Source organism: Pseudomonas sp. LAP_36 (genome assembly GCF_019456785.1).
GTDB lineage: Bacteria > Pseudomonadota > Gammaproteobacteria > Pseudomonadales > Pseudomonadaceae > Aquipseudomonas > Aquipseudomonas tritici.
The window spans coordinates 57,672-113,126 of the sequence record NZ_JAHZMS010000007.1 but is presented as its reverse complement, the minus strand read 5'-3'; the positions used below and the strand labels follow the sequence as shown (position 1 = coordinate 113,126).

General features: G+C 60.1%; 55 protein-coding genes (2 of these 55 running past the window's edge). 20 read left to right on the top strand and 35 right to left on the bottom strand.

What is annotated here, in order from left to right; all coding sequences use genetic code 11:
• Together zapE and JBO08_RS21390 are read left to right on the top strand one after the other, a co-directional pair.
• A protein-coding gene (zapE, locus tag JBO08_RS21395) for a cell division protein ZapE (RefSeq protein WP_065876384.1) crosses the window boundary here: on the top strand, nt 1-1,002 show its 3' portion. 102 nt of this gene lie to the left of the window's left edge; the window shows 1,002 of its 1,104 coding nt (coding positions 103-1,104); the start codon falls outside the window, past its left edge; it ends in the stop codon at nt 1,000-1,002.
• Nucleotides 1,003-1,175: 173 nt separating this feature from the next.
• Entirely contained in the window at nt 1,176-1,667 is a 492-nt protein-coding gene (locus JBO08_RS21390) for a GNAT family N-acetyltransferase (protein WP_065876383.1), read from the top strand.
• A 97-nt stretch (nt 1,668-1,764) separates the two neighbouring features.
• Here JBO08_RS21390 and JBO08_RS21385 read toward each other — a convergent pair whose 3' ends face one another.
• The 4 genes from JBO08_RS21385 to JBO08_RS21370 all read right to left on the bottom strand — a co-directional run bounded on the left by JBO08_RS21385 (nt 1,765) and on the right by JBO08_RS21370 (nt 6,557).
• Nucleotides 1,765-1,968, bottom strand: coding sequence for a hypothetical protein (locus JBO08_RS21385; RefSeq protein WP_065876382.1), 204 nt, complete (start codon nt 1,966-1,968; stop codon nt 1,765-1,767).
• A gap of 151 nt (nt 1,969-2,119) precedes the next feature.
• Nucleotides 2,120-4,345 (bottom strand): TonB-dependent siderophore receptor, encoded by a 2,226-nt coding sequence (locus JBO08_RS21380; RefSeq protein WP_220074924.1) that lies wholly within the window; start codon nt 4,343-4,345, stop codon nt 2,120-2,122.
• A gap of 114 nt (nt 4,346-4,459) precedes the next feature.
• Entirely contained in the window at nt 4,460-6,217 is a 1,758-nt protein-coding gene (locus JBO08_RS21375) for a phosphoethanolamine transferase CptA (RefSeq protein WP_065876380.1), read from the bottom strand.
• A gap of 160 nt (nt 6,218-6,377) precedes the next feature.
• On the bottom strand, nt 6,378-6,557 hold the full coding sequence (locus tag JBO08_RS21370; RefSeq protein WP_139113268.1) for a DUF6026 family protein: 180 nt from the start codon (nt 6,555-6,557) through the stop codon (nt 6,378-6,380).
• Between the two features lie 270 nt (nt 6,558-6,827).
• Between JBO08_RS21370 and gnd the strand changes: the two genes are divergently transcribed.
• Genes gnd through JBO08_RS21355 form a run of 3 tightly spaced genes read left to right on the top strand, consistent with a single transcriptional unit; the run spans nt 6,828 to nt 10,152 of the window.
• Nucleotides 6,828-7,811, top strand: coding sequence for a phosphogluconate dehydrogenase (NAD(+)-dependent, decarboxylating) (gnd, locus tag JBO08_RS21365; RefSeq protein ID WP_065876379.1), 984 nt, complete (start codon nt 6,828-6,830; stop codon nt 7,809-7,811).
• A complete protein-coding gene (gene zwf, locus JBO08_RS21360) occupies nt 7,808-9,331 on the top strand; it encodes a glucose-6-phosphate dehydrogenase (RefSeq protein ID WP_065876378.1) in 1,524 nt (507 codons plus the stop codon). Before gnd ends, zwf begins: the two co-directional genes overlap by 4 nt.
• Nucleotides 9,328-10,152 (top strand): Cof-type HAD-IIB family hydrolase, encoded by an 825-nt coding sequence (locus JBO08_RS21355; RefSeq protein WP_065876377.1) that lies wholly within the window; start codon nt 9,328-9,330, stop codon nt 10,150-10,152. The genes zwf and JBO08_RS21355 overlap by 4 nt, the downstream gene beginning before the upstream one ends.
• A 66-nt stretch (nt 10,153-10,218) precedes the next feature.
• Here JBO08_RS21355 and JBO08_RS21350 read toward each other — a convergent pair whose 3' ends face one another.
• Nucleotides 10,219-10,479, bottom strand: coding sequence for a hypothetical protein (locus tag JBO08_RS21350; RefSeq protein ID WP_065881580.1), 261 nt, complete (start codon nt 10,477-10,479; stop codon nt 10,219-10,221).
• A 343-nt stretch (nt 10,480-10,822) separates the two neighbouring features.
• On the opposite strand from JBO08_RS21350, the gene JBO08_RS21345 reads away from it, so the two are divergent.
• Nucleotides 10,823-12,148 (top strand): sigma-54 dependent transcriptional regulator, encoded by a 1,326-nt coding sequence (locus JBO08_RS21345; protein WP_065876375.1) that lies wholly within the window; start codon nt 10,823-10,825, stop codon nt 12,146-12,148.
• 85 nt (nt 12,149-12,233) lie between these two features.
• On the opposite strand, the gene JBO08_RS21340 is transcribed toward JBO08_RS21345, so the two are convergent.
• The 7 genes from JBO08_RS21340 to JBO08_RS21310 all read right to left on the bottom strand — a co-directional run bounded on the left by JBO08_RS21340 (nt 12,234) and on the right by JBO08_RS21310 (nt 18,254).
• On the bottom strand, nt 12,234-13,538 hold the full coding sequence (locus tag JBO08_RS21340) for a hypothetical protein (protein ID WP_065876374.1): 1,305 nt from the start codon (nt 13,536-13,538) through the stop codon (nt 12,234-12,236).
• Nucleotides 13,539-13,587: 49 nt separating this feature from the next.
• Entirely contained in the window at nt 13,588-14,331 is a 744-nt protein-coding gene (locus JBO08_RS21335; protein ID WP_065889705.1) for a hypothetical protein, read from the bottom strand.
• Between the two features lie 38 nt (nt 14,332-14,369).
• The gene (locus tag JBO08_RS21330) at nt 14,370-15,050 is read right to left on the bottom strand and encodes a C39 family peptidase (RefSeq protein ID WP_065876372.1); all 681 of its coding nucleotides are present in this window, start codon (nt 15,048-15,050) and stop codon (nt 14,370-14,372) included.
• Between the two features lie 75 nt (nt 15,051-15,125).
• Nucleotides 15,126-15,863, bottom strand: coding sequence for a hypothetical protein (locus JBO08_RS21325; protein WP_065881575.1), 738 nt, complete (start codon nt 15,861-15,863; stop codon nt 15,126-15,128).
• A 67-nt stretch (nt 15,864-15,930) separates the two neighbouring features.
• Complete coding sequence (locus tag JBO08_RS21320; RefSeq protein WP_065876370.1) at nt 15,931-16,482, bottom strand: adhesin; 552 nt, start codon at nt 16,480-16,482, stop codon at nt 15,931-15,933.
• Complete coding sequence (locus JBO08_RS21315) at nt 16,482-16,931, bottom strand: hypothetical protein (protein ID WP_065876369.1); 450 nt, start codon at nt 16,929-16,931, stop codon at nt 16,482-16,484. The genes JBO08_RS21320 and JBO08_RS21315 overlap by 1 nt, the downstream gene beginning before the upstream one ends.
• 327 nt (nt 16,932-17,258) lie before the next feature.
• Nucleotides 17,259-18,254: a FecR family protein gene (locus JBO08_RS21310; protein ID WP_065876368.1), complete on the bottom strand. Its 996-nt coding sequence runs from the start codon at nt 18,252-18,254 to the stop codon at nt 17,259-17,261.
• Nucleotides 18,255-18,397: 143 nt separating this feature from the next.
• Between JBO08_RS21310 and JBO08_RS21305 the strand changes: the two genes are divergently transcribed.
• Together JBO08_RS21305 and JBO08_RS21300 are read left to right on the top strand one after the other, a co-directional pair.
• Nucleotides 18,398-18,667, top strand: coding sequence for a PepSY domain-containing protein (locus JBO08_RS21305; RefSeq protein WP_065876367.1), 270 nt, complete (start codon nt 18,398-18,400; stop codon nt 18,665-18,667).
• A gap of 462 nt (nt 18,668-19,129) precedes the next feature.
• Nucleotides 19,130-20,167: an Ldh family oxidoreductase gene (locus tag JBO08_RS21300; protein ID WP_065876366.1), complete on the top strand. Its 1,038-nt coding sequence runs from the start codon at nt 19,130-19,132 to the stop codon at nt 20,165-20,167.
• 34 nt (nt 20,168-20,201) lie between these two features.
• On the opposite strand, the gene JBO08_RS21295 is transcribed toward JBO08_RS21300, so the two are convergent.
• A complete protein-coding gene (locus JBO08_RS21295) occupies nt 20,202-20,522 on the bottom strand; it encodes a YqjD family protein (protein WP_010172915.1) in 321 nt (106 codons plus the stop codon).
• Nucleotides 20,523-20,685: 163 nt separating this feature from the next.
• Between JBO08_RS21295 and JBO08_RS21290 the strand changes: the two genes are divergently transcribed.
• The gene (locus JBO08_RS21290) at nt 20,686-20,940 is read left to right on the top strand and encodes a hypothetical protein (protein ID WP_049708634.1); all 255 of its coding nucleotides are present in this window, start codon (nt 20,686-20,688) and stop codon (nt 20,938-20,940) included.
• Here JBO08_RS21290 and JBO08_RS21285 read toward each other — a convergent pair.
• The gene (locus JBO08_RS21285) at nt 20,912-21,826 is read right to left on the bottom strand and encodes a LysR family transcriptional regulator (protein WP_065889707.1); all 915 of its coding nucleotides are present in this window, start codon (nt 21,824-21,826) and stop codon (nt 20,912-20,914) included. The genes JBO08_RS21290 and JBO08_RS21285 overlap by 29 nt on opposite strands.
• Nucleotides 21,827-21,907: 81 nt before the next feature.
• On the opposite strand from JBO08_RS21285, the gene JBO08_RS21280 reads away from it, so the two are divergent.
• Nucleotides 21,908-22,834 carry a carbon-nitrogen hydrolase family protein gene (locus tag JBO08_RS21280; RefSeq protein WP_065876364.1) on the top strand — a complete coding sequence of 309 codons (927 nt, stop codon included), beginning with the start codon at nt 21,908-21,910 and terminating at the stop codon, nt 22,832-22,834.
• Between the two features lie 22 nt (nt 22,835-22,856).
• Here JBO08_RS21280 and JBO08_RS21275 read toward each other — a convergent pair whose 3' ends face one another.
• Genes JBO08_RS21275 through JBO08_RS21265 form a run of 3 tightly spaced genes read right to left on the bottom strand, consistent with a single transcriptional unit; the run spans nt 22,857 to nt 25,315 of the window.
• On the bottom strand, nt 22,857-23,408 hold the full coding sequence (locus JBO08_RS21275; protein ID WP_065889709.1) for a GNAT family N-acetyltransferase: 552 nt from the start codon (nt 23,406-23,408) through the stop codon (nt 22,857-22,859).
• A 5-nt stretch (nt 23,409-23,413) separates the two neighbouring features.
• Nucleotides 23,414-23,875, bottom strand: coding sequence for an LEA type 2 family protein (locus JBO08_RS21270; protein WP_025857294.1), 462 nt, complete (start codon nt 23,873-23,875; stop codon nt 23,414-23,416).
• A gap of 12 nt (nt 23,876-23,887) precedes the next feature.
• A complete protein-coding gene (locus JBO08_RS21265; protein ID WP_065876362.1) occupies nt 23,888-25,315 on the bottom strand; it encodes a nucleobase:cation symporter-2 family protein in 1,428 nt (475 codons plus the stop codon).
• Nucleotides 25,316-25,549: 234 nt separating this feature from the next.
• Between JBO08_RS21265 and JBO08_RS21260 the strand changes: the two genes are divergently transcribed.
• Nucleotides 25,550-27,175, top strand: coding sequence for a methyl-accepting chemotaxis protein (locus JBO08_RS21260; protein ID WP_065881563.1), 1,626 nt, complete (start codon nt 25,550-25,552; stop codon nt 27,173-27,175).
• 131 nt (nt 27,176-27,306) lie between these two features.
• Here JBO08_RS21260 and JBO08_RS21255 read toward each other — a convergent pair whose 3' ends face one another.
• From JBO08_RS21255 to JBO08_RS21210, 10 genes are all read right to left on the bottom strand, one after another.
• The gene (locus JBO08_RS21255) at nt 27,307-28,284 is read right to left on the bottom strand and encodes a D-glycerate dehydrogenase (RefSeq protein ID WP_220074923.1); all 978 of its coding nucleotides are present in this window, start codon (nt 28,282-28,284) and stop codon (nt 27,307-27,309) included.
• Nucleotides 28,281-29,573, bottom strand: a complete 1,293-nt coding sequence (locus JBO08_RS21250; protein ID WP_065876359.1) for an MFS transporter — start codon at nt 29,571-29,573, stop codon at nt 28,281-28,283. The genes JBO08_RS21255 and JBO08_RS21250 overlap by 4 nt, the downstream gene beginning before the upstream one ends.
• Nucleotides 29,574-29,618: 45 nt before the next feature.
• Nucleotides 29,619-30,560: a sugar kinase gene (locus JBO08_RS21245; protein ID WP_065876358.1), complete on the bottom strand. Its 942-nt coding sequence runs from the start codon at nt 30,558-30,560 to the stop codon at nt 29,619-29,621.
• Entirely contained in the window at nt 30,553-31,335 is a 783-nt protein-coding gene (locus JBO08_RS21240; protein ID WP_065876357.1) for a sugar phosphate isomerase/epimerase, read from the bottom strand. Before JBO08_RS21240 ends, JBO08_RS21245 begins: the two co-directional genes overlap by 8 nt.
• Nucleotides 31,336-31,479: 144 nt before the next feature.
• Nucleotides 31,480-32,508 (bottom strand): LacI family DNA-binding transcriptional regulator, encoded by a 1,029-nt coding sequence (locus JBO08_RS21235; protein WP_139113269.1) that lies wholly within the window; start codon nt 32,506-32,508, stop codon nt 31,480-31,482.
• A gap of 108 nt (nt 32,509-32,616) precedes the next feature.
• On the bottom strand, nt 32,617-33,204 hold the full coding sequence (locus JBO08_RS21230; RefSeq protein WP_220074922.1) for a LysE family translocator: 588 nt from the start codon (nt 33,202-33,204) through the stop codon (nt 32,617-32,619).
• A gap of 54 nt (nt 33,205-33,258) precedes the next feature.
• Nucleotides 33,259-34,098 (bottom strand): AraC family transcriptional regulator, encoded by an 840-nt coding sequence (locus tag JBO08_RS21225; protein WP_065876354.1) that lies wholly within the window; start codon nt 34,096-34,098, stop codon nt 33,259-33,261.
• Between the two features lie 73 nt (nt 34,099-34,171).
• Nucleotides 34,172-34,813: a DUF1345 domain-containing protein gene (locus tag JBO08_RS21220; protein WP_065876353.1), complete on the bottom strand. Its 642-nt coding sequence runs from the start codon at nt 34,811-34,813 to the stop codon at nt 34,172-34,174.
• Between the two features lie 283 nt (nt 34,814-35,096).
• On the bottom strand, nt 35,097-38,189 hold the full coding sequence (locus JBO08_RS21215) for an efflux RND transporter permease subunit (RefSeq protein WP_220074921.1): 3,093 nt from the start codon (nt 38,187-38,189) through the stop codon (nt 35,097-35,099).
• 12 nt (nt 38,190-38,201) lie between these two features.
• A complete protein-coding gene (locus JBO08_RS21210) occupies nt 38,202-39,359 on the bottom strand; it encodes an efflux RND transporter periplasmic adaptor subunit (RefSeq protein WP_065881552.1) in 1,158 nt (385 codons plus the stop codon).
• Between the two features lie 316 nt (nt 39,360-39,675).
• Between JBO08_RS21210 and JBO08_RS21205 the strand changes: the two genes are divergently transcribed.
• Both JBO08_RS21205 and JBO08_RS21200 read left to right on the top strand, forming a co-directional pair.
• Complete coding sequence (locus tag JBO08_RS21205; RefSeq protein WP_065876350.1) at nt 39,676-40,377, top strand: response regulator transcription factor; 702 nt, start codon at nt 39,676-39,678, stop codon at nt 40,375-40,377.
• A gap of 3 nt (nt 40,378-40,380) precedes the next feature.
• Nucleotides 40,381-41,682, top strand: a complete 1,302-nt coding sequence (locus tag JBO08_RS21200; RefSeq protein ID WP_220074920.1) for an ATP-binding protein — start codon at nt 40,381-40,383, stop codon at nt 41,680-41,682.
• Here JBO08_RS21200 and JBO08_RS21195 read toward each other — a convergent pair whose 3' ends face one another.
• Genes JBO08_RS21195 through JBO08_RS21185 form a run of 3 tightly spaced genes read right to left on the bottom strand, consistent with a single transcriptional unit; the run spans nt 41,683 to nt 43,435 of the window.
• Complete coding sequence (locus tag JBO08_RS21195; protein WP_065881549.1) at nt 41,683-42,351, bottom strand: anti-sigma factor domain-containing protein; 669 nt, start codon at nt 42,349-42,351, stop codon at nt 41,683-41,685.
• Nucleotides 42,348-42,863 carry a sigma-70 family RNA polymerase sigma factor gene (locus JBO08_RS21190; RefSeq protein WP_220074919.1) on the bottom strand — a complete coding sequence of 172 codons (516 nt, stop codon included), beginning with the start codon at nt 42,861-42,863 and terminating at the stop codon, nt 42,348-42,350. Before JBO08_RS21190 ends, JBO08_RS21195 begins: the two co-directional genes overlap by 4 nt.
• Before the next feature lie 50 nt (nt 42,864-42,913).
• Nucleotides 42,914-43,435, bottom strand: coding sequence for a DUF3455 domain-containing protein (locus JBO08_RS21185; protein WP_220074918.1), 522 nt, complete (start codon nt 43,433-43,435; stop codon nt 42,914-42,916).
• Between the two features lie 140 nt (nt 43,436-43,575).
• Here JBO08_RS21185 and JBO08_RS21180 point away from each other — a divergent pair, with 140 nt between their 5' ends.
• Together JBO08_RS21180 and JBO08_RS21175 are read left to right on the top strand one after the other, a co-directional pair.
• Entirely contained in the window at nt 43,576-44,346 is a 771-nt protein-coding gene (locus JBO08_RS21180; RefSeq protein ID WP_220074917.1) for a class I SAM-dependent methyltransferase, read from the top strand.
• Between the two features lie 91 nt (nt 44,347-44,437).
• Nucleotides 44,438-45,223, top strand: coding sequence for a sulfite exporter TauE/SafE family protein (locus tag JBO08_RS21175; RefSeq protein WP_065876344.1), 786 nt, complete (start codon nt 44,438-44,440; stop codon nt 45,221-45,223).
• 793 nt (nt 45,224-46,016) lie between these two features.
• Here the strand turns inward: JBO08_RS21175 and JBO08_RS21170 are convergent.
• Complete coding sequence (locus JBO08_RS21170) at nt 46,017-47,255, bottom strand: acyl-CoA dehydrogenase family protein (protein WP_065889723.1); 1,239 nt, start codon at nt 47,253-47,255, stop codon at nt 46,017-46,019.
• 254 nt (nt 47,256-47,509) lie between these two features.
• Here JBO08_RS21170 and sfnG point away from each other — a divergent pair, with 254 nt between their 5' ends.
• Nucleotides 47,510-48,595, top strand: coding sequence for a dimethylsulfone monooxygenase SfnG (gene sfnG / locus JBO08_RS21165; protein ID WP_065889724.1), 1,086 nt, complete (start codon nt 47,510-47,512; stop codon nt 48,593-48,595).
• A gap of 119 nt (nt 48,596-48,714) precedes the next feature.
• Here sfnG and JBO08_RS21160 read toward each other — a convergent pair whose 3' ends face one another.
• Nucleotides 48,715-49,812 (bottom strand): GNAT family N-acetyltransferase/peptidase C39 family protein, encoded by a 1,098-nt coding sequence (locus JBO08_RS21160; RefSeq protein ID WP_220074916.1) that lies wholly within the window; start codon nt 49,810-49,812, stop codon nt 48,715-48,717.
• 94 nt (nt 49,813-49,906) lie between these two features.
• On the opposite strand from JBO08_RS21160, the gene JBO08_RS21155 reads away from it, so the two are divergent.
• Entirely contained in the window at nt 49,907-51,493 is a 1,587-nt protein-coding gene (locus JBO08_RS21155; protein WP_049708609.1) for a RimK family protein, read from the top strand.
• Between the two features lie 7 nt (nt 51,494-51,500).
• Nucleotides 51,501-52,439, top strand: a complete 939-nt coding sequence (locus JBO08_RS21150) for a magnesium transporter CorA family protein (RefSeq protein ID WP_049708608.1) — start codon at nt 51,501-51,503, stop codon at nt 52,437-52,439.
• Between the two features lie 237 nt (nt 52,440-52,676).
• Here the strand turns inward: JBO08_RS21150 and map are convergent, their stop codons facing one another.
• Nucleotides 52,677-53,432: a type I methionyl aminopeptidase gene (map, locus tag JBO08_RS21145; RefSeq protein WP_065876340.1), complete on the bottom strand. Its 756-nt coding sequence runs from the start codon at nt 53,430-53,432 to the stop codon at nt 52,677-52,679.
• Nucleotides 53,432-53,632, bottom strand: a complete 201-nt coding sequence (locus JBO08_RS21140) for a ParD-like family protein (RefSeq protein WP_049708606.1) — start codon at nt 53,630-53,632, stop codon at nt 53,432-53,434. Before JBO08_RS21140 ends, map begins: the two co-directional genes overlap by 1 nt.
• A gap of 276 nt (nt 53,633-53,908) precedes the next feature.
• On the opposite strand from JBO08_RS21140, the gene ilvA reads away from it, so the two are divergent.
• The gene (gene ilvA / locus JBO08_RS21135) at nt 53,909-54,949 is read left to right on the top strand and encodes a threonine ammonia-lyase, biosynthetic (protein WP_083228095.1); all 1,041 of its coding nucleotides are present in this window, start codon (nt 53,909-53,911) and stop codon (nt 54,947-54,949) included.
• 225 nt (nt 54,950-55,174) lie between these two features.
• Nucleotides 55,175-55,444: a DUF1652 domain-containing protein gene (locus tag JBO08_RS21130; protein ID WP_065881536.1), complete on the top strand. Its 270-nt coding sequence runs from the start codon at nt 55,175-55,177 to the stop codon at nt 55,442-55,444.
• Here JBO08_RS21130 and JBO08_RS21125 read toward each other — a convergent pair.
• Nucleotides 55,441-55,455, bottom strand: the 3' portion of a protein-coding gene (locus JBO08_RS21125) for a hypothetical protein (protein ID WP_065876337.1). Its footprint extends 384 nt past the window's final position; only the last 15 of its 399 coding nucleotides appear in the window; its start codon lies off the right edge, out of view; it ends in the stop codon at nt 55,441-55,443. The genes JBO08_RS21130 and JBO08_RS21125 overlap by 4 nt on opposite strands.

Here is a 55,455-nt window from a genome sequence, read left to right as displayed (position 1 = left end):
TGCCATGAAGCCCTGCATAAAGGCCGCACGCCGATCACCGGCGTATACCTATGGGGCCCGGTCGGCCGTGGCAAGACCTGGCTGATGGACCAGTTCTATCAAAGCCTGCGGGTGCCCGCGCGACGCCAGCATTTTCATCACTTCATGAAGTGGGTGCACCAGCGACTGTTCCAGCTGACCGGCACCCACGATCCGTTGCAGGCGCTGGCCCGGGAGCTGAGCGCGGAGGTGCGCGTGCTGTGCTTTGACGAGTTGTTTGTAAGTGATATCGGTGACGCAATCATTCTCGGGCGCTTGTTTCAAGTCATGTTCAAGGAAGGCGTGGTGATGGTGTGCACCTCTAACCAACCGCCTGACCAGTTGTATGCCGATGGCTTCAACCGCGATCGACTGTTACCGGGCATTGCGGCGATAGAGCAGCACATGCAGGTGGTCGCGGTCGATGGCGCTGAGGATCACCGTTTACACCCAGGCGTTGGCATTCAGCGCTATTGGGTGAATCAGCCCGACGCGCTGGCAGATGTGTTCAGACAGTTGGCCCCAGGGCAGGCGGTGCATAGCGGACCGGTCGTTGTCGGGCATCGTTCCATCGTCGCCGTGCAGTCTTGCGACACCGTGCTCTGGTGCCGCTACGCCGACCTGTGCGAGCAACCTCTGGCGGCGATGGACTTCATGTTGCTGTGCGATCGCTTCAAGGCGATCCTGCTGGGCGAGGTGCCTGACCTTAGCGCGCAACAACGCCCGGGCCGCATAGCCCGTGGCACCGAAGACGGGGCCCAGCGCATAGCGGCCGGGGATCGTGAATTGCCGCAGCTGTCGGTGCGTGATAACGGCGTACGTCGGTTCATTGCTTTGGTGGATGAGTGCTACGACCGCAGGGTGCCTTTGTATGTGGAGGCTCAAGTGCCGTTGGAGTGCCTCTACACCGAGGGTTACCTGGAATTTCCTTTCCGCCGCACCCTGAGCCGCTTACGAGAGATGCAGTTGCAGCGTTACGGCTGAAGCGTGTGCGAAAAGATCCGCAAATGAATGATTCGCGCTTTTTTACCGGCGCAACCTTCGCGTTTTCAAACGCATATTTGTAGTTAATCTCCTTCAGCAGGCGGTGCTTCCACGCTTACAATTGGGCCTCTCAAAGGGAACCGAATCCCTTGTTGCCGTTATCGAGGAAGGAAATGGACACCCCTGACATCCTGGTGCTGCAAGCCAGCTACACCAACGCCGTGCATGCCGAAGCCATCTCGCTGGTGCTCAACCATTACGCCGAAGATCCGATGGGGGGTGGGCACAGCCTGGACCCGGATTTGCTAGCGCAACTGCCGGCCGAATTAGCCAAGCGTGCGCACGCGTTCAGCGTGTTGGCGTTTGTGAATGGAGAGCCGGCGGGGTTGGTGAATTGTTTTGAAGGTTTCTCGACCTTCGCCTGTCGCCCATTGGTCAACGTCCATGACGTGGTGGTAATGGATCAGTTCCGTGGCTTGGGCTTGAGTCAGAAAATGCTGCAGAAGGTTGAGGAAATCGCCCGTCAACGCGGTTGCTGTAAGATTACCCTGGAAGTGCTTGAGGGCAATGAAGTAGCGAAGGCCGCGTACCGCAAGTTCGGATTTGATGGCGCTAAGTTTGATCCCGCGTATGGCGCCATGTTGTTTTGGAATAAGTCGCTGTAAAAAATAGGGGTGTGACGGGCAATAAAAAAGGCGCCATTACATGGCGCCAAGTTAATCTTTGTCAACGGAGCGGAATGACAAAGAGTATTACAGTACATCAACTTTTTGGTTGCTGTGCGTCATCGCTTTTCGAGTTTTTTACATCGCTGGAGGCCGTTTGCTCGGTTGTGCCGTGCGCCTTGTCCTGCATGAAATTAAAGTTAGCGTAAAACTCTTTGGAACGCTCTGAACCGCCTTCGGCAAAGGCGGCGGCGGAACTCAAGGTCATTAAGCCAGCAAGTATCAGCGTCGAGATTTTCATTGTCGGTATTCCCATAAAGTGTGATCGGTGTCTGTTCTCTTGGATCAGACTCGTGGGGCCGATTATGTGCAGGGTGGATTAAGCGAAGCTTAACGGGATAGCCGCCAACCTTAACGATTTTGTTAAGCTTGGCGGTCATATAAGCTGTATTTTAAAGCTTCCAATCCAGCGCAAGCGTGATAGCGCGCGGGTCGCCCCAATAAACGCCGTTATAGAAGCCGACGCGTTCGTAATATTTTTTATCAAATAGATTATTGATGTTGATCGACGCCGAAACGTGTTCGTCGAACTGGTAGCGGGACATCAGGTTGACCACTGCGTAGGCCTGCTGGGTGATCTTCGCCCGTTCGGTGACCAGCCGATTACCGACACGTTGCCCTGTAGGCCTGTCGCTGAACTCATAGATATCGCTCTGCCAGTTGACGGCCCCCCCCACCGTCAGGTTTCGCCACGTCCCCGGCAAACGGTAGGCGCTGGACACCTTCAGCAAATTCAATGGCTGCCCGGTGTTGTTGCGCTTGTCCGAGCCATTAACGGAGTGGGTGTAGGTGTAGCCCGCCGTCAGGTTCCAGTCCGGCATCACTTCGCCGGCAACCTCCAATTCGAAGCCGTTGACCTTGTTACCTTTGCCGCCGGACTTGTAGTACTCCTCACCCGTGGTCGGGTTAGGCAGGGCCGATTCATCCCGCTCAGCGACGTTGTCCTGTGTGCTCCAGAAGTACGCTGCCGCCACGTTCAAGCGTTCTTTCAGCAAACTTCCCTTGAGACCCACCTCATAGTTGCTGCCCACCACCGGTTCCAGGTACTTGCGGTTGACGTCCTTGAGGCTTTGCGGCTTGAATATGTCGGTGTAGCTGGCGTAGACGGTGTATTCCGGCGTGATGTCGTAGAGCAGGCCGGCGTAAGGCGTCCACAGGTCATTGTGGGTCTGGCGAGTCTTGTTGGCCGCGATCAACTGATCATCGTCACCGTATTCGGGCGTCGAGCTCTCCAACGCCCAACTGCCATAGCGGCTGCCCAGTACGGCGTGCAAGCGCTCGGTGAGACTCAAGCGCGTGGCCAAGTAGCCGGCTTTCTGTTGCTTGCTGCTGTGTTCACCCTTGAGGTCGGTAACGGTGTCGCCGAACTTGCCAATCCCGCCCATGTATTTCCAGTCGTCGATCGTGTAGTAGCCACCTGGGATGCTGCTGCGCATCACTGGGGACACGTCCCGCTGCGTGGCCTCGCCATAACCCATCATCAGTGCATGTTCGCGGCCCAGCAACGCGTAGCTGCCGGCAAGGTTGAGGTCGACAGCTTCCATTCTTGAGGTGCCACGCATGTGGCTGGCCCAGGCAGTCATGCCGCTGCGGTCGTCATTGGGGAAACCCGCGCCGCCGTAGTACACCTTGCCATCCGTGTCGCTCTGGCGATGGGTATAGGCTGCCTTTAAATGCCAATCACCGCCCAGCCGATGATCGAGGCTGGCGAAGGTTGTCTTGTCGGTCAGCGGCCAGGAACTCCAGTGCGCCGCCATATTGGTCGAGCGCGACAGCCCGGCCTTGCCACCCTGGCTATTCCAGTAAGGCACGGTGCCCCAGGACGTGCCTTGCACTTGCTTGTTCTGGTAATCAAAACCTACGGCCAGTACGGTTTCATCTGATAAATCTGCTTCAAGAATGCCGTAGCCAACCGCCCGTTGCAGCGCGTAGTTATCACGCAAGGATTGGCTGTCGCGGTAGGCCAGCACCGTGCGCCCGCGCAGCTTGCCGTCGAATGCCAGCGGACCGCCCACATCCATGTAGCTGTAGTAGTTGTCGTAGCTGCCGGCCTTTACCCCGGTTTGCGCCTGCCATTGAGCGGTAGGGCGCTTGCGCACCATATTGACCGTGGCGGAGGGGTCGCCGGCGCCGGTGGTCAAGCCGGTGGCACCACGAACCACCTCGATGTGGTCGTAGATGATGGTGTCGGCATCGGATTTCATGTAGCCAAAGGTGTTGAGCATCCCATCAATCTGGTAGTTGCTGATGCCATAACCACGCGAGGAGTAGGAGACGCGGTCGGAGTCGTTGTGCTGAACGTTGACCCCCGTGGTCTGGCGCAGCACCTCTGTCAACGTATTGAGATTGAAATCATCCATCTGTTGGCGAGTGATCACCGAGATCGACTGCGGGGTTTCCTTGACGGACAGGTTAAGGCGGGTGGCGGTACTCATCGAACCGGTCGTGTAGGCGCCCGTGTGTTCAGTGGTGGCGCCAAGGCTTTCGGCGGTGATGCTGGTGGCGCCCAGTTCGAACGTTTTCTGTTCGGGGTCGGTTTCAGCCAACAGATCCGGGCTCGCGACCACGCTGAAGAGGCCGAGGGTGAAGGTCATGGAGCGGGTAAGAGGCGCAAACATCGCAGAAGACTCCTTGTCGTCTTTTTGGCCTTTCCGGTCGGGAAAGGCCATGGTTCAAAGACGAAAGGAGTGGGCGAACTTTAGGCTTAAACGAGAATGATTGTTATCTTTCTGTTACGGCGCCGGCTGTTCCTGGAAGACTACGTCAGCCGGGCTTACCTTTTTCGGCTTGATCAGGCTGAAGTCAATCAGGGGTTTTTGTTGGCGCAGGTAGGGGTTGCCTATCATCTGCGGGCGTGCCGTGAAGCTGTCGCTCACCAGGCTTTTCGTACGGTCCAACTCGTTGAAACTCAGGCCGGCGAGGTCGGCCCACGTATGAATCAGCTGCGAGCTGCTGTAAGGCCGTTGCAAGTCGCCGGCAAAGCTCCAGTCGTGGTTTTCACGCCATTTTGGTGAGGCGTAGGCCATGAACGGAATGGTGTACATCGGCGCCGTCGGCTTGCTTTCGTTGCGTCCCAGCGTGCTGTGGCCCGCCGAGTCGAACACGTCTTCGCCGTGGTCCGACAAGTACAGCAGGAAACCGTTTGGATCGGTCTTGGCGTAGTCCTTGATCAGGCTCGACACCACAAAGTCGTTGTAGAGCACGGCATTGTCATAGCTGTTGTAGGTGGGCAGTTGATCGTCAGTCACCCCAGCCGGCACGCCCTGGCGGTCGGTGAATTTATCGAAGGTCTGCGGGTAGCGATACTGGTAGCTCATGTGGGTGCCCAACAGGTGCACCACGATGAACTTACGCTCGGCCGGGTCGGCCAGGGCCTTGGAAAACGGCGCCAGTACGTCGCCGTCGTATTGACGGGCGTTCTGGTTGCGGTTGTTGTTCAGGTACACCTGCTCGTCGGCCTGTTCGGAAAAGGTCGTGAGCATGGTGTTGCGCTTCGTCATGGTCTGTTGGTTGGTGATCCAGTAGGTCTTGTAGCCGGCCTGTTTCATCACGCTGACAATGGATGGCGTCTTGAGGTACAGGTCCGGGTTCTCTTCGTCAGCGAAGGTCAATACCTGTTGCAGCGCTTCGATGGTGTAGGGGCGCGGGGTGATGACGTTGTCGAACACCGCCAGTTGGTCGCGCAGTTTGTCCAGCTCCGGCGTGGTGTTACGCGGGTAGCCGTAGAGGCTCATGCGCTGACGGTTGGTGGACTCGCCGATCACTAGGACCAGGGTTGATGGCTGGCCGGCCATGCTGTCCTTTAGGTTTGTGAGGGGCGGGATCTGGCTGGCGCTGTCGAGCATGCCTTGCATGTTGTCCAACTGCTCGGTGTAGCGGCGGTAGGCGACGATCATCTGCCACGGCACCGCGGGTTCGATGCGCGATTCAAAGCGGTCGATGGCATCGTCCATTGTGTCGCTGCGGGCGATCTGCTTGACCAGCGGGTAACCAATGACGCCCACCAGGATCGCCGTGGCTGCGAGCAGCGCCTGGCCACGTGGCAGATACACCGGGCGTACGCGGGTCCATAGGAAAATGGCCACGGCGGTGTGGGCGATGAACGCAAGCACGATCCACCAAGCGAAATATTGGGTGGCGTATTCACCGGCTTCAGAGATGTTCGACTCGAACATGATGAAGATGACGCTTTGGGAAAATTCCTGCTGGTAGATGAAGAAATAGCCCAGGCTGGCCATGGAGCAGGCCCACAGGACTACACCGATCAAGGCGGCGAACAAGCGTGTACGGCGGGGGAATATCAGCAGTGGCGCCAGCCAGATCGCACTCATGAAGAACGCTTGGCGAAAACCACTGAAACCAGAGGTGCCACTGAGCTGAATCAGCAGTTGGGTAATACCCGAGAAGTACCAGAAAAACAGGAATAGCCAGCCAAGACCGGCCCAATCAAAGCTTTTCGCAGACTTGGTGCTGCGTTCGAACATCGCCATCCAGCGCTCCAACCCGATAATTTTTCAGTCGACGCGCAGGGCTGCGCGCAACAGAGGCCACCCTTGCATGGGGTGGCCCTTCGGGCGGGAGTATCGGGAGGGACGTGTGAAAACTTTGTGAGATTTTTGTAGGTGTAATCTTACAAAGTGATGACGGGGTTTAGCAGAGCGCTGGCTGGGCGCCGGAAGGCTGATCCAACTGGGCCTGGATGATGTGCGAACGCAGGCGTATGACTTCCTGCTGCAGTTGTTCGCGTTCGTCTTTCAACTGGCGCAGCTCGTCGCGTCGAATGGTGACGTAGAGGGTCTGTGGCGGACGGTTCATCTGTGCAGTGCTCATTGCTTACCTCGCAAATAGCCAGTGTGTCGCGGTGTGCCAGAACGCTTGAGTCGAGGTTCTCGGCAGCAGTCAGGGCAATTCTGAATTCTTTTTGCGAGCAATGGAACTTTTTTATTTTTGAAGGTCGTGTGACTTTTTGTGCAGTGATGCTGAAATGATGGCAAATTTTTTGTCATGAAACTACAGGTATCCGCGCTGGACTAACCCTCATTAGCCTCATTGCGCTATAAACTATGTCACACATTTTTTAGTAGTTAGGAGCATCAGCACATGCAACTGGGGATTATTGGACTAGGCCGCATGGGCGGGAATATTGCACGGCGCCTGATGCTCAATGGGCATACCACCGTTGTTTACGACCGTAACGAAGCATTTGTAAAAGGCTTGAGCGAAGAGGGCGCCACTGGCGTTGCTGACCTTAAGGCCCTGGTTGCCGGGCTGCAAAAGCCACGCACCGTGTGGGTAATGTTGCCGGCAGGCGCGCCTACCGAAGACACCATCAACGAACTGAGCACACTGCTGGAAGACGGTGATGCAATCATCGACGGCGGCAACACCAACTATAAGGACGACGTTCGCCGGGCCAAGGCGCTGGCGGAAAAAGGCCTGCACTATGTCGACGTCGGTACTTCCGGCGGCGTCTGGGGCCTGGAGCGTGGCTACTGCATGATGATCGGTGGCGATACCGGGACCGTGCAGCGCCTTGATCCTATCTTCAAGAGCCTGGCCCCGGGCCTGGGCAACATTCCGCGCACCAAGGACCGTTCTGCCAGCGCTGACCCTCGCGCCGAGCAGGGCTATATCCACGCCGGCCCTGCGGGCTCCGGGCATTTCGTCAAGATGATCCACAATGGCATCGAATACGGGATGATGCAGGCGTTCGCCGAGGGTTTTGACATCCTCAAGACCAAGAATTCGGAAAACCTGCCGCAAGACCAGCGTTTCGACCTGAACGTTGCCGATATTGCCGAAGTCTGGCGCCGTGGCAGTGTGGTGTCGTCCTGGCTGCTGGACCTGACCGCCGACGCCTTGGCCACCGACCCGAAACTCGACGGTTACTCCGGTTCCGTTGCCGACAGTGGCGAAGGCCGCTGGACCATCGAAGCCGCCATGGAACAAGCCGTGCCAGTGCCCGTACTGTCCACCTCGCTGTTCGCCCGATTCCGCTCGCGCCAGCAGAGCACGTACGGTGACAAAATGCTCTCAGCCATGCGCTTCGGCTTTGGTGGTCACGTGGAGACTTCCAAAAAATGACCGCCAACGGCAAAAAAACCAAGGCCGAACCCGCACCTCCGACCACCTTGTTTCTGTTTGGCGCCCATGGCGACCTGGTCAAGCGCCTGCTCATGCCGGCGCTGTACAACCTCAGTCGTGATGGGCTGCTGGGCGACGGCTTGCGCATCGTCGGCGTTGATCACAACGCGATCAGCGACGCCGATTTCGCCAAGAAACTTGAAGACTTCATTCGCACCGAAGCGGCGAGCAAGGTCAAGGGGAATGCGGATAACGCCCTGGACCCACAATTGTGGGCGCAGTTAGCCAAGGGCATCAGCTACGTCGAGGGTGATTTTCTCGACGACAGCACCTACGCCGACATCGGCAAGAAGATCGCCGACAGCGGCACCGGCAACGCGGTGTTCTACCTGGCCACCGCACCGCGTTTTTTCAGCGACGTGGTGCAGCGCCTGGGCAGTGCTGGCCTGCTGACGGAAACCGATGACAGCTTCCGTCGCGTGGTGATCGAAAAACCTTTCGGCTCCGACCTGGCCACCGCCGAAGCGCTGAATGCCAGCCTGCTCAAAGTGATGAGCGAGAAGCAGATCTATCGCATCGACCATTACTTGGGCAAGGAGACGGTGCAGAACATCATGATCAGCCGTTTCTCCAACGTGCTGTTCGAAGCGTTCTGGAACAACCATTACATCGACCACGTGCAAATCACCGCCGCCGAAACCGTCGGCGTTGAAACCCGTGGCAATTTCTTCGAGAAGACCGGCACCCTGCGCGACATGGTACCCAATCACTTGTTCCAACTGCTGGCAATGGTGGCGATGGAGCCACCTGCCGCCTTTGGTGCCGACGCCGTGCGCGGTGAAAAAGCCAAGGTGATTGGCGCCGTACGCCCCTGGTCATTGGAAGATGCGCGGACCAACTCGGTACGCGGGCAGTACACCGCCGGTGAAATCGGCGGTAAGCCACTGCCGGGTTACCGCGAAGAAGCCAACGTTGCACCTGACAGCAGCACTGAGACCTTCGTCGCCCTCAAGGTGATGATCGACAACTGGCGCTGGGTCGGCGTGCCGTTCTACCTGCGCACCGGCAAGCGCATGAGCGTGCGCGACACCGAAATCGTGATCTGCTTCAAGCCGGCACCCTATGCACAGTTTCGCGATACCGAAGTCGATGAGCTCAAGCCCACCTACCTGAAAATCCAGATCCAGCCGAATGAAGGCATGTGGTTCGACCTGCTGGCAAAAAAGCCCGGGCCGACCCTGGACATGGCCAACATCCAGCTGGGTTTTGCCTACAAGGACTTCTTCGAGATGCAGCCCTCGACCGGGTACGAAACCCTGATCTACGACTGCATGACCGGCGACCAGACCTTGTTCCAGCGTGCGGACAACATCGAAAACGGCTGGCGCGCCGTGCAGCCCTTCCTCGATGCATGGCAGGAAGATGACGGGATCCAGGCCTACAAGGCGGGTGAAGATGGGCCTGCAGCCGCCGATGCGTTGCTGGCCCGTGATGGCCGTGCCTGGCACAGCCTCGGATGAGTGATGCAGCGATTCATCCCATCCGTTTTATCCTCAGTGATGTGGACGGCACGTTGTTGCATCCTGATCACAGCCTCAGCCAGCGCACTGCCGATGCCGTGCGCGCCTTGCGCGACAGTGGGGTGTTTTTCAGCCTGGCCAGCGGGCGACCGCCCAAGGCCATGCTGCACCTGATCGAAACCTTCGGCATCGATGTGCCGGTGGCGGGCTTTAACGGTGGCACGCTGATCAACCCGGATGGCAGCATCCTGGTCGCCCACCATCTGCCGGCAGAAGCGGCGCTGGTCACCCTGGCGCTGTTTTCAGCGGAGCCGGAGGTGGAAGTGTGGGTGTTTGCCGATGGCGACTGGCTGCGCCGTGACCCGCCAGGGCCGATGGAGCAGCGCGAAGCCGATGGTCTGGGATACGGGCCGGTAGTGGTGGAGAGTTTTGAGCCGTACCTGGACCGGATCGACAAGATTGTCGCTGCCAGCAACAACACGCAATTGCTGGTGGAGCTGGAAGCGCAGCTGCAGCCCAAGGTGCAGGGGTTGGCCCAAGTGTCACGCTCGCAACCGGTGTACCTGGATGTCACCGCGATGTTGGCCAACAAGGGCGAGGCCTTGAAAACCCTGGCGGCGCACCTTGGGGTCCCCTTGGAGCAGACGGCGGCTATCGGCGATGGTGGCAATGACCCGGCGATGTTTCATGTAGCCGCGTTATCGATTGCCATGGGGCAGGCTGAAGAAACCGTCAAGCGCCAGGCCAGTGTGGTCACTGGCAGCAATCTCGAAGACGGCGCTGCCGAAGCGATCGAGCGGTTTATTCTCGCGAAGCGATAAGCGGTTTTCGCTCTAACACTGAACTTGCGCTCATTTAAACCGATGAGCGCAAGTTACAGCGTTGGATTACTTGGGCATTGCCCAGGATTGCAACTGATGGCCATCTTTATCGAGCTCGGCACGGGCTTGCAACAGCAAGTTTTCCAACTGCGTCGGGTCGGTATAGGCACTTGAGGACAGTTGTTTGCTGCCGATGCGGGTATTGGTGCGGTCGATGACACTCAGGCTCAGGGCGCCGTTGCCATCGTGCCAAGCCACGCACTGAAAGGGTTGGAAGGCACGGTCTGCGATCAAAAGAGCTTCGTTGATGCGGAGCGGGGCGTTCATGTGGGTTCTCTCTCATTGCCCATTCAAGTGAGTGCCGGCGGTTGGGCTGACCGTGCGGCGGGTTACTTGTACTGATGCACGATGGCCGGGTACGGGTCACATATTAGAACAACTATTTTCAACATTTAGTGATTAACGTCATGTAAGCGGCTGTTTTGAAAGCTGATTGAAAGTTTCAGCGTCGCGTAACTTTTATCGGCTCGAACGCAGGGAGATGGCTTTCTGCCCAGACTTATAGCGAAACGTTACAAGGACTGCGTCAAGACCTTGCTAGGGTTAGCAACAGACGTTCCAAACTGTTGTTTCTAAATAAATTTAATGATTTTGACGCCAAGGAACAGTCATGGGTGGACCCCCCGTTCAACGCCGATTGCTAGTAGTTGATCCTTGTGATGACTGCCACGGGCTGCTGCCCGGTTTGCGCACGGCGGGGTGGGAAGTCGACAGTTGCAGCTTGGACGCGGTGGGCGACCGATCCTGCGACGTCGGCCTACTGCGCTTGCAGCCCGCTCACCTGGAACGACCCGAAGCCGTCAAAGAGCTGATCGGCCGCAGTGGGACCGAATGGATCGCCGTGCTCGACCAGGATGTGCTACGGCTGCAGAACTTCGGTGACTTTGTCTGCGAATGGTTCTTTGACTTCCATACCTTGCCCTTCGACGTCGCCCGCGTGCAGGTGACCCTGGGCCGTGCCTTTGGCATGGGACGGTTGCGGGGCAAGGGCCATACCCCGGTGGACGAGCCCGAGCACGAATTGCTCGGTGACAGCCGGCCCATTCGCGAACTGCGCAAATTATTGTCGAAACTGGCGCCTACCGAATCTCCCGTGTTGATTCGAGGCGACAGCGGCACCGGCAAAGAGCTGGTGGCCAAGACCCTTCATCGCCAATCCCAGCGGCATGCCAAGCCGTTTGTGGCGATCAACTGCGGTGCGATCCCTGAACACTTGATTCAATCCGAATTGTTCGGCCATGAAAAAGGTGCGTTCACCGGCGCCCATCAACGCAAGGTCGGGCGAATCGAGGCGGCCAATGGCGGCACGTTGTTCCTGGATGAAATTGGCGATCTGCCGATGGAGCTGCAAGCCAATCTCTTGCGGTTTCTCCAGGAAAAGCAGATCGAGCGGGTCGGCGGCAGCCAGCCGATCCCGGTGGATGTGCGGGTATTGGCCGCCACCCACGTCGACCTGGAAGCCGCGGTGGAGAAGGGCACCTTTCGCGAAGACTTGTATTACCGCCTCAATGTCCTGCAAGTGGTGACCGCACCGTTGCGCGACCGCCATGGCGACATCGCGATGCTGGCCAACCACTTTTCACGTTTCTACAGTCAGGAAACCGGTCGTCGCCCGCGTAGTTTCAGTGATGACGCCCTCGTCGCGATGGGCGAGCACTCTTGGCCTGGCAATGTGCGCGAGTTGGCCAACCGCGTACGCCGCGGGCTGGTGCTCGCCGAAGGACGCCAGATCGAAGCCGTTGATCTGGGGTTGCACGGCCAGCAGGCAATTTCGCCGCCCATGGCTACACTGGAAGACTATAAGCACCGCGCCGAACGCCAGGCGCTGTGCGACGTGCTCAATCGGCACAGCGACAACTTGAGTGTGGCGGCCCGTGTACTGGGCGTTTCCCGGCCCACGTTCTACCGGTTGCTGCACAAACACCAGATCCGCTAGGGCGGGTAAACCGAAAAGCCCCGCAACGACCCTTATCGTTGCGGGGCTTTTCCTTGTGCGCCGTATTTACTTGGGCTGCGTGGTGTCAGAAGTAGTACGGGAATTTCAGGCTAAACGTAAAGTCCGGCGCATCATCCGTCATCCCGATCGCCAGGTTAGGCACGATCGTCAGGTTTTCCGTCGCCGCAATCGTCATGCCCACGTTGAAGTAACCCGCGTTGGCATCGCTGGACACCACCGACTGCCAGTCCCCACCGTTAGGCTTAAGCTTGCTCTTGCGCTGGATCAGGTCGGACACCGAGAACGACATACTCATCTTCTCGTTCAGCGCGAAGGCCACACCAAGGCCGAGCTGGAAGCTGTCACCCAGGCTGACCTTGCCGCCGACCTTCTGGTTGACGTCACTGCTGATATCGTCAAACGACTCCTCGAAGTTATGGGTATACGACAGCGAGCCAAACAGCACGGCCGGGTCGAACGTCTTGACCAGCGAGATACCCGGCGTGATCGACCACACCCCGTTACCCGTAGGCAGGTTTTCCGGCACATACAGGTTGTCGTTGGCGGTAGACCGCACCAGCTTGATGCCAAACGGTTCTTTGCCCGTAGGCGCTTTGACGCGTACCGACACCACCGCATCCGGCAGGGTCGGGGTTTCGTCGAGGAACTTGTAGGCCACACCGAAGTTGACGTCGCCGATGGTCGGGTCTCGACTCACCGATTCTTCCGAGGTGGCGTTGGCGTTGTTGCCGGCACCGCCGGACTGGTAGGTCGATTCGCGGTACACCACCGGCACGTTCACGTCGAACTGCCAACGGTTGTCGACGTTGTAGCGGCCGGTCAGGTCCAGGGTCCAGTTATCCGACTTGATCCGGTCCAGGTTGATATTGCCCAGGAAGATCGAGTCCAGCGCCAGGAAGCCGTTGAGCGTAAGTTGGCGAGCGTCGTAGCGCGCATAGGTCACACCGGTTTCAAAGCTGAACTTGCCATTGCCAAAAAAGCCGCTGGCCTCGTTGTAGAGGTTGCTCACGCTTTGCGCCGGCGCCGAATCGTCCTTGAGCGACTGACCGTAGGAACTGCCACCACCTCCCGCACCGCCTGATGCCGCTGCCGCGCCGGTACCGGCGACAGTTGTGCCGCTGGCCTTCTGAAAGTCTGCCGGGGATTTGGCCAGGCGTTTGGGCGCCGGTGTGGCCGGTTGGTCCTCGACTTGACGAACCCGCTGCTCCAACACCGCCAAGGCTTTTTGTTGTACTTCGTACCGCTGCTTGAGTTCCAGAAGTTCCTGTTTGAGGGTTTCGATATCGGCGTCTGGCGCGGCATACAACATGGATGCGGGCAAGAGCGTACTTAAACAGACCACCGCGCGTAGCGATAACGATCGATGCATGAAATAAGCCGTCCTTTTCTAATGCGAAAGTGTCGAGGGTCAGCGTAGTTCAATACCCGAGAGTACGTAGGCCTTTGAGTTGGTCCAGATTGCAGTTCAATGCCGGGTTGGTCAGGCCGTTGTTCATCACCACATTGAGCTGGGTCATGTTGGTGACGAAGTTTCTATCGCCGGTCAACACCGTGCCTTGGAGCACTTGCCCGCCGCCAATCTGCTGGAGGCTGTTGCCCTGGTTATGATTGCCTTGGATCGCCATCTGCAAGCCGCCATTGTTGGCCGATACGCTCACACGGCCGGCCGCGCTGTCGCCGCTGACTGTGCCACCTGCCACCAGCACTTGCCCCGATTGCACGATGTTGGACGGGGCGAAGCCATTCTCTGTGACGTTGATACCGACATTGTTGTAGGCGGTGTTGCCATCGCCGGCGGTGCGTACGCTTTGGGTCACGCCCGTGCCGGTGCCCAGGCCTGCGCCCCCGACCACGTTACCGGTGCCGGTATTCTGGTGGGTGCCCGTGCCGGACGAGCCGGTGGTCTGCACGTAAAACTGCGGTGTGAGGGTGGACGAGTCGACTTGCATGCTGGCCTTGCCGGTGATGGTGTCGCCTATGGCATTGGTCCAGGTGCTGCTCATGACAATACCGAAACTGATAATCCGCCCCGGCATCACATACCGGCCGCGCAGTTCGGCCATTTCCGAATCCTTGAGCTCAATCGGCTTGAACCCCGATGAAGCATAAGCGGGCATTGAGGCTGCCAGACACAAGACCGTCAGCCAACGGGAAGTGTTCATCTCTTGCTCCTGGAGCGTCCTGCCCCTTGTTGCGCTTCTTAGAAGAAGTCGCTCTGGATGAAACCGAAGTCCATCAGCTCGGCATCGCCTACGGGCCTGAACTCATTCAACTGGTTCTTGGCGGTCAGTGGCGTGGGCGGGTCAAGCAAGGCGTTGGCCTTGTCGTAGCCTTCACCCAGCACGGCGAAGACGATGCCATTCCAGCCTTTGACGAAGTCGTCGTGTGAATAGCGCTTGTGGCCCAGCACTGGGTCACCGACATAGACCCACTCCTTGTCCGCGCGCTGCAACACCACGAAGTGCTTGTAGCCACGAATTTCCAGCAACACCACCACGGGGATCTTCACGGTCGCCAGGGTATCTGGCCCGATTTTGTAGCCCCGGGCACGCATGCCGATGCTTTCGAGGTAGCGCTTCATGTCCAGCATGGAAAAGCCCTGGGTACGTACCAGGTCCTGGTCTGCATTGACCAGCATGCCTTTGATGACGTGGTCTTCGTCTACGTCGAGCCAATAGCCCTGGCGCAGGATGGTGGCGAGTGCCGCAGCACCGCAGCTGAAATCGGTTTTCTGTTCCACCAGGTTGGCGAACCGGCGTTCACGGATACTCTCGACCTTTTTGTAGATGACTGCACCGCCAGGCATGGCGGAGATCGCCATGGTGCCTGCCCAGGTAGGGCCGGTGAGCAGCATCAAGAGGCTGAGGGTTGCTAAGCGCATGATCGTATGACCTGCTGGGTACTGATACAAAAACCAGGAAATAAAAAAGGGCCTTGTTGCCAAGGCCCCGTTGGATCAGAAGCGCACGCCGCTGGCGCAGACGCTGCAACCCTGGCCGATCGACAGGCTGTTGCTGCCTTGGTTGCCGGCACCGGATTGAAGGTTCACACCCACGTTGCCGGAGTTGCGGTTAATCGAGTTGTCGGCGCTGGAGTTGTTCGACACGTATTGAGGTTTGCCGTAATGGCCGTACCCGCTAGCGGCGGTATTGAGGTAGTTGTTGGCGAGCGAGTTTTGCTCGGTGTTGGCGGCGGCTGCGATGTTTTTGCCATCAGCCGTGGTGATTGCCAGGTTGTTTTTGCCTTGGTTGCCTTGACCGGCCTGGCCGTTGTAGCCCAGGTTGCCGGAGTTACCGTTAGCCGATCTATCCAAGGAGGCGTTGTTTTGAGTGCCTTTGTTGACGAAGTTGTTCAGGCCGCTGTTTTGATTCACATCGACTACGGCAAACACGGTGGCGAAGTCGCCTTTGGCGCTGGAGATGGCGCCAGAGTTGTCTGCCTGGTTACCGCTGCCGGCTTGAACGTTCACACCGACGTTACCGCTGTTCCCGGTTACCGAGTCATCGGCAGAGGCGTTATTTTCGGTTTTGGTGTCGTCGAACTTGTTGCCCGCGCTGTTTTGTACATCCGTAACCACGGCGGCAACAGTACCGGTTGGCTGAGGCGCTGGGTGCCAGCCACCAGCTTGAGCGGCGGCAGCCATGAGTGCGGCGAGAGCGAAAACCATTGGTTTCAGAGCCATTTGAGGTTTCATGGTGTTTCTCCTTGCTTCTAATTAGTTGGTTAAGTGTTGGTACGGTCTAACGTGTGCTACCAAGCGGTTACTTGATAGTGATGCCCAGGGTGTTAGCCACTCGGTTCCCCACCCCTGCACTCTGGTTCACCTGAATCACTCCTCGGCTGCCGGTGAAGGCCTGGTCGCTTGTCACGACCTGGCGGCTGCCAGTGGTGGGGGTGAGCCCTGAGTCGGTTGCCAGCGTCGTCGTGTTCTGTTGCAACAGGACGCTGTCGTCGATGCTTTGCGGGCCAGGGTTGATGCTGATCCGCACGGCATTGATTGATTGGTTATTGGCCCCGGCGGACTGGTTGATGCCCACCATGCCGTTGCCATTGGTAAAAGAAGTGCCCTCGATCGACGCCTTGGCGTTCAGGGAGGGGTCGACCTTACCGTTCATGTTCTGGATGTTGCTGGTGGTGGCCTGGCCACCGAGTGCGACGGCACGGTTGTTGGCCATCTGCTGCTGATTGCCCGCCGCCTGGTTGATCATTACGTTGCCGTTGTAGTCTTTGCCGCTGTTGTTGATCACCGCGGTGTTGTCGGCCATGGCCGCCGCGCTGCCCAGCAGGGCCAGAAGCAGCAGGGAACGTTTCATTATTTGCCCCCCATCATGCTGCCGATGTTGTTCAGAGGGGCCATGCCACGCTGGATCGAATCGTTGATCTGCCCGCCCACGGAGGCGCCTGCACCATGGCTGACGGCGGCGCCGGAACCGAGTGTCGACACGCTGCCTTGGGTATTATTCAAACCGGGGATGTTGCCGTTTGGGATGATGGCGTGGGTGATGCTTGAGCCGCTGCTGATGCCACCGATGTCCATGTCACTGAGCTCGCCGGTGGACCCCAGGATCTCGCGGCTCGGGTTGGCATTGGCGGTGGAGGGGTAGGGGTCTTTGCCAAATGCAGATCGGCCATACATGTGGCCCTGTACGTCGCGGCCAGTCACGATAACGCCGTCACCCGCATAGCTCGGAACACTGAGGCCGGCACTGAGTGCACAGCTGATCAGCAAAACGTTCATCGAACCTTGAGTGAATGTATTCACGGCGGCATTCCTTATTCTTCGCGCTGACCCTAAACAGCGCTGTAAGGGATAGAGCAGAAGCCGTGCCGCTTTTTATTTAGCCTTGGTATTCAATGTGTTATGGGAATTGATGGGCAAAGTGATGGCATCGCTGTTTCATCCATGAAACAGCACCCTGCGTGGGCCCACAGACTTAGCCACTGCGCAAACGCTTCACTGGCTGTATCAGCGTTGTAACAACACGTATGACAAAACGGTGAATGCGCTGAGCACGGGCGATTCAGGGCAGGGGGGTGTTAAAAAAATGGACACTTGTGTCGCGACAGCGCCCAGGCGAGCAGGCAGGGGTCAGCCTTTGGGTGTTTTACGCGGAATAGAATTGAGTACGGGGTTGCCGTCCTGGTTCTGGGTCAAGTACACCGGCAAAACCTTGGGCAGGGAGGGAATGAGGTTATTGACCTCATCAATGTTGTAGATACCACCGATGCGTATTGCACCGGTCGTGGCGTCGGCCAGCATCACCGGTTTGCTCAGGTAGCGGTTGATCAGCGGCAACGCGTCGGCCAGGGCCAGGTTGTCGAGGATCAGCTTGCCCTGGCGCCAGGCCAGCGCGGTGTCATTGGGGTTGATCGTGCGCACGCGTGGCGTGGCATCACCCTGCTGGTAGCTGGCCTGCATGCCGGGTGTCAGGGGCACGCTTCCGTGGACTTGGTCGCTGGCAATCTGCACCGAGCCTTCGAGCAACATCACCCGCACCTGGTCTTCATATTTCCAGACGTTGAACTGGGTACCCGTGACACGCACCTGGCCATTGCCTGCGTGCACAATGAACGGATGGGCGCTGTCATGGCTGACCTTGAAGAACGCTTCGCCTTTTTTCAGCGTGACCCGACGTTGGTCCTTGTAGTTGCTGTAGACCAACTCGGTACCCAGGTTGAGTTCCACCTGGCTGCCATCGTCGAGGATGACCTGGCGCAGGTCATTAGCGGCCTCGAAGCGCTCATAGGAACTGGGCAACCAACCGGCTTCCCAGCCAGTGAAGGCGGTCAGGGGCAGGGCGCCCAGGCAGATCGCCGCAGCCACCGCATAGAGGCGCGACCGGCTACGGGGCTTGAACGGCACCACCGTCGGTGTGGTGTCGTGGCGTGGCAGGTGGTCCGCAACGTCCCAGATCTCCAGCATTGCCGCGTATTCGAAGGCGTGCAGCGGGTGCGAATCGTGCCATTGGGCAAAAGCCTGACGCTCACTCGCGGTGCAATCACCCGCGTGCAGGCGCATGCACCAATGCGCGGCGGCGTCGGTGATGGCGTCATATTCGGCTTCTGAAATGGACTTTTCGCTCATTAACTCATCCTGATTTCTTACATTCTAACCTCCCAGGGTGGACCGCGAGAACAGCCATCATGGCGATTGCACATCAATTGGAACTTATTCTCGTTTGAAAGCACCTAAGAAATTCAGGACATTTCCCACAATGGAGTACGAAAATGCTGAAGAAAACCTTAGTCGCTTTGTGTGCAACCTCTGCGCTGATCAGCGCCGGTGCAGCCCTTGCCGATAAGCCGGGGGCGGGTTGGATCCCGATCGAGAAGGCGATTGAAGTCGCCAAGACCAAAGGCGGATACGTCGAGGTGTACGCCGCCGAGGCAGACGACAATGGCTACTGGGAAGTCAAAGGCCGCAAGTCTGACGGCACCGTGTATGAAGCCCGCATTGATGGCGCCTCGGGCAATATCCTGCGCGACCAGAAAGACTGATACCCCCCTCGGGGGCCTGTTCAGGCCCCCGGACCCAGCTTGCACACACGCCAACGGGGCAGATTGCCCAAGCCTCTCAATTACCCATTTTTCGACGGCCACAGGCGGCTCACGGCTTTGACGCGCGGCGTCGGTGTCGGTGTAGTCATCAGCTGCTCGAGATCCTTCAGGGTCAAGCCCAGCGCGCGCTCTGTCTCAAGAGTGTTTGCGAGTGATCGGGCGCAGGAACTCATCGAAAAAATACGCAGGAGTTACGCTTGCCATGGGTTGCTCTCTCAGCACCAGGGGGCTGTCTCGAGCGCAAGATTAGGCAGCGATGGTGCCGTTGCAGCGCTAGATAACGGATGCAAACACAAGTGCTCTGGCAAACGTTGATTGACAGCAGGCGCAAGCCGCGTTGTTTAATCACAGGCTCGAGTCTCCCGTCTTGTCGCCCCTTCCAATCATAATTCGGAGCTTCAGATGTCTACGCCGTCCAAGGTCGTTGAGAGTTCCAATGTCTCCATTAGCTTCAGTGCGCTGGTGGCCTTGTTGCAACAGGTCTTTGAGCGCCATGGCACCTCGCCTGAGGTGGCTGCGATCCTCGCCCACAATTGTGCCAGCGCTGAACGCGACGGCGCCCATAGCCATGGCATTTTTCGTATTCCCGGTTATCTCAGTACCCTGGCCAGCGGCTGGGTGGATGGCCGTGCGGTGCCGCAGGTTACCGACGTGGCCTCGGGGTTTGTGCGGGTAGATGCCGCCAACGGCTTTGCCCAGCCGGCCCTGGAAGCTGCCCGTGCACTGCTGGTGGAAAAAGCCAGGAGTGCCGGGATCGCCTTAATGGCGATCCATAACTCCCATCATTTCGCGGCCTTATGGCCGGATGTCGAACCGTTCGCCGAGCAGGGGCTGGTGGCGTTGAGCGTGGTCAACAGCATGACCTGCGTGGTGCCCCACGGCGCCGACCGCCCGCTGTTCGGCACCAACCCTATCGCCTTCGCAGCCCCACGCGCCGATGGTTTACCTATCGTATTTGACTTGGCCACCAGCGCTATCGCCCATGGTGACGTGCAGATTGCCGCGCGCAAAGGGGAGCGTTTGCCTCTGGGCATGGGCGTTGATGGGTTGGGTCAGCCGACTCAGGACCCCAAGGCGATTCTTGAAGGGGGCGCCCTGTTGCCGTTTGGCGGGCACAAGGGGTCGGCGCTTTCGATGATGGTCGAACTGCTGGCCGCGGCGTTGACCGGCGGGAACTTCTCGTTTGAATTCAACTGGTCCGATCATCCTGGAGCGCGTACGCCATGGACAGGGCAGTTGCTGATTGTGATCGACCCCAGCAAGACCGCAGGGCAGAGCTTCGCCGAGCGCAGCCAGGAGCTGGTGCGACAGATGCATGCGGCAGGGTTGCGGCGTCTGCCGGGAGATCGGCGGCACCGGACGCGGCTCAGGTCCGAGCAGGAAGGGATCGTCTTGGACGCTGAGGAGTTGCAAGGCCTGCGGGCTTTGGCCGCCGGCTGAGCAGGCTGCGCCATGGGCGCAGCCTTTTTATACATCAGTTGCGACGACCCAACAGCAGGCCTACCACCAGGCCAAAGCCTGCGGAAATCGCAACGGTCTGCCAAGGGTGGCCACCGATGTAGGTTTCGGTGGCATCCACCACTGGCTTGCTGCGTTCGCGCACGTTGGACACCGAATCCAGCGCCTGCTTGAGCTTGATGGCGACCTGTTCGCGCAGGGTTTCGCCTTCTTCGCCTACCAACGACGCGCTGCTTTTGAGCAGTTTGTCCGATTCTTCGATCAGCGCCGTCAGTTCACTGAACGCTTGATCCTTGATTTGCTCTTCGACGGCTTGGGCGGCAGATTTGCGGGCCATTGTGTGACTCCTTGCAGGTGAATGTGACAGTGAACAATGGAGTGTCGGGCGTTGGTAAAAGTTGCAGTTTTTTTGCCTGCACCCACTCCCGAGCAAAATCCGAATCAGGATGTTTCGACCTACAGTGTAAGATGTCGTCTATTTGTACAGCAGGAAATTCAACATGAGCTTTAATCTCGCCAACAAGACCCTCGCCGAACGTGCCGAGCTGGAAGATGAAAAGTCGCGCCTCTATGACCTGTGGCAAAGCAACCTGGGCAAGGCCAAGGGCGAGGCCGCGCGGTTGTTCGGCGAACGCGCCAAGCGCAAGGGCAAGTGGGCCGAGTGGGTGCGTGCCGAGCTTGACGGTATGTCGCCGCCAGAGTTTTCCAACATGGTGCGCAGTGAGGTCAACAAGTTGATGGCGGCGACCAAGTAAAGCTCGCCACAATCGCTTCACGCACTTTCAGTAACAGCGGATCGAGCTGCGCCTGGGTTCGCCAGCCCAGCTCGATCGGGTAGCGCGGCAGGGCCAGCGGGCACGCCAGTACGCGCAAACCGGTCATCGCACCGATGACTTCGGCGGCGTGGCCGGGAATAGTCGCAACCGCCTGGCTGCCCTTGAGCAAAAACGGCAGCGCGGCGAAGTGGCTGGTAGACGCACACACCTGACGACTGAGGCCCTGCGCCGCCAAGCCCTCGTCGGTAATCCCGATAAACCCGCCTGACGACACCAGCACATGCTCGCGGGTGACGAACTCGTCCAGGCTCATGCTTGGCTGGTCGGCGTCCACCAGGCAGCGATAATCACCTTCCCCCAACACTTGGCGACTCAGCCTGCTGTGCGCGAACCCGCCTGCGGTAATCGCCAGGTCCAACGTGCGCTCAAGCAGCGCTCCGGCCACGATCTGGCTGTGGGTCTGACGGAAAATCACCCGCAGTCTTGGTGCGCGTCGGGTAATTTCATCCATCAGCCGTCGGCCGTAGGCTATTTCGAAGTCATCGGACAAACCCAGCACCACGGACCGGCCCTGATATTGCTGATTGTCCGGATTAACCATGGCCAGGCTCTGTCGGCAGCGGTCCAGCGCTTCACTGATCAGCGGTTTCAACTGGTTCGCCCGCAAGGTCGGCGCCAGGCCGCGTCCGGTACGCACGAATAATTGATCGCCATACACCTCGCGCAGGCGCCGCAAACCTGCGCTGATGGCCGATTGTGTAACGCCCAGGCGCAATGCCGCGCGGCTGGCGCTGGACTCATCATGCAGGGCTTCGAAGGTTTTCAGCAGGTTCAGGTCGACCTGGGTGATATTCATTTGGCTCATATCATTCAGCACTGAAGTGGGCTTTATTCATGATCGAGGCTGACGGGAGAATGGGCAACCCCTGACTTCGGAGTGATCGTGATGCCTGTATCGACTGTAGCGGCCCTGCAAATTGGGTCCTTGCCGGGTGGCAAGGCTGAAACCCTGGCGCAGATCCTCGCCTATGAAGACGAAATATCGCGCAGCGGCGCGCAATTGGTGGTGATGCCCGAGGCATTGCTGGGTGGCTATCCCAAAGGCGAGGGCTTCGGCACGCAGCTGGGATATCGCCTGCCCGAGGGGCGGGAAGCCTTTGCCCGATATTTTGCCAATGCCATCGATGTGCCGGGCGCCGAGACCGAAGCGCTGGCCGGCCTGTCGGCGCGTACCGGTGCCAGCCTGGTGCTTGGCGTGATCGAGCGCAGTGGCAGCACGTTGTATTGCACGGTGTTGTACTTCGAACCGGCGGGTGGCTTGGTCGCCAAGCACCGTAAATTGATGCCTACCGGCACCGAACGACTGATCTGGGGCAAGGGCGATGGCTCAACCTTGCCGGTAATCGATACGGCAGTCGGGCGCATCGGCGGCGCGGTGTGTTGGGAAAACATGATGCCGCTGCTGCGCACGGCGATGTACGCCAAGGGTGTGGAAGTGTGGTGCGCACCGACAGTGGACGAGCGTGAGATGTGGCAGGTGAGCATGCGCCATGTGGCTCATGAGGGGCGCTGCTTTGTGGTCAGTGCGTGTCAGGTGCAGGCTTCGCCCGAGGCGCTGGGGGTGGCGGTGGCCAACTGGCCGTCGGAGCGTCCGTTGATCGCGGGCGGCAGCGTGATTGTCGGGCCGATGGGCGATATTTTAGCGGGGCCTTTGCTGGGTAAGGCGGGGTTGTTGACGGCGCAAATCGATACGGCTGACCTGGTGCGAGCGCGGTATGACTATGACGTGGTGGGGCACTACGCCCGGCCGGATGTGTTCGAGCTGACGGTGGATGAACGAGCGAAGCCGGGCGTGCGCTATATCACGGACTGAAACGCGGTAGAAAAATGGGTTTTCATTGGCTGAGGGATTTGGATTTCAGCCATTCATCGCGGGTCATTTCCCAGATGTCTTTTGGGAAGCTGCCCTCGACAAACTCGCCTTTCTCCGTCCTGATCAAACGCATGCCTGTGCGTTCGGAGATGCGCCGCGATCCCCGGTTAGGCGCGGCCTTGGGCACGCGCATCACCGGGCGTTTAAGCACACCAAACCAGTAGTCGGTCACCGCCGCGCTGGCTTCACTCATCAACCCTTGCCCCTGCCACTGTGGGCCGAGCCAGAAGCCTCGGTTGTTGTCCGGCTCATCCATCAAGCTGACATTGCCGATCAACTGCTCCGGCGCGCTTTTCAAGCGGATCGACCAGTGCCATTCCTCGCCACGGGCCATGGCGGGCAGGGCGATCTGTTCCAGGTAAGCGTGTGCACCATTGGCCGGGTAAGGCCACGGCACCAGGGCGTTCAGGTAGCGCACCACTTGCCAATGGGGGAACTGCTGTTGGATTCCCTCTGCATCGTCGAGGGTCAGCGGGCGCAGGATCAGGCGGTCAGTCAGCAATACAGGCTGCATGGCGTTTACCAGGTCACCGTATTCGGGAGGTCCAGCGTGCCACGGTCGACAAAGCGCATCGTACCGAACAAGCCACCCGCCAGTTTGCCCCGCAGCACGTAGGGCAGGTTGTTCAAGCTTTGGGTTTGGCTCAGGCCCAAGGTCTGGCGCAACACGGAAAACGCCGAAACACTCACCGGCACCATCAGCACCGTCTCGGAAAACCGAGGGATAGACCCGCTCTGATCACTCACCCCAGACGCCAACGGCCGTCCATTGACCTCCAGGTCCAGGGCCACGCCGTTGTAGTCAATCGCCGTTTCATTGGGGTTTTGCACCCGCAGCTTCACGGCAAAGCGTACTTCCAGATCCTGGCTTTGCAGGGGTTCGATGCCCACCACGTTGATGTTCACCGGGTCGCGATTGGGGAACAGCGCGCAGGCGCTCAGGGTCAGCAGCAGTAGCGATAGAACCATGAGCTTGCGCATATAACAGTGCTCCTATTTCGTGACGTCCGGGTCCTGCATCACCTTGAGGGTCGAGGACTCCGGATCAAATTCATCTTCTTCCAGCTCTATGAACTCTTCCGGCAGGAAAATGTTCAGCAGGATTGCACAGAATGCGCCCACGGTGATCGGCGATTCGAAGATGTTGTGCAGCGCCTTGGGCAGCTCGCGCAGTACTTCCGGCACAGCGGCAACGCCCAGGCCCATGCCCAGGGAGATCGCCACGATCAACACATTGCGTCGGTGCAACCCGGCTTCGGCGAGGATCTTGATACCCGCCACGGCCACGGTGCCGAACATGATCAGGGTCGCGCCGCCCAATACCGGCTTGGGCATCAATTGCAGCACCGCGCCGATCATCGGGAACAGCCCCAGCAACACCAGCAGGCCGGCGATAAAGTACGCCACGTAGCGGCTCGCCACGCCGGTCAACTGGATCACGCCGTTGTTCTGGGCGAAGGTCACCATCGGCAGGCTGTTGAAGGTGGCCGCCATCGCCGAGTTGAGGCCATCGGCCAACAGGCCGGACTTGATGCGCTTGATATACAGCGGGCCCTTGACCGGCTGTTGGGAAATCATCGAATTGGCGGTCAGGTCGCCCGCCGCTTCCAGGGGCGAAATCAGGAAGATCACCGCGACCGGGATAAACGCCACCCAGTCGAACGAGAACCCGTACTTGAAGGGCACCGGCACGCTGATCAACGGCACCTGTGGCAGTGCCGCCAGGTCCACACGGCCCATCAGCCAGGCCACCACGAAGCCCAGGGTCAGGCCGATCACGATGGACCCCAGGCGCAGGAACGGGTTGTTAAAACGGTTGAGCACCACGATGGTCAGCAGTACCAGCGCTGCCAGGCCCATATTGCTGGCGGCGCCGAGGTCGCTGGCGCCAAAGCCGCCGGCCATGTCGGTCACCGCGACTTTGATCAGTGACAACCCCATCAAGGTAATGATGGTGCCGGTGACCACCGGGGTGATCAGCTTGCGCAGCTTGCCGATGAACTGGCTCAGCACCACTTCGATAAATGCCGCGAAAAAGCAGATGCCGAAGATCGTCGAGAGGATCTCATCCGTGCCGCCGCCCCGGGCCTTGACCATAAAACCCGCGCTGAGAATCACACTGATAAAGGAAAAACTGGTGCCCTGCAGGCACAGCAAACCCGAGCCAATCGGACCGAATTTGCGTGCCTGTACAAAGGTGCCGAGCCCCGACACAAACAGCGCCATGCTCACCAGGTAGGGCACTTCGCTTTCCAGGCCCAGCACGCCACCGACGATCAACGTGGGCGTAATGATGCCGACAAAGCTGGCCAGCACATGCTGCAACGCGGCAAAAATCGCCGCAGTGAAGTGTGGGCGGTCTTCCAGGCCGTAGATCAGGTCGGATTTATAGCGCGGGCGGGGGGCTTGAGCGTCAGACAAAATGCGGGCTCGGGTCAGAAAATGGAGGCGCAGGATGCCAGAAATGGCCAGTCGTCAGAAGTGTAAATAAATATTTATAAAACCCTGCGTAAAACGTCGAAGCCTGCCGATACCTCGTATAGGCCCACATATCAATAACAACAGTGGTGACCAAGGTTTGAGCAGCGCGTTGACGCTGACAGATCGTTTCGCGGCAGGGATGCTCGCAAACACTATTTCTGAGAGCTGCCCCCTATGTCCCTTCGTCAGCTGAATATTGCCCCACGAGCGTTTCTCGGATTCGCGTTCATTGCACTGTTAGTGGTTGTTTTGGGGGTGTTTGCGGTCAACCGCATGACGCAGATACGCCAGTCCTCCATGGACATGGGGACCAACCAACTGCCCAGCGTGACGTTCCTGGGCAACATCACTGAAAACGTGCTGCGCCTTCGCATCCTGTCGTTCCGTGTGCTGGTCAATCGCGAACCGGCCGCCCTGCAGGAAGCCGAAACCCGCATAGGTGTGTTAGCTGATAAGGTCAAGAAGGCCCAGGCTGGCTACGACGAGCTGCCTTCCGGCCCGGAGGAGGCGGCCGTGTACAACGCGTTTGTCACGACGCTGGACAACTACCTCAAGGCCCAGGCTGAGATGCTTGCCCTGTCCAAGCAAGGCAAGGTCGATGAAATGCGCGCCCTGATCAACAGTCGCATCAAGGACGGCACCGACCAGATGGGCGAACAGTTGAACAAGCTGATCGCGCTCAACGCGGCCGATGCCAAGACCGCCGATGCCGAAGCAGGGCAGAGCTATGAAGGTGCGATTACCGGCGTTATTGCCGTTTCGGTCGCTTCCGCATTGCTCACCGTGCTGCTGGCCTGGCTGCTCACCCGCAGCATCGTCACGCCGCTGCGCAAGGCCCTGGCAGTCGCCGAAACCATCGCCAGTGGTGACCTCAGCAAACCCATCGAAGACGATGGCAAGGATGAGCCGGCGCGGTTGCTCAGTGCGCTGGCAGCCATGCAAACCAACCTGCGCCAGACCATCCAGCATATCGCCGGTTCGGCCACGCAACTGGCCTCCGCTGCTGAAGAGTTGAGCGCGGTCACCGAGGAAGCCTCCAAAGGCCTGCAACAACAGAACAATGAAATCGACCAGGCCGCGACGGCAGTCAACGAGATGACCGCCGCTGTGGAAGAAGTCGCACGAAATGCTGTGTCGACGTCCGAAGCGTCCGGGCAGTCCAACCAGGCCGCGCGCGAAGGCCGCGACCGAGTGATGGACACCGTCGGTGCGATCCAGACCATGACCCAGGACGTGCAAAATACCGCCGTGATGATCGAAGGCCTGGCTACCCAGGGCCGCGACATCGGTAAGGTACTCGACGTGATCCGCGCGATTGCCGAGCAGACCAACCTGCTGGCGCTCAACGCCGCCATCGAAGCGGCGCGTGCCGGTGAAGCCGGGCGTGGCTTTGCGGTGGTGGCCGATGAAGTGCGGGCCTTGGCCCATCGCACCGCCCAGTCCACTCAAGAGATTGAGAAAATGGTCGCCGGTATCCAGAACGGCACCGGTGAAGCCGTGCAATCGATGCAGCAGAGCAACCAACGCACCCAAAACACCCTGGAAATGGCCCGCGCCGCCGGGGTGGCTTTGGAGCAGATCACCCAATCCATCAGCCTGATCAACGAACGCAACCTGGTGATCGCCAGTGCCTCGGAAGAGCAGGCCCAGGTCTCCCGCGAAGTGGACCGCAACCTGGTGAACATCCGCGACCTGGCGACTCAGTCTGCAGCAGGTGCCAACCAGACCAGCGCGGCCAGCCATGAGCTGTCGCGGTTGGCAGTGGATTTGAATGGGATGGTGGCGCGGTTTGTGATCTAACAGTCACTGCACGTCAACTGTGGGAGCTGGCTTGCCTGCGATAGCAATCTGTCAGTCAGTACTTCAATGACTGATCTACCGCTATCGCAGGCAAGCCAGCTCCCACATTGGTTTTTGTGGTGTGTCAGGGGTTAGCGTTTCCAAGCCCCTGGATTTACCAGGTTTCGCGGCTTTTCCCCGGCCAACGCCTGCAACAGATTATCCACCGCACATTGGGCCATTGCCTCCCGCGTCTCATGGGTCGCCGAGCCGATATGCGGCGTGGCCACCACATTGTTCAAGCGCAACAAAGGCGAATCGTGATTCAGCGGCTCGCGCTCAAACACATCCAACCCTGCCGCCCGAATCGTGCGCTGTTGCAGCGCTTCGACCAGCGCCGCCTCATCCACCACTTTGCCCCGCGAGATATTGATAAAGATCGTCTCCGGGCCCATCAGTGCAAACGCCTCCGCGCCAATCAATTTCTCGGTTTCAGCGGTGAGCGGCAGGGTCAGGCAGACAAAGTCGGCCTGTTGCAGCAAGTTGTTCAAGCTGCGGTACTGCGCGCCAAAGCGTGCTTCCACCGCCGGCTTGGGCGAGTGGCTGTGGTAGATCACCGGCATGCCAAACCCAAAATGCCCACGCTGGGCCAAGGCTTCGCCGATGCGGCCCATGCCGATGATGCCCAGGGTCTTGCCATGCACGTCGGTGCCGAAATGCGCCGGGCCAACGTTTTTGTTCCACTGGCCGGCGCGCACCATATCCGCCAGTTCGACCACACGCCGGGCCGTCGCGAGGATCAGCGCAAAGCCTGTGTCGGCGGTGGTTTCGGTGAGCACGTCCGGGGTGTTGCTGAGCAGGATGCCGCGCCTCGTCAGGTAGTCGATATCGTAGTTGTCGACACCCACCGACACACTGGCGATCGCTTCCAACTGCGGCGCCAGATCGAGCAGTTTTGCATCCAGGCGCAGGCTGGCCCCCAGCAGGCCATGGGCGCCGGGCAGGGCGTCGCGCAGCTTGGCCAGGCCAGCGTCATCCAGCGCTTCGATCAGCGTGACGTCGGCCTTTTCATGCAGGCGCGCCATCAGCGGCGCGGACAGTTTCTTGTACAACACGACAGACTTTTTCATGAGGGCTTTACCTTCAACTCCAGGGTTGGCGCCGGCGAGCGGTCGCTGGCGCCGGGCTTGAGGAAAATCGTCAGCACCACCGCAAACATGAGCGCGCCGCTCATCAGCAGGTACGAGGCGCCGGGCGAGCCGGTGCTGCTATTGAGGTAACCCACCAGGTACGAACCGCCGAACGAACCGAGGGCGCCCATGCTGTTGATCAGTGCCATGGCGCCCCCGGCGACGTTGGCCGGCAGGATTTCCGGGACGATGGCGAAAAACGGACCGTAGGGCGCATACATGCAGGCGCCGGCAATCACCAGCAAGGTGTACGACCACCAGAAGTGTTCGGCGCCCAGTACGTAGGATGCGTAGAAAGCGATGGCGGCAATCAGCAGCGGCGGCCACACAAAACGCTTACGTTTTTGCAGCTTGTCCGAACCCCAGGAGACGACGAGCATGCCGATCACCGCCGCCAGATACGGCAGCGCCGACAGCCAGCCGGCCTCGACCATGTCCATCTGCAAGCCGGCCTTGAGAATCGACGGCAGCCACAGCACAAAACCGTACACGCCGATGCTCCAGCAGAAAAATTGCAGCGCGAGGATGATCACCTTGGGTGAACGGAAGGCTTCGGCGTAGTTCTTCACTGCTTTGATGCCGACCTGTTCAGCGGCCAGCGCGGTTTCCAGGTCTTGTTTCTCAGTATCGCTGAGCCACTTGGCATCCTTTGGACGCTCATCGGCCAGCTTCCACCAGATAAACGCCCACAGCACCGCTGGCAGGCCCTCGATAATAAACATCCAGCGCCAGCTGAAATGCTGCACCAGATAGCCCGACACCACCGACATCCACAGCATGGTCACCGGGTTGCCAAGGATCAGGAAGGTGTTCGCGCGGGAACGTTCGGCACGTGTGAACCAGTGGCACAGGTACACCAGCATGGCCGGCATCACCGCCGCTTCCACCACGCCCAGCATGAAACGGATCACGATCAGCATGTAGGCGTTGGACACCACGCCGGTCAGGGTAGCCAGGCCGCCCCACAGGATCAGGCTGACAAAAATCAGTTTTTTAACGCTGCGCTTTTGCGCGTAGATCGCGCCCGGCACCTGGAAGAAAAAGTAACCGAGGAAAAACAGTGCACCCAGCAACGACGACATGCCGGGGGTGATCATCAGGTCTTCGGCCATGCCGGAGGCGGCGGCGAAGCCATAGTTGGCGCGGTCCAGGTACGCCAGGCTGTAGGTGATAAACACGATAGGCATGATGTACCACCAACGGCGGGTGGCGAGTTTCACGGTTTCCATGGAGTTGCTCCTGAGCTTGTTGTAGTTGTGGCAACAGGGTGTGGGTTACGCGACGGATCGGGTGGGTAACTCTGAACGGGTGGGCAAACCCTCCATGTCGCCACGGCTCTGCACGGCGCGGCTGCCTATCCAGTTGCCGCGCCGAACCGCCTCGGGGAAGCTGAGGTTTTCCAGCAGAGCGCTGATCATGCCCACGGCAAAACCGTCACCGGCGCCGACCGTGTCCACGACCTTGTCCACCCGCACGGCGGCGACAAAGCCTTGGTCCATCTGGGTGCGGTAGTAGGCGCCGTCCGGGCCGAGCTTGATGGCCACGGCTTCGGCGCCCTGGTCGAGGTAGAACGCGGCGATGTCGGCCGGGTCATCGAAACCGGTGAGCAAACGGCCTTCACTCAACCCCGGCAGCACCCAATCAGCAAGAGCCGCGAGGGCGTTGATTTCGCGGATCATCGTTTGTTGGTCGGGCCACAGCGACGGGCGCAGGTTGGGGTCGAACGACACGCTGCGCCCGGCCTTGCGCATTTGTGTCATCAATTCGGTGGACAGCTCACGCGTCGCCTCAGACAACGCCGGCGGAATACCGGTGGCATGCAGATGGCGGGCTTGCAGCAAGGCAGGGCTGATGGCCGCGATCGACAGATGGCTGGCCGCTGAACCCTTGCGAAAGTACTCCACTTGGGGATCATCGCCGTCCTCTTCGCGGGACTTGAGCTGAAAACCGGTGGGGTGCAACGTATCGACCGCCACATGCCGGCAATCCAGGCCTTCTTTCTTCAGGGTGTCGACCACAAAACGCCCGAGGGAATCGTTGCCCACCCGGCTCAGCCAGGCCACGTTGAAGCCCAGGCGCGACAGGCCAATGGCGACGTTGCTGTCGGCGCCCGCGATGCGTTTATGGAATTGGGCCACGTCGGCCAGATCGCCGGTTTGCTCGGCGACAAACATCGCCATGGTTTCACCAAACGAGAGGATATCGATCTCAGACATGCGCATTCTCCGCACGAGGTTGGCCCAGCAGGGTGAGGGCGGCGACTTGTTGCGCGGTGATTTCGATCAAGTCATCACCTTGCAGCGGAAATTCCACGGCCCGGGTAATACCTGGAGTCATGTGTTTGAGCAGTTGTTCCCACAGATGCAGGTCGGTGGCGCCAGGCGGCAGGGCGACCAACTTGCCATCTGCGCGGCGGGCCACCGCCTTGCAGTGCAGGTAATCCACATGTCGGCCCAGCAGGCGTGCGGCGGTGAGGGCGGATTGGTCCTGCCATTGCCAGTTGCCGATATCGAAAGTCATTTTCACCGGTAGGCCGAGGCGTTCCACCTCGGTGAAGAAACGTTGCATTGGCTCGATCCGGCCGCCGTGCAGGGTCTGGTCGTTCTCTACCAGCAGTTGGACCGGGTGGCGGCTGAGCAGGGCGTGCAAGCTTTCCAGGTCGTTGGTGTCGGTGAAGTAGCCGAGGGAAACTTTCAACCAGCGTGAGCCAAACGCCTGTGCCCGATCCAGGGTCGCCGCGAGTTCGGCATTGGGTTGGGCGCGGCCGGCGACCCAGAGCTCCAAGGGGGACGAGAACACCGATTCCAGAGCCTGCTGCGCCGCGGCCTGGGCCAGTTCGGTAGGCTGTTCATCCGTTAAAAGCTCTTCGCGCCATTCGATGCGCTGGGCGCCGGCGGCGGTGAGTATCTCGACAAAACTCAATTGGCCCTGCTGGCGTACCAAGTCGGCGCCGTAGCTGGAAAGGCTGATGGAAACGGGGTATTTATGCATTGTTGTGTACCTCTGAAACCGGTTTCATTTTTATACGAAAATGTTGAAATAAGAGTGGCGTAGCAGCTGTCGAGCCCCGGCGAGGCTGCGTCAGCGGTGTCTCTGATGTACCGCCGACGCAGCCTCGCTCGGGCTCGACAGCTGCTACGGGGTGTTTCCTCGCTGAGGCTGGGTTGAGCCGCGAATGATCAGTTGTGGCAAGAAATCCACGGTACGCGTTGGCTCGGTATCGCCGCGCAAGCGCTTGAGCAAACAGTCGAACGCCGTGGCGCCAATCGCCTCGGTCGGCTGGGCGAGGGCGGTGATGCCAGTGCCCACCAGCGGGTACCAATCCAGGTCATCCAGGGCGATCAGACCGACATCCTCAAACAGGTTGCAGCCTAGATTCTTGAGCGCACGGGTACAGGCCAGCGCGGCGACGCCGTTCGCGCAGAACAACGCTTTGGTGCCGGGTTTGGCAAGGAAAGTGCGCAGATGAGTTTCCAGCTCGCCATCCAGCTCCAGCACCGCACCGGTCAACGCCGGGCGGCTGGCAACCTCAGCCTTGAAGCTCTCCAGGCGCTCCAACCGCGAACTGGTGCCGTCGGTGGCTTCGCTCACCAGCAGCACATCGCGGTAACCCTGTAGCGCCAGGTGTTCCACCGCCATACGCACCGCCGCCGGGTTGTCCAGGCCGACCAGGTCGCTGTGCAGCGGTTCGACCTTGCGGTCCACCAGCACCAGTGGCATTTCCCGTTGCAGTTCCAGCAGTTGGTCCACGTGATGGCCGAGGGTGTTCACGATCAACCCTTCGATGTTGTACGAACGCAGCGCCGCCAAGTGCTGGCGTTCTTGCTCGTCGTCGCGGTCGGTGTTGCACACCACCAGGCTGTAGCCGTGCTGGCGGCAGGCGGTTTCGACGCCGTGCATCACGGCAATGGAATAGGGGTTGCGGATATCGGCCACCAACATCCCGATCAGGCGGGTGCGGCCGCGTTTAAGGCCTCGGGCCATCTGGTTGGGACGGTAGCCAAGGTGTTCGATGGCTTGCTCGATGCGCAGGGCAATGGCATCGGAGAGCAGGGCGCGGTCGTCGCCGATAAAGCGCGACACGCTGGCCTTGGACACGCCGGCGCGCTCGGCCACGTCAAGCATGGTCACACGGCTGCGCTGGGCGGCAGAAAAGTTGTTCACGGTCATCGACCTTCTATTTTTATTGGAATGACTGAAACCGGTTTCAGGAAACCATCAAATGAGGAAAGTCGTCAAGTTGTTGTAGGACAGAGTCAGATAGCCGGTGCGTCAAACCACCACACTCAGCCAGGTCGCGACCAGCAACAACAGGGCCATGCCTCGGTTGAAACGCTTCATGGCCTTGGCCGAACGAAACACCCTAGCCGACCCGGCACCCAACAGCGCCCAGGTGCCCAGGCACGGCAGCGAGATCAGGAAAAACACCAGGGACAGGTACACCACCTGGCTCTGGCGATCAGCACCATTGCCGGCAAACACACTGACTACCGCGAGGGCCATCATCCAGGTCTTCGGGTTGATCAATTGCAGGCTGGCCGCGCCGATCAGGCCCAGAGGCTTTTCGGGGGTATCCACTTCGAGGGCCTTTGCAGGTGCGCTGAAGATCTGCCAGGCCAGGTAACTCAGCCAGGCGACGCCGATCCATTGCATGGCCATCTGCACTGTTGGCAACTGCACCAACGACTGGCCAACGCCGCTCCCCACCAGCAATACAAGGCTCGCAGCTCCGGCGCAGGCGCCGAGAATGATCGGCAAAGCGGCTTTGAAACCATGACGCGCGCTGTTACTCAGTACCAGGATGTTGGTCGGGCCGGGGGTGATAGACGCAACAAAAGCAAACAGCATGAACGGCAACATGGCAGCAGACTCCGAAAGACCAAGCGATGGTGTCGATCTTCACAAGCCTGTGCGTCACCTGTCTGGAAGATTTGAGCAGCGCTTGCGGTACGCCGCAGGCGTGAGGCCGTAGGCGCGCACAAACCAGCGGCCCAGATGGCTCTGGTCGGCAAAGCCCAGGGCAATCGCTACGTCTGCCGGTTGTTCGCCCTTGGCCAGCAAGTGCCGGGCACGGGCCAGGCGCAGTTGCACCAGGTAAGCGTGGGGAGGTAGGCCAAACGCGCTTTTGAAGGCGCGGCTCAGGCGGAAACGGTCGACGCCGCAGGCCAGGGCCAGTTCGTCCATGCCCACATCAACGTGCAGATGGGCATGCAGGTATTCGCGCGCCTTGTGTGCCACCAGCGGCAATCGTGGATCTTCACGGTAACGGGTGCGCCAATAGAGTTGGCCGGTGAGACGTTCGAGTAAGTGGTCCATGGCCTGTTGCCGAACGATACGCAGCTCACCGCAGTGCAAGGTCTGGAAGGCTTGGCTGGTGGCCAGGGCCAAGCGTGGGTCGCTGGTCAAGGTGCTGGCGAAACCCAGTTGGCTGCCCTGCGGTGCCTCTTCGAACACTGCACTTACTTCCCGCGCCAACCAGTGAGGGTCGAGGTAAAGCATGTGGTAGGTAAACCCGTCGGCGGTGGGCGCGTCGCCGTCATGCAGCTCGCCGGGTTCCACCAGAAACACTTGGCCGGGCACGCTGTTGTGGCGGGCGCGGCGACAGTTGAATTGCTGCACGCCTTGTTCGGTAACGCCGATCAGATAGCTGTCGTGCCAGTGCGGGTCGTAGGCGTGGCCTTCAAAGTGCGCGCGCAGGGTCTCGATGCCGGTGTCGGCGTCCTGGGACAGGTCGATCCAATTGTGCGCGGCCATAAAACACCGAGGCGGAATAAGTGAGGCTATTAGCGCCCGGCGCGTGGTGGGCGTCTAGAAGGTTTGTGCAGCGTCAACCGAACAGCCCGGCGGCGATATTGATCGAGAAGCCCAGGATCGCGGTATTGAACAGAAACCCGATCAGCGATTGCCCCAGCACGACTTTACGCATGCCACGGGTGGCGACGCCCACGTCGGAGGTCTGTACCGCCACGCCGATGGTGAAGGAGAAGTACAGAAAGTCCCAATAGTTAGGCGTCAGCAAACCTTCGGCAAAACGCAACGCCGGCTCCTTGCCGCCCCAGGTGTAATACAGGCGCGCGTAATGCACGCTGAAAATCACCCCAATCAGCAACCATGAGCCGATCACCGTCAGCCCGGTAAAGCCGTAGTGCAGCAGACGTTCAGAGGTGGCGAGGTCCTTGCTGCCGACCAGTTCGAAGGTAATGGTTGCCAGGCTGGCGATGGCGGCGATGCACACCGTGAACAGGACCGAACCGGCGTTTTCATCTTCGATCTCGGCGATGCGCTTGACGTCCTCGGCCTTGGCACGACGGGTCAGCCACAGCATCAGCACCAGGTAGGTCCAGACCCCGGCGTTCCAGCCGATGAGGATTTTGCTGACGAGCGTATCGGCGGGCGCCAGGATGCCCACGGCAAGCCCGAACACGGCGGCGGCGGAGAGGCGAGGGTGGGTGCGGGCGAGGAAGGGCATGGTGGCTCACTGCTTACTGTTTGTGAGCACCATAGCTTATTCGACTGAACGCGATCATGAATGTGATCAATAACCCCTGTGGGAGCTGGCTTGCTTGCGATGGCTGCTTGTCAGGCGACCGGGCCTTATGTGTGTAAACCGATTTAAATGTGGGAGCGGGCTTGCTCGCGAAGGCGGTGTTTCAGTCGATACCTACCTCACTGACACACCGCCTTCGCGAGCAAGTCGAATCGTCGCACCGCCGCTCCCACATTTTTGATCCAGTACCCATTCAAGAATGGGTCTACCGGGGGCGTTTCTTCACCAACTTCATGACCACCACAAAAAACACCGGCACAAACACCACCGCCAACGTCGCGGTGATCATCCCGCCGATCACCCCCGTACCAATCGCCTGCTGGCTGGCCGAGCTGGCACCTGTCGCAATCGCCAGCGGCACCACGCCGAGGATAAACGCCAGCGACGTCATGATGATCGGGCGCAAGCGCAACCGCGCGGCTTTCAAGGTGGCGGTGATCAGGTCTTCGCCCTGGTCATACAGGTCCTTGGCGAACTCGATGATCAGGATCGCGTTCTTCGCCGACAGGCCAATGATGGTGATCAAGCCGACCTTGAAGAACACATCGTTGGGCATGCCGCGCAAGCTCACCGCCAACACGGCACCGAGTACGCCCAACGGCACCACCAGCAATACCGAGGTCGGGATCGACCAGCTTTCATACAGCGCCGCCAGGCACAGGAACACGATCAGCAGCGACAGGCCCAACAGTATCGGCGCCTGGGAACCGGACAGGCGTTCCTGCAACGACAAACCGGTCCATTCCTGGCCCAGGCCGGCCGGCAATTGGCTGACCAGGCGCTGGATTTCATCCATCGCCTCACCGGTACTGTGGCCCGGTGCCGCTTCGCCGGAAATCGCAATGGCCGGGTAGCCGTTGTAGCGCGTCAATTGCGCCGGGCCCTGGGTCCACTTGGCTTCGACAAAGGCCGACAGCGGCACCATCTTGCCGGCGTTGTTGCGCACGTGGATCTTCATCAGGTCCGCCACCTGGCTGCGCTGGTCGCCTTCGGCCTGCACCACCACCCGTTGCATGCGGCCCTGGTTGGGGAAGTCATTGATATAAGCCGAGCCGATGGCCGAGGACAGCACGTTGCCCACGTCGGCAAAGGCCACGCCCAGTGCGTTGGCCTGCTTGCGGTCTACTTCCAGCTGCACTTGCGGTGCTTCGGCCAGGGCGCTTTCGCGCACGTTGGCCAGGATCGGGCTTTTCTCGGCGGCGGCCAGCAATTCCGTGCGCGCGGCCATCAACGCGGCATGGCCGACACCGCCCCGGTCCTGCAAGCGGAACTCGAAGCCGCTGGACGTTCCGAGGCCATCCACCGGCGGCGGCAAGACCGCGTAGGCAATCGCATCTTTCAGTTCGGTAAAGGCAATGTTGGCGCGGTCGGCAATCGACGCGGCGGAGTCATCGCTGCTGCGCTCCGACCAATCCTTGAGCGTGGTAAACGCCAGCGCGGCATTCTGCCCCGAACCGGAGAAACTGAAGCCCATGATCATGGTGGTGTCGCCCACCCCAGGCTCTTTGGCGTTATGCGCTTCGATCTGTTCGGCGACCTGCACCGTGCGGTTCTTGCTCGCGCCCGGTGGCAACTGGATGTCAGTGATGGTGTAACCCTGGTCTTCCACCGGCAGGAACGAGGAGGGCAGGCGGCTGAACATCCACCCCAGGCCCACCAGCAGCACCAGGTAAATCAGCAGGTAACGGCCGCTGCGCTTGAGGGCATAGGCCACCCAGCCTTCGTAGCGGTCGGTGAGGCGTTCAAAGCGCTGGTTGAACCAGCCGAAGAGACCGCCTTTGGCATGGTGCTCATCCTTGGCGATCGGCTTGAGCAAGGTGGCGCACAGGGCCGGGGTCAAGGTTAGCGCGAGGAACGCCGAGAACAGGATCGACACCGCCATCGACAACGAGAACTGTTGGTAGATCACCCCCACCGAACCCGCCATAAAGGCCATCGGCAGGAACACCGCCACCAGCACCAGGGTGATGCCGATGATCGCGCCGGTGATCTGGCCCATGGCCTTGCGCGTCGCTTCCTTGGGCGACAGCCCCTCGGTGACCATGATCCGCTCGACGTTTTCCACCACCACAATCGCGTCGTCCACCAGGATACCGATGGCCAACACCATGCCGAACATGGTCAGCACGTTGATCGAGAACCCCAGCAACAACATGGTGGCGAAGGTGCCCATCAACGCAATCGGCACCACCAGTGTCGGGATCAGGGTGTAGCGCACGTTCTGCAGGAACAAAAACATCACCGCAAACACCAGCGCCATGGCCTCGAGCAGGGTGTAGACCACCTTGGTGATCGAGACTTTGACGAACGGCGAGGTGTCGTACGGGATTTTGTATTCCACATTGGCCGGGAAGTAGCGCGACAGCTCGTCCATCTTCGCCCGCACCAGGGTCGCGGTGTTCAGCGCATTGGCGCCAGGTGCCAGCTGCACGCTGACTGCGGTGGACGGTTTGCCATTCAGGCGCGTGGAGAACTGGTATTCCTGGCTGCCGACTTCCACCCGCGCCACATCGCCGATGCGCACAGTGGAGCCGTCGGGATTCGCCTTGAGCACGATGTCGGCGAACTCGGCCGGCGTGGACAGCTGGCCCTTGACCAGGATCGCGGCGGTGATTTCCTGAGTCTTGGTACCCGGCAAATCACCGATGCTGCCCGCCGATACCTGGGCGTTTTGCGCGCTGATCGCGGCGTTTACATCGGCCGGGGTCAGGTTGAAACCGATCAGTTTCTGCGGGTCGATCCAGATCCGCATGGCACGTTCGGCGCCATACAGCTGGGCCTTGCCCACACCGTCGAGGCGCTTGAGTTCGTTCATCACGTTGCGCGCCAGGTAATCGCTGAGCGCTACATCATCGAGCTTGCCGTCGCTGGACGTGAGGGTCACCAGCAACAGGAAACCGGCGGAGACTTTCTCCACCTGCAAGCCTTGCTGGGTCACCGCTTGCGGCAGGCGCGGCTCGACCGCTTTCAGGCGGTTCTGCACATCCACCTGCGCCATTTCCGGGTTGGTGCCCGGCTGGAACGTCGCGGTGATGGTTGCCGAACCCAGGCTGCTCTGGGACTCGAAATACAGCAGGTGATCGGCGCCGTTGAGCTCTTGCTCGATCAGGCTGACCACGCTCTCATCCAGGGTCTGCGCCGAAGCGCCGGGGTAGACCGCGTAGATTTCGACTTTTGGCGGCGCGACGTTGGGGTACTGCGCCACCGGTAGCTGCGGGATTGCCAGCAAACCGGCGAGCAGAATAAACAGGGCAACCACCCAGGCGAAGATCGGGCGGTCAATAAAGAACTGCGGCATGGTCAATGATCCTTATTGGCCGGAGGCCTGGGCGAGCGGCGTCGGGCTGTCATCTACGTCGACTTTTTCACCGGGGCGCGCGTGCTGGAGGCCTTCGACGACGATGCGGTCACCGGCCTTGAGGCCGCTGCTGACAATCCAGCGATCATTGATCACCGCGCCCAGCTCCACCGGCTGCTGGCTGACGGTTTGTTCGGCGTCCAGCAGCAAGACCATCGGGATACCGGCGCTGTCACGGGTAATGGCGCGTTGCGGCACGCTGATGCCTTGCTTGTCGACGGCTTGCTCCAGGCGCACCCGCACAAAGCTGCCGGGCAGCAGGTCGAGGTCCGGGTTGGGGAATTCGCTGCGCAGGATGATCTGGCCGGTACCGGGGTCGACGCTGATCTCGGCAAACAGCAATTTGCCCGGCAACGGGTAGAGGCTGCCGTCGTCCTCGATCAACGTGGCCTTGGCCTGGTCCTGGCCGACCTGCTTCAAGCTGCCGGCACGGAAGGCGCGGCGCAGGTCATTCAGCTCGCGGTTGGACTGGGTCAGGTCGGCGTGGATCGGGTCCAGTTGCTGGATGATCGCCAGCGGCGTGGCCTCATTCTGGCCGACCAGGGCGCCCTCGGTCACCAGCGCACGGCCAATACGCCCGGAAATCGGTGCGGTCACGGTGGCGTAGCCCAGGTTCAACTTGGCTCGCTCGACGGCAGCCTTGTTGGCGGCGACCTCGGCGTTGGTCTGGCGCACGGCGGCGCGGGCGTTGTCGTAGTCCTGGCCGCTGATGGCGTTGCCTTCCACCAACTGGCTGTAGCGCTGCTCTTGCAGGCGCGCCTGGAAGGCATTCGCCTCGGCCTTGCTCAGATTGGCCTGGGCGCTGTCGAGGTCGGCCTTGAAGGGCGCCGGATCAATGCGAAACAGCACGTCGCCCTGTTTCACGTCACGACCTTCCTTGAACACCCGCTGCATCACCACACCCGCGACCCGTGCGCGCACTTCAGCGATACGCGGCGCAGCAATACGCCCGCTCAGTTCGCTGGTGATCGACAGGGGCTTGGCCTCAAGGGTTTCGATGCGCACTTTGGCCAGCGGCATTTGCGGCGCTTCGCCCGCGGAGTTGTCACACGCGCTCAGGGCAAGGGTGAGGGCCAGCAGGCAAAACGGCGCAAACAGATTCTTCGACATGCTCTTATCCCAATATTGACTGGCGCATCCTAAAGTCACCTGCGCCGTGGTGCTGTGAAGCTGTGTAGCGGGTCTGTGAAGAAATGTAAGGTGCAACGCGTTGTGAGCGTTGGGCGTATATCCTTGCACAATCCTGCAAGCGCCAACGATTCAACATGTGGCAATCGGCTTGTGTGGGAGCTGGCTTGCCTGCGATAGCATCACCTCGGTCTACCTGATAGACCGCAGTGCCTGTATCGCAGGCAAGCCAGCTCCCACACAAGCAGCGGCCACATTGGATTTGTGTACCGCCCATCACTGCTTATTTGGAAACACCATGCCCAACATTCTCCTGGTGGAAGACGACGCCGCACTCTCCGAGCTGATTGCCAGCTACCTGGAGCGCAATGGCTACCACGTCAGCGTGCTCAGCCGTGGCGACCACGTGCGTGAACGCGCGCGCTTGAATCCGCCGGACCTGGTGATCCTCGATCTGATGCTGCCCGGACTCGACGGCCTGCAAGTATGCCGATTGCTGCGGGCCGACTCGGCGGGCTTGCCGATCCTGATGCTCACGGCGCGGGACGACAGCCACGATCAGGTGCTGGGCCTGGAAATGGGCGCCGACGACTACGTGACCAAACCTTGTGAACCGCGCGTGCTACTGGCCCGTGTCCGCACGTTATTACGGCGCAGCAGCTTGTCCGAACCCCAGGCGGCCAACGACCAGATCATCATGGGCAACCTGTGCATCGACCTGTCTGAGCGCACCGTGACCTGGCGTGAACAACCGGTGGAGTTGTCCAGCGGCGAATACAACCTGTTGGTGGTGCTCGCACGGCATGCCGGCGAAGTACTCAGCCGTGACCAGATCCTGCAACGCTTGCGCGGTATCGAGTTCAACGGCACCGACCGTTCGGTGGACGTGGCGATTTCCAAGCTGCGCCGCAAGTTCGACGACAACGCCGGTGAAGCGCGCAAGATCAAGACGGTGTGGGGCAAAGGCTACCTGTTCAGCCGTTCCGAGTGGGAATGCTGATCGATGGTTCGCGTACTGTTTCGCCTCTATCTGATCACCATCGTCACCTACAGTGCGGCGATCTACCTGGTGCCCACGCTGGTGATCCAGCTGTTCGAACACCGCTACGTGAATTACAACATCGAGCAGACCCGCGGCCAGCAAAAGCTGATTGTCAAACAATACCTGCGCGCACCTGTGGAGCGCTGGTCACAGGTCACCGAGCAACTGGGCCGCGAATTCGCGCCGCTCAGGGTTCAATTGCTGCTGCGCCAGGACGCCAGCTACACCCCGGCTGAGGAAAAGCTACTGGAGCAGGGCAGGTCGGTAGTGCGCCTGGGCGAATGGGGCTGGATGGAGCAAATCAGCACTCCGATCAATGAGCAATTCGTGGTCAAGCTGACGATACCGCCTGACCCGATGGACATGAACGTGCTGTATTGGGCGATCAACGTGTTGATTGTTGCCGCGCTGCTGGCCTGCCTGTTGGTGTGGCTACGCCCGCACTGGCGCGACCTGGAACGCCTGAAAAGCACCGCCGGGCAATTGGGCCAGGGCAATATGGCGGAACGCACGCGCATTCCGGCCAGCTCCAGCATCGGCAGCCTGGCTTCGGTGTTCGACACCATGGCCGACGACATCGAATACCTGCTCAATCAGCAACGCGACCTGCTTAACGCGGTCTCCCACGAGCTGCGCACGCCGCTCACGCGCCTGGATTTCGGCCTGGCCCTGGCGCTCTCCGAAGACTTGCCCGAGGCCAGCCGTGAACGCTTGCAAAGCCTAGTGGCGCATATCCGCGAGCTGGACGAACTGGTGCTGGAGCTGCTGTCCTACAGCCGCCTGCAGAACCCGGCGCAATTGCCGGAGCGGGTGGAAGTGGTGCTCGATGAGTTTATCGACAGTGTGCTGGGCAGCGTCGATGACGAACTGGAAAACCCCGAGATCGTCATTGATGTGGCGCTCGACTGCGCCGTGGAGCGCTTCAATCTCGACCCGCGCCTTACTGCCCGCGCGTTGCAGAACCTGCTGCGCAATGCCACGCGTTACTGCGACAAGCGCATTCAGGTCGGCGTGAAGGTCTGCCCCAAAGGCTGTGAAATCTGCGTGGACGACGACGGCATCGGCATCCCGCTGGACCAGCGAGAGCGCATCTTCGAGCCGTTCTACCGCCTTGATCGCAGCCGTGACCGCGCCACCGGCGGTTTTGGCCTGGGCCTGGCCATCAGCCGACGCGCCCTGGAAGCCCAGGGCGGCACCTTGACGGCATTGGCTTCGCCGCTGGGCGGTGCACGCTTTCGCGTGTGGTTGCCCAGCGTCGCCTGATCAGAGCACCTTGACCGCGCGGCCAATTGCCTGGATCGGCCCGGTGGGTTTGCCGGTCGGCGAGCCGCGCGGGTCTTCCAGGGTCAACTCGAACAGCTGGTTCTGCGTGAGCGGCGGCAGCTTGTCCAGCGGTACCGACAGCGTTTGCCCGGGTTTGACCAGGCCCAGGGATACCGGCCCCTGCCAACCGTCACCCTTGGTCCAGAACTGCAGGGCTTTGTCCGCCGGCACTTCCATCACGCCCAGCGGGATCAACTGAATCTGCTGATTGTCACTGGCCTGGATCACCCAGCCCGGGGCCTGGCTTTGCGGCGCCACCAGCACCACGACAAAGGTCGGGTCGGCGGTGGGCGGGCGGGTCAGCAGCAGCGTGGCCAGTACCAGGGTTGTCACCAGCCCGGCACCGGCCAGGCCGCGCCACACGGCCAGCAGATCCCACCAATGCGTGCGGGCGCTGGCGATGTTGCGTTCGATACGCCGCCACAGCTCAGAGGAGGGTGGCACCGGCTCCGCGAGTGCGGTCAGCGGCAACAGGCGATGCTCCCAGGCGTCCACTGCGGCGCGTAATTCGGCGTCGTGCTTGAGCCGTTGTTCCACCTCGGCGCGTTGTTCGCCGGGCAGGGTGCCCAGCACGTATTCGCTGGCCAGTTCGTCCAGTGGGTTGCTCATGCCATGCACTCCCGCAGCGCGGCGAGGCTACGTTTGATCCAGGCTTTGACGGTCCCCAGTGGGGTGTCCAGTTTCTGGGCGATTTCGCTGTGGGAATAACCGTCGACGTAGGCATGCAGGATGCAGGTGCGACGGGCCGGGTCGAGTTGCTCCAGGCAGGTGTGGACCTGCCCGGCGCGTGCGCTGAATTCAAAGGTGTCGGTTGCCGCGACTTGCTCGTGTTCTTCGCCTAACGGTACTTCGCGGTAATGGTTACGCACACTGTTGAGCGCCAGGTGCCGGGTCACGCTGAACACCCAGCCACGTGCCGAACCGCGACTGGGGTCGAAACTGTCGGCACCGCGCCAGATCTTGATAAATGCGTCGTGCACGATGTCTTCGGCCAGGGACTTGTCCCTCGCTATGCGCAACGCCACGCCGAGCAAACGGCTGCTGTCCTGCTCATAGAGCTGGCGCAAGGCGCGTTGATCGCCACGGGCACAGGCCTGCAGACAGGCTTCGTAATCAAACACGCGGTGCTCCCCCCAACGATCGGCATTGGGGGCAGCGTAGCCGACTTTGCTCAGTTGGCCGCCCAGAAAATATAGTCGGCCTGGTACTTCACCACTTCCTGCTGGCCCTTATTGGCCGCCGTGCACGCGCTGCTCGGCGCCACGCCGCCCTTGAGGGCAACCCGCTGGATGTAACTCACGCCGCTCATCGCACCTTTGCCTTCAGCCGGGTTGGCCTTGACCAATTGGTACGGCAGGTTGCCCGCACCCGACGGCGCCACCGCCAACTGAGTGCCGGTGATTTTCGAACCGTCCGTGGCTTGCCAGGTGGCGGGCGGGCCGAAATAGGTGCCGACTTGCTTGCCGCTACGGTCATTCAGCACGGCCTTGGGGCCGACGAAGGTCCACTCGGTCTGGCCGGCGGCGTTGGCGTTGTCGCGGCACTCGTAGGTGATTTCGCCGACACCGGTGGTTTCCAGTGCCACCTTGTGGCCGTCCGGCACCTTGATGCTGTCCGGCAAGCCGGTCTGGGCGAAGGCAACGGGTGCAGCTGCCAGCAGGGCAGTGAGGCAGAACAGTGCTTTAGCGTTCATGGGTGTTTCTCCATTTCAGTAAAACAGCGGGGTGACTGAAAGGACTACCCAGCTTGCGCAGGATTGGATGCACGGATTAGAAAATAAAATTGTGAAGGCGCACACTGTGCCCCCGCTTCACCCCTGAGGAGAGATTGGCAATGACTGGTGTCCACGCGTCTGCTCAACAAGGTTTCTCCACCCAGGCGGTCACTTACGCCCAAGGCCGGCCGAATTACCCCAGGCAACTCACTGGCTGGCTCACCGAAACCCTACGGATTGACGCACAGTCAACGGTGATTGACCTAGGTGCCGGCACCGGCAAATTCACGCGCTTGCTCAGCACCCTGGCGCCAACGCTGATTGCCGTCGAGCCTGTGGCGGCGATGGGCGCGCAGCTGGCTAAGCTGCTGCCGGGCGTGCGCCTGGTGAATGGCACTGCCGAATCCATCCCCCTGGCGTCTGCCAGCGCCGATGCGCTGGTCTGTGCGCAGGCATTTCATTGGTTCTCCACCCAGGCCGCACTGGCGGAAATCCATCGCGTACTCAAGCCCGGAGGGCGCCTGGGGCTGGTGTGGAATGTGCGCGATGAATCGGCGGGCTGGGTGGCGGCAATCACCGAAATAATCACGCCGTACGAAGGCGACACCCCGCGCTTTCATAGCGGACGTTGGCGTGAAGCCTTCACCGGCAAGTACTTTTCCGACCCTGAAGTCACCTGTTTTGCGTACAGCCACGTCGGCAGCCCCCAGGAAGTGGTCATGGATCGCTTTCTGTCAGTGAGCTTTATCGCGGCGCTCCCAGCCGCAGAAAAGGCCAGCGTTACCGCGCAATTGCGCACTTTGATCGACACCCATCCCGACTTGCGCGGGCGGGACACCATCGCCTTCCCGTATCAAACCCAGGCCTATGCCTGTCATCGCCTGCCATAAAAGGCATAAAGTCAGATCATATTGATATAAGTCGTTATAAGAAAAATCGCTATCCTGCGGCCAGAAATTTATAAGGCCGCAGGTAGCGTTGATGGAAGTGGGTAATTTTGGTTTTGTGATTGCCGGCCTGATCGTTGGTTTTATCGTGGGCATGACCGGTGTGGGCGGGGGCTCCTTGATGACGCCGATCCTGCTGTGGTTTGGCATCAACCCTGCGACGGCGGTGGGCACCGACCTGTTGTACGCCGCCATCACCAAGTCCGGTGGCGTGCTGGTGCACAGCAAGAACAAGAACATCGACTGGACCATCACCGGTTGGCTGACCCTGGGCAGTGTGCCCGCCGTGCTGCTGACCCTGTGGTTCCTGGCCAGCCTGCACACCGATCCCAGCGCGATGAACGCGGTGATCAAACAGGCCCTCGGCGTGGTGCTGCTGCTGACGGCCCTGGCGATTCTGTTCAAGAAAAGCCTGTTGGCTTTTGCCCAGCGGCATGCCGGTGATGACTATCACATGAGCCCGCGCAACCTGAACATGCTGACGGTGGTGACCGGTGCCATCCTGGGCACCATGGTTGCCCTGACTTCCATCGGCGCTGGCGCACTCGGCACTGTGGCGTTGTTTATTCTGTATCCGTTCCTGGCTACACGCCGCCTGGTGGGTACCGAAATCGCCCACGCCGTGCCTCTGACCCTGGTGGCGGGGTTGGGGCATGCCAGCATGGGGAATATGGACTGGCATTTGTTGGGGTTTTTGTTGATGGGGTCGTTGCCGGGGATTTACTTTGGCAGCCATATGACCGGCAAGCTGCCGGACGGGATATTGCGGCCGTGCTTGGCGGTTATGTTGATGGCGATTGGTTACAAGCTCGCGTTCTGATTTTTGCTGGGGCGGCGGTGGGGGGGTATATCCGTTATTTAGGTGACGGCCACTTATGGTTCCGCTCTTACAGCGGCTCACTTTGGAAAAGCCCCAAAGTAAGCAAAGGGCTCTTGCCCCAACACTCGGCACCTCGCCTAGGCTCGGTGTGCCCTCACTCCGGCTTGAATCCGTGGGTCGCCGCGATGGGCCATCCTTGGCCCAGCGCGGCTAACCCGGCGTCCTGCCGGGTTACCCACGAATTCAAGCCTGCGTTCGGCCAGCGTGTTTAACGGGGCGCCCCAGATCAAAAGCAAAGCGCGGCGGCCTTAAAGCCGACCGGTATTGTGTGGCCGAACTCGGTCAAAACTGTGGGAGCTGGCTTGCCTGCGATGGCATCACCTCGGTGTAACTGACATACCGAGTTGCCTACATCGCTGGCAAGCCCCTAAAAACAGCGCTTTTGCTCCCCACCACTCAGGCCGGCTGTCAGGCCGCCGTGCTTTTGCTTTTGATCTTTTTGATCTTGATCTTAGGCGCCCCGTTAAACACGCTGGCCGGAATTCGATATTGATTTGGGGGGTAAACCGGCAGGGATGCCGGTTTAGCCGCCCCGCGCCATGGATGGCGCGTGGCGGCGGCCCCCCAAATCAATGTCGGATTACGGGCACACCGAGCCTAAGCGAGGTGCCGAGTGTTGGGGCAAGAGCCCTTTGCTTACTTTGGGGCTTTTCCAAAGTGACCCGCCGTAAGGGCGGAACCCATATCCGCCATCACCCAAATAACGGATACACCCCCCTACCAAAACCGCAACTCAACCCCGGCCCGGCCCATTCCCAATCTGCCAAACAAACGGCGGCTCAGCCCCATTGACCACCCAATCCCCCACAATCCGCGCCTTGTAGATCACCGGATTATGCGACGACACCGTCCGCGCATTACGCCAATGCCGATCCAGCGCTTTACCCTGGCGCACATCCGAAGCCCCCAGTGCGTTAAACAATTCACTGGTAGCCCGCTGAATCAATTCCGACACCACCACTTGAGCCGTCGCCGATTCAATCTCGGCCGCCACATTGGCTTCGCGCTCCACCGCGTCATCCCCACCAAAGCGCGCCACATACGCCCGTTGCGCCGGCACCGTGGCCTTCAATGCGCTGGCTTCGGCCGCATACACCAGCGCTGCCACTTCACCTACCACCTGCTGAACCTGTGCGTCCTGGCTGACATGGGCCGCATTGCCATGGCTGTAGATCCGCTTGCGGCTGCGCACCTGATGCGCCACATCGCGCAACGCTGCACGGCCAATACCGGCCAGGCTGGCGAGCAGAACAAGCTGATAGAACGCGGTCTGGTATTTGAAGCGGGTGGCAAAGTCGATAACGTTTTCCGCCTCCACCACCGCATCGGTAAAGCGCGAGGTGCCGCTGCCGGTGGTGCGCTGGCCAAAGCCGTCCCAGTCGTCGCTGTGCACCACGCCAGGCTGGCGTGCGCGGGTGGCCGCGATCACATCGCCGCCGGTGTCGCTGCGCCGGGCGTATACATCGATCCAGTCGGCGAAAATGCTGCCTGTGCTGTAGAACTTTTCGCCATTGAGTTTCCAGGCATCGCCGTCGGGGCTGACCTGGGTGACCACATCGCCGATGGCCACATTGCCGATTTCGGTCCAGGCGCAGCCGACGATGTCGCCGTCCACAAAGCGCTTGAACCACAGGTCGCGGCCAGCACTGGGCGGCGCGTTCAGGCGGTCTTCGGCAAAGGCGAAGTGCCCACGCAAGGCCTGGGGCACGTTGGAGTCGGCTTCGGCCAGTTCGATCAACAATTCGAACAACTGCGGCAGGGAGGCGCCACCACCGCCGTATTCCACCGGCACCCGTAGCGCGCCAAAACCGGCCTCTTTGAGCCACTGGATGGGTTCATGGGGCAGGGTGCGGGTGTGTTCGCGCTCTACCGCGCCATCCGCGATGCGCTGGAAGATCGGTCGGAATCGCGCGGCTAACGTGGGGTAGTCGACGCCAATGGACAGTGGGTTGATGACGTGGTGGTCGGTCATGGGCAAGGTTCCTGGGCAGTGATCGGTACCGGGGTGATTGCACAGTCCGTGCCGGGTGCCGGCGCCCGTATTTGCTGAAAAAAGCCCTGATGCACTGTTGCCCTGGCAACAGTTGATCGACAAACCTGCCCAATCCGCGACATTGGCCTCTGCACCCAGCATTGGCGGCAACCCCCTTGGCCTGGGCGTTTCCCCGGCCTGGCACGCTTGCTGCTCAAGCCCTCGGTACATCCCTTTGTGCGAGGTACCGATTGATGAGTCAGCAAGCCGTGAAATTTGCCTATTGGGTGCCCAATGTCAGTGGTGGGTTAGTAGTCAGCAAGATCGAGCAACGTACCGATTGGGGTATCGACTACAACCGTAAACTGGCGCAACTGGCCGAAGCCGCGGGCTTCGAGTATGGCCTGACCCAGATCCGTTTCACCGCCGGCTACGGCGCTGAGAACCAGCACGAATCCGTGGCGTTCAGCCATGCGCTGCTGGCCGCGACCACCACACTCAAAGTGATCGCCGCGATCCTGCCCGGCCCCTGGCAGCCGGCGCTGGCGGCCAAGCAACTGGCGACCATCGACCAGCTCACCAACGGCCGTATCGCGGTGAATATCGTCAGCGGTTGGTTCAAGGGCGAATTCCAGGCCATCGGCGAGCACTGGCTGGAGCACGATGAGCGCTATCGCCGCTCCGAAGAATTCATCCGCGCCCTCAAGGGCATCTGGACCCAGGACGATTTCACCTTCAAAGGCGACTTCTACCGCTTCAACAATTACACCCTCAAGCCCAAGCCCATCGGCCAGCCGGAAGTGTTCCAGGGCGGCAGTTCACGGGCGGCGCGGGACATGGCCGCGCGGGTCTCGGACTGGTACTTCACCAATGGCAATACCCCAGAAGGCATCAAGGCCCAGGTCGATGACATCCGCGCCAAGGCGGCGGCGAATAACCATTCGGTCAAGGTCGGCGTCAACGCTTTCGTGATCGCCCGTGACACTGAGGAAGAAGCCCGCGCGGTGCTGGCGGAGATCATCGACAAGGCCGACCCGGAAGCGGTGAATGCCTTCGGTGACGCGGCCAAGCAGGCGGGCAAGGCCTCACCGGAAGGCGAGGGTAACTGGGCCAAGTCCAGCTTCGAAGACCTAGTGCAATACAACGACGGCTTTAAGACCAACCTGATCGGCACACCACAGCAAATCGCCGAGCGCATCGTTGCGCTCAAGGCGGTCGGTGTGGACCTAGTGCTCGCGGGCTTCCTGCACTTCCAGGAGGAGGTCGAGTACTTCGGCAAACGCGTCTTGCCGTTGGTGCGCGAGCTGGAGGCCAAAGCCCAAATCAAACAGGTCGCTTAAGGACAAGCCCCGTAGCAGCTGCCGAGCGTAAGCGAGGCTGCGTCAAGTGCGCCGCGATGTATCAGGGAAAACGCGATGCAAGTTTTGGGGCCGCTGCGCAGCCCAACGCAGCCTCGCTGCTACGGGTTGGAGAATAGGATGACGGCTGCGCGCAATTTGTTATTGCCGAACCGGCACATGCGCTCGAACTCCCCATGGCTGACCGGCAAGTGCTGGCAGTCGAGGGGCTGGCGGTGCTGGCTGTGGTCGACGTCCGGGTCGTGCAGGTAGACGAAGTCCTCGTCGCAATCGGTGACCATCACCCAGTGCGGTGACTTGGAGCGGGTGAGGCGGTAGCTGCTGATCAGCACCAAGGGCTGGCCGCCGTCGCGCAGCACTTGGGGCAAGTCCAGTGCGCCGGCGAACACTTGCTTGACGGCACTGCTGGCCAATTCTTCTTCGAAGGCTTCATGCACCAGGCGCATGACATCCTTTTTATGCGCATCGCGCACGCCATCCAGAAACAGCGGCCCGCGCACATTGACCTGCATGCGCACGGCAAAGCCGCGACGCCAGGCCGCCAGTGCCAACCCTTGTGGGCTGCAGCCGCCGTGGCCGGCAGTCATGAACACGGTGGTTGCTTCGCGCCAGATCTGCAGCTCTTCGCGCCGCTGCGCCGTGCGCGCCGGCATCAGTGCGCCCATGGCCATCAGCAGGCAGGCGGCGCCACAGGTGAAGTCGGTGGTCTGCTGGTAATACGGCACGCTTTGCGGGCGCGCATCCTGGTGCTGGACGATGCGTTTCTCCAGGCGCAGGGCGGCGGTGTGGTCTTCGTAATAGTCGTTAATCACGGCGAAGCGTCGGTAGCCGGCGCCTTCGTACAGCGCAAGGGCGCCGGGGTTGTCGGTGCGCACTTCCAGGCGCAGGTAGGCACAGTCGTGTTCCACGGCAATTGTCTCGATGCGCTTGAGCAACTGTTTGCCCAGCCCCAAACCGCGCGCAGGTTCGGCGATGGCGATGGAGTACAGGCGCGCCAACGAGGTGCCACGGTGGAACAGCACCAGCGCATAGCCGAGTAACTGTCCATCCGCCTCGGCCACCAGCAACTGCGCATGGGCGCGGCTGACCATCCAGTGGAAACTGCGCGATGACAGCCGGTCAGTGGTGAAACAGTGCTGTTCCAATGCCACCAATTCAGGCACATCGCAGGGGGTTGCAACGCGAAAGGAAAGAGCCATATGACCGCCGTAAAAGTTGCGTAACGAAACGGGACTTCTCTAAAAGATCGTGCTTAATAGAAAAGGTCGAGTTCTCTAAAGCGGATCAAATATTATGTCGGCGGTACAAGGTCATTGGCGTGAAGTATCCGAGCAAACCGTCGCGGCGACAATAACCAATAAGGGTTATTTTTCCGCACCCCTCAAAGGAGCAAGCCAAGTAGTGATCATTGTCGAGCGCAAGGAAGATTGGGCCTCCTACTTCCCCAGCGAAGACATCGTCACTGCTCAAGAGTACCTGGAGCAAACCCGGGAAAACGAGACCGGCAAGCGCGTGCAGGTGATTAACCTGTGCCGCAGCTACAAGTACCTAGGGCACGGCTACTACTGCTCGCTGCTCGCCGAGGCGCGTGGGCACAAGGTGATCCCATCGGTGCGCACGATCAGCGAACTGACGAAAAAGTCGCTGTATGGTCTGGCCCTGGACGACTTGGATAAAACCCTTGATAAAGCCTTGAATCATCATCTTTACAGCAATACCGAAGGCTTTACCCTGACACTTTACTTTGGCCGGACCAATATAGAACCGTTGCAGGATCTGGCCCGACAATTGTTTGAGGCGTTCCCGTGCCCCATCCTGTTAGTTGATTTCAAAAAGAATAACGGCTGGCACATAGAAGGGGTCAAGTCCGGCGTGTTGCATAAGTTGCGCGATGACCAGGAAGATCAATTCGCCCACGCCCTGGACAACTTCAGTCGCAAGATCTGGCGCCAGCCGCGTTCACGCCGCCTGGCCCGTTATGACTTGGCGATCCTGCACGATCCCCAGGAACAACTGCCGCCCTCGAACGCCAAGGCGCTGGATAATTTTATCCGCGTGGGCAAGGGCCTGGGCATCGATGTGGAGTTGATCGAACGCAAGGACTATTCGCGCCTGGCCGAATACGACGCCTTGCTGATTCGCGAGACCACCAGCGTCGACAACCACACCTATCGCTTCGCCAAGAAAGCCGAAAGCGAAGGCCTGGTGGTGATGGACGACCCGGCGTCGATCCTGCGTTGTACCAACAAGGTCTACCTCACCGACCTGCTCAACAGTCATCAACTGGGCATGCCCGCCACCGAAATCCTCTACAAGGAACGACCGGAAGATTTCGAACGGGTCGGCGAGCGCCTGGGGTTCCCGCTGGTGCTGAAGATCCCCGACGGTTGCTTCTCCCGTGGGGTGATCAAGGTCGAAAGCCAGGAAGCCTTGCTCAAGGCCACCGCCGAGTTGTTTGAGCATTCGGTACTGTTGCTGGCCCAGGAGTTCTTCTACACCGAGTACGACTGGCGCATCGGCGTACTCAACCGCAAGCCGATCTTTGCCTGCCAGTACTTCATGTCCAAGGGCCATTGGCAGATCTATAACCACAAGGCCATCGGTCAGGATATCAACGGCGAATGCCGCACCCTGGCGGTCCACGAAGCGCCCAAGGCGGTGGTGGAACTGGCTGTGAAGACCGCCAACCTGATCGGTGACGGGCTCTACGGCGTCGACCTCAAGCAGTCCGGCGACAAGGTGGTGGTGATCGAGGTCAACGACAACCCCAACATGGATGCGGGAATCGAGGACGCCTATTTGCAGGACGACCTGTACGGCTTGGTGCTGGAGGAGTTCGTGCGGCGCCTGGAGTTGAAACGCCAGGGCCAGGTCTGGTGACCCGGCGATGATCCAGCGTTTTGAGCTGACCGATGGCAAGCTGCAGAGTGGGGAACATGACGACGCCCCGATCATGTTGTTCAACAACCCTGACCTGGCCGAGCGTGAGTGGCTGCGCGACCACCATAAGCTGGACGAACACGCCCTGGCCTCGGCGCTGGACCCTGACGAAGTCTCGCGAATTGAGTTTCACCCGGACAATCTCTTCCTGATCTGGAAACGCCCGGAAAACTACTCGGGTGGCGGCAACCTGGTGTTTGAAGTGTCGTCCTGCGGCCTGCTGTTTTCACCCAGCCGCCTGTTGGTGATCGCCACCGATGAAACCCCACTGACCGGCCTCGGCAAACGCCGCCCGCTGCACACCCCGCTGGATGTGTTGCTCGACCTGCTGCTCAACAACATCCACCACTACCTCGGCCACCTCAAGGTGATCAAGCTGGTCGCACGTGAGTTGCAGCAGCAGTTCAACGCGTCGATGAGCAACCATCACCTGATGCAGATGTTCAGCCTCAGCGAAAGCCTGATCTATTACATCAACGCGCTGCACAGCAACGGCGCGGTGCTGTCGAGACTGCGCAACCACGCGGAGAAAGAGCATTTCGGTGCCGAGATTCTCGGGCTGATCGACGACCTGATCATCGAAAACCACCAGTGCTACAAACAGGCCGAGATCTATTCCAACGTGTTTTCCGGGCTGATCGACGCGCGCGGCAACTTGATGAATAACAGCATGAACAACCTGTTGCGCAAGCTCACACTGATCAACGTGGTGTTTTTGCCGCTCAACCTGATTGCGAGCATTGGCGGCATGTCGGAGTTCAGCATGATGACGGCAGGCACGCCGTGGTGGGTGTCATATCCGCTGTTCCTGCTGGCGATGGGGCTTGGGGCTGGGCTGATGGTGTTGGGGCTCAAGCGCATAGCCGGCGGCGCGAATGTCGTGTGAACACCGATCCCCTGTGGGAGCTGGCTTGCCTGCGATGACCATAGGCATCTACATAACTTGAGCACGCCCTCTACGTAGCAGCTGTCGAGCCCCGGCGAGGCTGCGTCAGCGGTGTGTCAGACAGGCCGCAAACGCAGCCTCGCCGGGGCTCGACAGCTGCTACGCACTATTACATTTGAAATGTGTAGATACCTATGGTCATCGCAGGCAAGCCAGCTCCCACAGGTTTCGAGTTGCTCAGGCGTCAGGTTGCAGGGTCAGGACTTCGAAGCCATCTGCTGTCACCGCCACGGTATGTTCCCACTGCGCCGACAGGCTGTTGTCCTTGGTCACCACGGTCCAGCCATCCTTCAGGCTGCGCACTTTGCTGCTGCCCTGGTTGAGCATCGGCTCAATGGTAAACACCATGCCTTCGCGCAGTTCCAACCCGGTGCCGGGGCGGCCGAAGTGCAGGATCTGCGGTTCTTCATGCATCTGCCGGCCAATGCCATGGCCGCAGTACTCGCGGACCACGCTGTAGCCGTTGGCTTGCGCGTGGCTCTGGATGGCGTGGCCGATATCGCCCAGGCGGGCGCCGGGCTTGACCTGGCGGATGCCGGCCCACATGGCCTCGAAGGTCATTTCCACCAGGCGCCGGGCTTTGGGGGCGACGGTGCCGATCATGTACATCTTGCTGGAGTCGGCGATAAAACCGCCTTTTTCCAGGGTGATGTCGATGTTGATGATGTCGCCGTCCTTGAGAATCTCCTTGGCGCTGGGCATGCCGTGGCACACCACCTCGTTGATCGAAGTGTTGATGGAGAAGGGGTAGTCATACTGGCCAAGGCTGGCAGGGCGGGCCTTGAGCTCATTACGAATGAAGGCTTCGACGGCGCTGTCCAGCTCCAGGGTAGAGCGGCCGGCGGCGACAAAACCGTCGAGCATGCTGAAGACCTGGGCCAGCAGGCGCCCGGCTTCACGCATCACGGCCAGTTGCGGGGCAGTCTTGATCATCAAGTGCGCCCCCGTATCAGGTCGGGCTTGTCGAGCAACAGTTTGTTGATCAACGCGTTGTAGGGCAGGTCAGGGTTGAGTTCGGCAAGCAGGCCGATCTTGATCCAGAACTCGGCCTGGGCGTTGATGGAGCGGTCCATCGCGGCGCTGGCCAGGCGCAGTTGTTCGTGCAGTTGGTCGGTGATCTTGACGATGCCCATAATGTTCACTGTGCGGTATGAATATACAAATCGTATACGTTTCGTATATTCATCGTAAAGCCCCATGCGTTAAATGGCGCTTCGCCATTGACGAAGTCACGGGCTGCCGGTTAGTTTCGTCACATGACCTTTCAAGCCTTGTGCAGCCAGCAGAACATTATTATTACCGCCATTCCTCATTTGGCGGGATAGCGCACGGCTGTACCCAAACCCGCCCTAGAGGCGGGTTTTGTTTTTCCGTCTCCCGGGCCCTTTACAAGAAGCCAGGAGATACCTATGAGCACCTGTACCGCGCCTCACACCGCCGACCCGGGCCTGCTTGAACATTATGTGAAGAAGATTCTCGCCGCCCCGGTGTATGACCTAGCGGTGCGTACGCCCTTGCAGGCCGCTCCGGCGTTGTCAGCGTTGTTGGGTAACCAGGTGCTACTCAAGCGCGAAGACCTGCAACCGACCTTTTCCTTCAAGATCCGTGGCGCCTACAACAAGTTGGTGCAGCTCACGCCTGAGCAAAAGGCGCGTGGCGTGGTCACGGCCTCGGCGGGCAATCATGCCCAGGGCGTAGCGCTGGCAGCAAAGGCGTTGGGGATCCAGGCGCGGATCGTCATGCCCAGCACCACGCCGGAGTTGAAAGTAGTGGGCGTACGCTCACGGGGCGCCGAAGCGGTGCTGCACGGGGCGAGCTTCCCCTTTGCCCTGGCCCATGCGCTGCAGTTGGCCGAGTCATCCGGGTGCACCTTCGTTTCGCCCTTCGATGACCCGGAAGTGATCGCCGGCCAGGGCACCGTGGCCATGGAAATCCTGCGCCAGCAGCAAGGCCCGCTGGACGCGATCTTCGTGCCGGTTGGGGGCGGTGGCTTGATCGCCGGAGTGGCGGCCTACGTCAAATACCTGCGCCCCGAAGTGCGCATCATCGGTGTCGAGCCCGAGGGCTCCAGTTGCTTGTTGGCGGCGCTGCGGGCCGGTGAGCGGGTGGTGCTCTCCAGCGTTGACGGGTTTGCCGACGGCACGGCGGTGGCGCAGGTGGGCGCCTATGGGTTTGAAATCTGTCGGGACTGGGTGGATGAGGTCATCACCGTGAGTAATGACGAACTCTGCAGCGCAATCAAGCTGATCTACGACGATACGCGCTCTATCACCGAACCTTCAGGCGCTTTGGCGGTAGCGGGGATTTGCAAGCATGTTGGTGAGCATGGCGTGCGCGGGCAGACGCTGGTGGCGATTAATTCCGGGGCCAATATCAACTTCGATAGTTTGCGATATGTTGCTGAAAGAGTGGTTGCGCAGCACGCTGACTTCCGCGAGGTAAAGGGTTAAACGTTTAATCAAGGCCATTCGACGCTTATCTAACTAAGTCTATAAGTTCAAGTTTTAATTATATGAAATGGAAGCCTGCTTATGAGGAATGGTTACAACGAGGTCGGATTTTGCCGAGTACGCTTGGGTGTCATAAGCGTCTTCCAAGGTCGGTAAGACGCGGCGGGCAAGCGCTCGCTGAATTCACAACAACTGTTGGCAGTCTCAAGAAAGGAGAGGTTGACCATGCTTTCGGAATTAGAACTTCGCAGCATTATTGAAGGAAGTTTCCTGCCCAAGCGGTGCGAATGCACCAAAGCCGAAGATGCTTCGCTGACGATCAAAGTCTATGACGACCGCGACCGTGATCGGGTGGATTTGGAAGTCAAAGGCATAAACGCAGACAAACTCGACAGCAGTCGAGCCCTCTGCAACCTGATCACCGGTTTGCGTGAAAACCTCAAGCACACCCAGGCACCCGTCCTGCAAAAAGTAGCAGGGCGCAGCTACAACTAACAGGACGCCTG

What these genes read in the sequence shown, in the direction of transcription:
- JBO08_RS21390 (WP_065876383.1), top strand. Translation starts at nt 1,176, where the DNA reads ATGGACACCCCTGACATCCTGGTGCTGCAAGCCAGCTACACCAACGCC.
- JBO08_RS21385 (WP_065876382.1), bottom strand. Translation starts at nt 1,968, where the DNA reads ATGAAAATCTCGACGCTGATACTTGCTGGCTTAATGACCTTGAGTTCC.
- JBO08_RS21380 (WP_220074924.1), bottom strand. Translation starts at nt 4,345, where the DNA reads ATGTTTGCGCCTCTTACCCGCTCCATGACCTTCACCCTCGGCCTCTTC.
- JBO08_RS21375 (WP_065876380.1), bottom strand. Translation starts at nt 6,217, where the DNA reads ATGGCGATGTTCGAACGCAGCACCAAGTCTGCGAAAAGCTTTGATTGG.
- JBO08_RS21370 (WP_139113268.1), bottom strand. Translation starts at nt 6,557, where the DNA reads ATGAGCACTGCACAGATGAACCGTCCGCCACAGACCCTCTACGTCACC.
- gnd (WP_065876379.1), top strand. Translation starts at nt 6,828, where the DNA reads ATGCAACTGGGGATTATTGGACTAGGCCGCATGGGCGGGAATATTGCA.
- zwf (WP_065876378.1), top strand. Translation starts at nt 7,808, where the DNA reads ATGACCGCCAACGGCAAAAAAACCAAGGCCGAACCCGCACCTCCGACC.
- JBO08_RS21355 (WP_065876377.1), top strand. Translation starts at nt 9,328, where the DNA reads ATGAGTGATGCAGCGATTCATCCCATCCGTTTTATCCTCAGTGATGTG.
- JBO08_RS21350 (WP_065881580.1), bottom strand. Translation starts at nt 10,479, where the DNA reads ATGAACGCCCCGCTCCGCATCAACGAAGCTCTTTTGATCGCAGACCGT.
- JBO08_RS21345 (WP_065876375.1), top strand. Translation starts at nt 10,823, where the DNA reads ATGGGTGGACCCCCCGTTCAACGCCGATTGCTAGTAGTTGATCCTTGT.
- JBO08_RS21340 (WP_065876374.1), bottom strand. Translation starts at nt 13,538, where the DNA reads ATGCATCGATCGTTATCGCTACGCGCGGTGGTCTGTTTAAGTACGCTC.
- JBO08_RS21335 (WP_065889705.1), bottom strand. Translation starts at nt 14,331, where the DNA reads ATGAACACTTCCCGTTGGCTGACGGTCTTGTGTCTGGCAGCCTCAATG.
- JBO08_RS21330 (WP_065876372.1), bottom strand. Translation starts at nt 15,050, where the DNA reads ATGCGCTTAGCAACCCTCAGCCTCTTGATGCTGCTCACCGGCCCTACC.
- JBO08_RS21325 (WP_065881575.1), bottom strand. Translation starts at nt 15,863, where the DNA reads ATGAAACCTCAAATGGCTCTGAAACCAATGGTTTTCGCTCTCGCCGCA.
- JBO08_RS21320 (WP_065876370.1), bottom strand. Translation starts at nt 16,482, where the DNA reads ATGAAACGTTCCCTGCTGCTTCTGGCCCTGCTGGGCAGCGCGGCGGCC.
- JBO08_RS21310 (WP_065876368.1), bottom strand. Translation starts at nt 18,254, where the DNA reads ATGAGCGAAAAGTCCATTTCAGAAGCCGAATATGACGCCATCACCGAC.
- JBO08_RS21305 (WP_065876367.1), top strand. Translation starts at nt 18,398, where the DNA reads ATGCTGAAGAAAACCTTAGTCGCTTTGTGTGCAACCTCTGCGCTGATC.
- JBO08_RS21300 (WP_065876366.1), top strand. Translation starts at nt 19,130, where the DNA reads ATGTCTACGCCGTCCAAGGTCGTTGAGAGTTCCAATGTCTCCATTAGC.
- JBO08_RS21295 (WP_010172915.1), bottom strand. Translation starts at nt 20,522, where the DNA reads ATGGCCCGCAAATCTGCCGCCCAAGCCGTCGAAGAGCAAATCAAGGAT.
- JBO08_RS21290 (WP_049708634.1), top strand. Translation starts at nt 20,686, where the DNA reads ATGAGCTTTAATCTCGCCAACAAGACCCTCGCCGAACGTGCCGAGCTG.
- JBO08_RS21285 (WP_065889707.1), bottom strand. Translation starts at nt 21,826, where the DNA reads ATGAGCCAAATGAATATCACCCAGGTCGACCTGAACCTGCTGAAAACC.
- JBO08_RS21280 (WP_065876364.1), top strand. Translation starts at nt 21,908, where the DNA reads ATGCCTGTATCGACTGTAGCGGCCCTGCAAATTGGGTCCTTGCCGGGT.
- JBO08_RS21275 (WP_065889709.1), bottom strand. Translation starts at nt 23,408, where the DNA reads ATGCAGCCTGTATTGCTGACTGACCGCCTGATCCTGCGCCCGCTGACC.
- JBO08_RS21270 (WP_025857294.1), bottom strand. Translation starts at nt 23,875, where the DNA reads ATGCGCAAGCTCATGGTTCTATCGCTACTGCTGCTGACCCTGAGCGCC.
- JBO08_RS21260 (WP_065881563.1), top strand. Translation starts at nt 25,550, where the DNA reads ATGTCCCTTCGTCAGCTGAATATTGCCCCACGAGCGTTTCTCGGATTC.
- JBO08_RS21255 (WP_220074923.1), bottom strand. Translation starts at nt 28,284, where the DNA reads ATGAAAAAGTCTGTCGTGTTGTACAAGAAACTGTCCGCGCCGCTGATG.
- JBO08_RS21250 (WP_065876359.1), bottom strand. Translation starts at nt 29,573, where the DNA reads ATGGAAACCGTGAAACTCGCCACCCGCCGTTGGTGGTACATCATGCCT.
- JBO08_RS21245 (WP_065876358.1), bottom strand. Translation starts at nt 30,560, where the DNA reads ATGTCTGAGATCGATATCCTCTCGTTTGGTGAAACCATGGCGATGTTT.
- JBO08_RS21240 (WP_065876357.1), bottom strand. Translation starts at nt 31,335, where the DNA reads ATGCATAAATACCCCGTTTCCATCAGCCTTTCCAGCTACGGCGCCGAC.
- JBO08_RS21230 (WP_220074922.1), bottom strand. Translation starts at nt 33,204, where the DNA reads ATGTTGCCGTTCATGCTGTTTGCTTTTGTTGCGTCTATCACCCCCGGC.
- JBO08_RS21225 (WP_065876354.1), bottom strand. Translation starts at nt 34,098, where the DNA reads ATGGCCGCGCACAATTGGATCGACCTGTCCCAGGACGCCGACACCGGC.
- JBO08_RS21220 (WP_065876353.1), bottom strand. Translation starts at nt 34,813, where the DNA reads ATGCCCTTCCTCGCCCGCACCCACCCTCGCCTCTCCGCCGCCGCCGTG.
- JBO08_RS21215 (WP_220074921.1), bottom strand. Translation starts at nt 38,189, where the DNA reads ATGCCGCAGTTCTTTATTGACCGCCCGATCTTCGCCTGGGTGGTTGCC.
- JBO08_RS21210 (WP_065881552.1), bottom strand. Translation starts at nt 39,359, where the DNA reads ATGTCGAAGAATCTGTTTGCGCCGTTTTGCCTGCTGGCCCTCACCCTT.
- JBO08_RS21205 (WP_065876350.1), top strand. Translation starts at nt 39,676, where the DNA reads ATGCCCAACATTCTCCTGGTGGAAGACGACGCCGCACTCTCCGAGCTG.
- JBO08_RS21200 (WP_220074920.1), top strand. Translation starts at nt 40,381, where the DNA reads ATGGTTCGCGTACTGTTTCGCCTCTATCTGATCACCATCGTCACCTAC.
- JBO08_RS21195 (WP_065881549.1), bottom strand. Translation starts at nt 42,351, where the DNA reads ATGAGCAACCCACTGGACGAACTGGCCAGCGAATACGTGCTGGGCACC.
- JBO08_RS21185 (WP_220074918.1), bottom strand. Translation starts at nt 43,435, where the DNA reads ATGAACGCTAAAGCACTGTTCTGCCTCACTGCCCTGCTGGCAGCTGCA.
- JBO08_RS21180 (WP_220074917.1), top strand. Translation starts at nt 43,576, where the DNA reads ATGACTGGTGTCCACGCGTCTGCTCAACAAGGTTTCTCCACCCAGGCG.
- JBO08_RS21175 (WP_065876344.1), top strand. Translation starts at nt 44,438, where the DNA reads ATGGAAGTGGGTAATTTTGGTTTTGTGATTGCCGGCCTGATCGTTGGT.
- JBO08_RS21170 (WP_065889723.1), bottom strand. Translation starts at nt 47,255, where the DNA reads ATGACCGACCACCACGTCATCAACCCACTGTCCATTGGCGTCGACTAC.
- sfnG (WP_065889724.1), top strand. Translation starts at nt 47,510, where the DNA reads ATGAGTCAGCAAGCCGTGAAATTTGCCTATTGGGTGCCCAATGTCAGT.
- JBO08_RS21160 (WP_220074916.1), bottom strand. Translation starts at nt 49,812, where the DNA reads ATGGCTCTTTCCTTTCGCGTTGCAACCCCCTGCGATGTGCCTGAATTG.
- JBO08_RS21155 (WP_049708609.1), top strand. Translation starts at nt 49,907, where the DNA reads ATGTCGGCGGTACAAGGTCATTGGCGTGAAGTATCCGAGCAAACCGTC.
- JBO08_RS21150 (WP_049708608.1), top strand. Translation starts at nt 51,501, where the DNA reads ATGATCCAGCGTTTTGAGCTGACCGATGGCAAGCTGCAGAGTGGGGAA.
- map (WP_065876340.1), bottom strand. Translation starts at nt 53,432, where the DNA reads ATGATCAAGACTGCCCCGCAACTGGCCGTGATGCGTGAAGCCGGGCGC.
- JBO08_RS21140 (WP_049708606.1), bottom strand. Translation starts at nt 53,632, where the DNA reads ATGGGCATCGTCAAGATCACCGACCAACTGCACGAACAACTGCGCCTG.
- ilvA (WP_083228095.1), top strand. Translation starts at nt 53,909, where the DNA reads ATGAGCACCTGTACCGCGCCTCACACCGCCGACCCGGGCCTGCTTGAA.
- JBO08_RS21130 (WP_065881536.1), top strand. Translation starts at nt 55,175, where the DNA reads ATGCTTTCGGAATTAGAACTTCGCAGCATTATTGAAGGAAGTTTCCTG.